The organism is Mammaliicoccus sp. F-M27, assembly GCF_022387115.1.
In the GTDB taxonomy this organism is placed as follows: domain Bacteria; phylum Bacillota; class Bacilli; order Staphylococcales; family Staphylococcaceae; genus Mammaliicoccus; species Mammaliicoccus vitulinus.
This window is the reverse complement of sequence record NZ_JAJNIE010000014.1, coordinates 1-55,588: the sequence shown is the minus strand read 5'-3', so window position 1 is coordinate 55,588 and position 55,588 is coordinate 1. Positions and strand designations below refer to the sequence as shown.

The 55,588-nt window shown below is 30.1% G+C and carries 62 protein-coding genes and 2 pseudogenes; 25 read left to right on the top strand and 39 right to left on the bottom strand.

The genetic code is table 11. The annotated features are described in order from the left end of the window. Positions 1-5 precede the first annotated feature (5 nt). The 35 genes from LQ598_RS11960 to LQ598_RS11795 form a co-directional block, all read right to left on the bottom strand. Positions 6-212, bottom strand: coding sequence for a hypothetical protein (locus LQ598_RS11960; protein ID WP_239745616.1), 207 nt, complete (start codon positions 210-212; stop codon positions 6-8). Positions 213-244: 32 nt separating this feature from the next. Continuing rightward, the gene (locus LQ598_RS11955) at positions 245-1,051 is read right to left on the bottom strand and encodes an FtsK/SpoIIIE domain-containing protein (RefSeq protein ID WP_239745614.1); all 807 of its coding nucleotides are present in this window, start codon (positions 1,049-1,051) and stop codon (positions 245-247) included. Between the two features lie 54 nt (positions 1,052-1,105). Next, positions 1,106-1,330, bottom strand: coding sequence for a hypothetical protein (locus LQ598_RS11950; protein WP_239745612.1), 225 nt, complete (start codon positions 1,328-1,330; stop codon positions 1,106-1,108). Positions 1,331-1,378: 48 nt separating this feature from the next. Further along, a complete protein-coding gene (locus LQ598_RS11945; RefSeq protein ID WP_239745611.1) occupies positions 1,379-2,128 on the bottom strand; it encodes a hypothetical protein in 750 nt (249 codons plus the stop codon). A gap of 56 nt (positions 2,129-2,184) precedes the next feature. Then, positions 2,185-3,093: a hypothetical protein gene (locus LQ598_RS11940; protein ID WP_239745609.1), complete on the bottom strand. Its 909-nt coding sequence runs from the start codon at positions 3,091-3,093 to the stop codon at positions 2,185-2,187. A 26-nt stretch (positions 3,094-3,119) separates the two neighbouring features. Next, on the bottom strand, positions 3,120-4,163 hold the full coding sequence (locus tag LQ598_RS11935; protein ID WP_239745607.1) for a DUF2325 domain-containing protein: 1,044 nt from the start codon (positions 4,161-4,163) through the stop codon (positions 3,120-3,122). A 159-nt stretch (positions 4,164-4,322) separates the two neighbouring features. Further along, positions 4,323-4,628: a DUF4313 domain-containing protein gene (locus LQ598_RS11930; RefSeq protein ID WP_239745605.1), complete on the bottom strand. Its 306-nt coding sequence runs from the start codon at positions 4,626-4,628 to the stop codon at positions 4,323-4,325. A 52-nt stretch (positions 4,629-4,680) separates the two neighbouring features. Next, positions 4,681-5,028, bottom strand: coding sequence for a hypothetical protein (locus tag LQ598_RS11925; protein ID WP_239745603.1), 348 nt, complete (start codon positions 5,026-5,028; stop codon positions 4,681-4,683). A 46-nt stretch (positions 5,029-5,074) separates the two neighbouring features. After that, the gene (locus LQ598_RS11920) at positions 5,075-5,491 is read right to left on the bottom strand and encodes a hypothetical protein (protein WP_239745601.1); all 417 of its coding nucleotides are present in this window, start codon (positions 5,489-5,491) and stop codon (positions 5,075-5,077) included. Positions 5,492-5,636: 145 nt separating this feature from the next. Beyond that, positions 5,637-6,377 carry a hypothetical protein gene (locus LQ598_RS11915; protein ID WP_239745600.1) on the bottom strand — a complete coding sequence of 247 codons (741 nt, stop codon included), beginning with the start codon at positions 6,375-6,377 and terminating at the stop codon, positions 5,637-5,639. A 76-nt stretch (positions 6,378-6,453) separates the two neighbouring features. Further along, entirely contained in the window at positions 6,454-7,713 is a 1,260-nt protein-coding gene (locus LQ598_RS11910) for a Y-family DNA polymerase (RefSeq protein ID WP_239745599.1), read from the bottom strand. A 334-nt stretch (positions 7,714-8,047) separates the two neighbouring features. Next, on the bottom strand, positions 8,048-10,180 hold the full coding sequence (locus LQ598_RS11905) for a hypothetical protein (protein ID WP_239745598.1): 2,133 nt from the start codon (positions 10,178-10,180) through the stop codon (positions 8,048-8,050). 208 nt (positions 10,181-10,388) lie between these two features. Beyond that, positions 10,389-11,087, bottom strand: coding sequence for a hypothetical protein (locus LQ598_RS11900; RefSeq protein WP_239745597.1), 699 nt, complete (start codon positions 11,085-11,087; stop codon positions 10,389-10,391). 1 nt (position 11,088) lies between these two features. Then, positions 11,089-13,530 carry an FtsK/SpoIIIE domain-containing protein gene (locus LQ598_RS11895; RefSeq protein WP_239745596.1) on the bottom strand — a complete coding sequence of 814 codons (2,442 nt, stop codon included), beginning with the start codon at positions 13,528-13,530 and terminating at the stop codon, positions 11,089-11,091. A gap of 104 nt (positions 13,531-13,634) precedes the next feature. After that, entirely contained in the window at positions 13,635-13,997 is a 363-nt protein-coding gene (locus tag LQ598_RS11890) for a hypothetical protein (protein ID WP_239745595.1), read from the bottom strand. Positions 13,998-14,002: 5 nt separating this feature from the next. Beyond that, complete coding sequence (locus LQ598_RS11885) at positions 14,003-14,749, bottom strand: hypothetical protein (protein WP_152292175.1); 747 nt, start codon at positions 14,747-14,749, stop codon at positions 14,003-14,005. 128 nt (positions 14,750-14,877) lie between these two features. Next, the gene (locus tag LQ598_RS11880; protein ID WP_084756519.1) at positions 14,878-15,369 is read right to left on the bottom strand and encodes a MerR family DNA-binding transcriptional regulator; all 492 of its coding nucleotides are present in this window, start codon (positions 15,367-15,369) and stop codon (positions 14,878-14,880) included. A gap of 126 nt (positions 15,370-15,495) precedes the next feature. Next, entirely contained in the window at positions 15,496-16,065 is a 570-nt protein-coding gene (locus tag LQ598_RS11875) for a hypothetical protein (RefSeq protein ID WP_239745594.1), read from the bottom strand. Further along, positions 16,055-16,597, bottom strand: a complete 543-nt coding sequence (locus LQ598_RS11870) for a hypothetical protein (RefSeq protein WP_152292173.1) — start codon at positions 16,595-16,597, stop codon at positions 16,055-16,057. Before LQ598_RS11870 ends, LQ598_RS11875 begins: the two co-directional genes overlap by 11 nt. A 13-nt stretch (positions 16,598-16,610) precedes the next feature. Then, entirely contained in the window at positions 16,611-18,029 is a 1,419-nt protein-coding gene (locus tag LQ598_RS11865) for a phage tail tip lysozyme (protein WP_239745593.1), read from the bottom strand. An 836-nt stretch (positions 18,030-18,865) separates the two neighbouring features. Then, complete coding sequence (locus LQ598_RS11860) at positions 18,866-19,774, bottom strand: hypothetical protein (RefSeq protein ID WP_239745591.1); 909 nt, start codon at positions 19,772-19,774, stop codon at positions 18,866-18,868. 133 nt (positions 19,775-19,907) lie between these two features. Next, positions 19,908-21,833 (bottom strand): hypothetical protein, encoded by a 1,926-nt coding sequence (locus tag LQ598_RS11855; RefSeq protein ID WP_239745589.1) that lies wholly within the window; start codon positions 21,831-21,833, stop codon positions 19,908-19,910. Positions 21,834-21,887: 54 nt separating this feature from the next. Then, a complete protein-coding gene (locus LQ598_RS11850) occupies positions 21,888-22,772 on the bottom strand; it encodes a hypothetical protein (protein ID WP_084756525.1) in 885 nt (294 codons plus the stop codon). Positions 22,773-22,786: 14 nt separating this feature from the next. Next, positions 22,787-24,952, bottom strand: coding sequence for a CCDC158 family protein (locus LQ598_RS11845; RefSeq protein ID WP_239745587.1), 2,166 nt, complete (start codon positions 24,950-24,952; stop codon positions 22,787-22,789). Between the two features lie 175 nt (positions 24,953-25,127). Then, on the bottom strand, positions 25,128-25,436 hold the full coding sequence (locus LQ598_RS11840) for a hypothetical protein (protein WP_239745585.1): 309 nt from the start codon (positions 25,434-25,436) through the stop codon (positions 25,128-25,130). Positions 25,437-25,511: 75 nt separating this feature from the next. After that, complete coding sequence (locus tag LQ598_RS11835) at positions 25,512-26,003, bottom strand: hypothetical protein (RefSeq protein WP_239745583.1); 492 nt, start codon at positions 26,001-26,003, stop codon at positions 25,512-25,514. Between the two features lie 58 nt (positions 26,004-26,061). Then, positions 26,062-29,514, bottom strand: coding sequence for a hypothetical protein (locus LQ598_RS11830; protein WP_239745581.1), 3,453 nt, complete (start codon positions 29,512-29,514; stop codon positions 26,062-26,064). A gap of 17 nt (positions 29,515-29,531) precedes the next feature. Further along, complete coding sequence (locus LQ598_RS11825) at positions 29,532-31,427, bottom strand: AAA family ATPase (RefSeq protein WP_084756530.1); 1,896 nt, start codon at positions 31,425-31,427, stop codon at positions 29,532-29,534. Between the two features lie 17 nt (positions 31,428-31,444). After that, a complete protein-coding gene (locus tag LQ598_RS11820; RefSeq protein ID WP_239745579.1) occupies positions 31,445-32,524 on the bottom strand; it encodes a hypothetical protein in 1,080 nt (359 codons plus the stop codon). Further along, positions 32,517-32,960: a hypothetical protein gene (locus LQ598_RS11815; protein WP_084756532.1), complete on the bottom strand. Its 444-nt coding sequence runs from the start codon at positions 32,958-32,960 to the stop codon at positions 32,517-32,519. The genes LQ598_RS11820 and LQ598_RS11815 overlap by 8 nt, the downstream gene beginning before the upstream one ends. Before the next feature lie 219 nt (positions 32,961-33,179). Continuing rightward, entirely contained in the window at positions 33,180-33,512 is a 333-nt protein-coding gene (locus LQ598_RS11810) for a hypothetical protein (RefSeq protein WP_239745577.1), read from the bottom strand. Between the two features lie 17 nt (positions 33,513-33,529). Then, on the bottom strand, positions 33,530-33,868 hold the full coding sequence (locus tag LQ598_RS11805; RefSeq protein ID WP_239745575.1) for a hypothetical protein: 339 nt from the start codon (positions 33,866-33,868) through the stop codon (positions 33,530-33,532). Between the two features lie 24 nt (positions 33,869-33,892). Further along, positions 33,893-34,201 (bottom strand): hypothetical protein, encoded by a 309-nt coding sequence (locus LQ598_RS11800; RefSeq protein WP_239745573.1) that lies wholly within the window; start codon positions 34,199-34,201, stop codon positions 33,893-33,895. A 193-nt stretch (positions 34,202-34,394) separates the two neighbouring features. Then, entirely contained in the window at positions 34,395-34,523 is a 129-nt protein-coding gene (locus tag LQ598_RS13830) for a hypothetical protein (RefSeq protein WP_275590111.1), read from the bottom strand. Positions 34,524-34,592: 69 nt separating this feature from the next. Further along, positions 34,593-36,254 (bottom strand): replication initiator protein A, encoded by a 1,662-nt coding sequence (locus LQ598_RS11795; RefSeq protein ID WP_239745571.1) that lies wholly within the window; start codon positions 36,252-36,254, stop codon positions 34,593-34,595. Between the two features lie 396 nt (positions 36,255-36,650). Here LQ598_RS11795 and LQ598_RS11790 point away from each other — a divergent pair, with 396 nt between their 5' ends. The 5 genes and pseudogenes from LQ598_RS11790 to LQ598_RS11770 all read left to right on the top strand — a co-directional run bounded on the left by LQ598_RS11790 (position 36,651) and on the right by LQ598_RS11770 (position 39,714). Beyond that, the gene (locus LQ598_RS11790; RefSeq protein ID WP_239745569.1) at positions 36,651-36,941 is read left to right on the top strand and encodes a helix-turn-helix domain-containing protein; all 291 of its coding nucleotides are present in this window, start codon (positions 36,651-36,653) and stop codon (positions 36,939-36,941) included. A gap of 382 nt (positions 36,942-37,323) precedes the next feature. After that, positions 37,324-37,773: pseudogene (locus LQ598_RS11785) on the top strand (DUF805 domain-containing protein); the annotation flags it as partial. 42 nt (positions 37,774-37,815) lie between these two features. Beyond that, positions 37,816-37,902, top strand: a pseudogene (locus LQ598_RS11780) (prevent-host-death protein); the annotation flags it as partial. A 249-nt stretch (positions 37,903-38,151) separates the two neighbouring features. After that, positions 38,152-38,379: a hypothetical protein gene (locus LQ598_RS11775; RefSeq protein ID WP_239745568.1), complete on the top strand. Its 228-nt coding sequence runs from the start codon at positions 38,152-38,154 to the stop codon at positions 38,377-38,379. Positions 38,380-39,015: 636 nt separating this feature from the next. Beyond that, the gene (locus tag LQ598_RS11770) at positions 39,016-39,714 is read left to right on the top strand and encodes a hypothetical protein (protein ID WP_239745565.1); all 699 of its coding nucleotides are present in this window, start codon (positions 39,016-39,018) and stop codon (positions 39,712-39,714) included. 53 nt (positions 39,715-39,767) lie between these two features. Here LQ598_RS11770 and LQ598_RS11765 read toward each other — a convergent pair whose 3' ends face one another. Further along, a complete protein-coding gene (locus tag LQ598_RS11765; RefSeq protein ID WP_239745564.1) occupies positions 39,768-40,253 on the bottom strand; it encodes a hypothetical protein in 486 nt (161 codons plus the stop codon). 299 nt (positions 40,254-40,552) lie between these two features. Between LQ598_RS11765 and LQ598_RS11760 the strand changes: the two genes are divergently transcribed. Continuing rightward, complete coding sequence (locus tag LQ598_RS11760) at positions 40,553-41,761, top strand: FtsK/SpoIIIE domain-containing protein (protein ID WP_239745563.1); 1,209 nt, start codon at positions 40,553-40,555, stop codon at positions 41,759-41,761. Positions 41,762-41,829: 68 nt separating this feature from the next. Here the strand turns inward: LQ598_RS11760 and LQ598_RS11755 are convergent, their stop codons facing one another. The 3 genes from LQ598_RS11755 to LQ598_RS11745 form a co-directional block, all read right to left on the bottom strand. Further along, positions 41,830-42,081: a hypothetical protein gene (locus LQ598_RS11755; RefSeq protein WP_152292155.1), complete on the bottom strand. Its 252-nt coding sequence runs from the start codon at positions 42,079-42,081 to the stop codon at positions 41,830-41,832. A 71-nt stretch (positions 42,082-42,152) separates the two neighbouring features. Continuing rightward, positions 42,153-43,007, bottom strand: a complete 855-nt coding sequence (locus tag LQ598_RS11750) for a DUF6710 family protein (RefSeq protein ID WP_239745562.1) — start codon at positions 43,005-43,007, stop codon at positions 42,153-42,155. Positions 43,008-43,022: 15 nt separating this feature from the next. Continuing rightward, the gene (locus tag LQ598_RS11745; protein ID WP_239745561.1) at positions 43,023-44,069 is read right to left on the bottom strand and encodes a helix-turn-helix domain-containing protein; all 1,047 of its coding nucleotides are present in this window, start codon (positions 44,067-44,069) and stop codon (positions 43,023-43,025) included. A 474-nt stretch (positions 44,070-44,543) separates the two neighbouring features. Here LQ598_RS11745 and LQ598_RS11740 point away from each other — a divergent pair, with 474 nt between their 5' ends. The 19 genes from LQ598_RS11740 to LQ598_RS11650 all read left to right on the top strand — a co-directional run. Next, positions 44,544-44,813 (top strand): helix-turn-helix domain-containing protein, encoded by a 270-nt coding sequence (locus LQ598_RS11740; protein WP_239745560.1) that lies wholly within the window; start codon positions 44,544-44,546, stop codon positions 44,811-44,813. A gap of 125 nt (positions 44,814-44,938) precedes the next feature. Then, entirely contained in the window at positions 44,939-45,622 is a 684-nt protein-coding gene (locus tag LQ598_RS11735; RefSeq protein WP_239745559.1) for a hypothetical protein, read from the top strand. 71 nt (positions 45,623-45,693) lie between these two features. Next, on the top strand, positions 45,694-46,962 hold the full coding sequence (locus LQ598_RS11730; protein WP_239745558.1) for a TcaA NTF2-like domain-containing protein: 1,269 nt from the start codon (positions 45,694-45,696) through the stop codon (positions 46,960-46,962). 168 nt (positions 46,963-47,130) lie between these two features. Beyond that, positions 47,131-47,349, top strand: coding sequence for a hypothetical protein (locus tag LQ598_RS11725; protein WP_239745556.1), 219 nt, complete (start codon positions 47,131-47,133; stop codon positions 47,347-47,349). 105 nt (positions 47,350-47,454) lie between these two features. After that, on the top strand, positions 47,455-47,871 hold the full coding sequence (locus LQ598_RS11720) for a hypothetical protein (RefSeq protein ID WP_196980668.1): 417 nt from the start codon (positions 47,455-47,457) through the stop codon (positions 47,869-47,871). Continuing rightward, positions 47,872-48,192 (top strand): hypothetical protein, encoded by a 321-nt coding sequence (locus LQ598_RS11715; protein ID WP_152292145.1) that lies wholly within the window; start codon positions 47,872-47,874, stop codon positions 48,190-48,192. A 19-nt stretch (positions 48,193-48,211) separates the two neighbouring features. Further along, the gene (locus tag LQ598_RS11710) at positions 48,212-48,409 is read left to right on the top strand and encodes a hypothetical protein (RefSeq protein ID WP_084756558.1); all 198 of its coding nucleotides are present in this window, start codon (positions 48,212-48,214) and stop codon (positions 48,407-48,409) included. Positions 48,410-48,551: 142 nt separating this feature from the next. Then, the gene (locus LQ598_RS11705; protein ID WP_084756559.1) at positions 48,552-48,905 is read left to right on the top strand and encodes a hypothetical protein; all 354 of its coding nucleotides are present in this window, start codon (positions 48,552-48,554) and stop codon (positions 48,903-48,905) included. A gap of 5 nt (positions 48,906-48,910) precedes the next feature. Next, positions 48,911-49,798 carry a DNA/RNA non-specific endonuclease gene (locus LQ598_RS11700; protein WP_239745554.1) on the top strand — a complete coding sequence of 296 codons (888 nt, stop codon included), beginning with the start codon at positions 48,911-48,913 and terminating at the stop codon, positions 49,796-49,798. A 129-nt stretch (positions 49,799-49,927) separates the two neighbouring features. Continuing rightward, entirely contained in the window at positions 49,928-50,377 is a 450-nt protein-coding gene (locus tag LQ598_RS11695; protein WP_239745551.1) for a hypothetical protein, read from the top strand. A 104-nt stretch (positions 50,378-50,481) separates the two neighbouring features. Beyond that, complete coding sequence (locus tag LQ598_RS11690; RefSeq protein ID WP_239745550.1) at positions 50,482-50,874, top strand: hypothetical protein; 393 nt, start codon at positions 50,482-50,484, stop codon at positions 50,872-50,874. Positions 50,875-51,147: 273 nt separating this feature from the next. Beyond that, entirely contained in the window at positions 51,148-51,627 is a 480-nt protein-coding gene (locus LQ598_RS11685; RefSeq protein ID WP_239710731.1) for a JAB domain-containing protein, read from the top strand. A 56-nt stretch (positions 51,628-51,683) separates the two neighbouring features. Further along, on the top strand, positions 51,684-51,926 hold the full coding sequence (locus LQ598_RS11680; protein WP_239745549.1) for a hypothetical protein: 243 nt from the start codon (positions 51,684-51,686) through the stop codon (positions 51,924-51,926). 28 nt (positions 51,927-51,954) lie between these two features. Then, on the top strand, positions 51,955-52,569 hold the full coding sequence (locus LQ598_RS11675) for a hypothetical protein (RefSeq protein WP_239745548.1): 615 nt from the start codon (positions 51,955-51,957) through the stop codon (positions 52,567-52,569). A gap of 565 nt (positions 52,570-53,134) precedes the next feature. After that, entirely contained in the window at positions 53,135-53,443 is a 309-nt protein-coding gene (locus LQ598_RS11670) for a hypothetical protein (RefSeq protein ID WP_239745547.1), read from the top strand. 4 nt (positions 53,444-53,447) lie between these two features. Further along, a complete protein-coding gene (locus LQ598_RS11665; RefSeq protein WP_239745546.1) occupies positions 53,448-53,891 on the top strand; it encodes a hypothetical protein in 444 nt (147 codons plus the stop codon). A 164-nt stretch (positions 53,892-54,055) separates the two neighbouring features. Next, a complete protein-coding gene (locus LQ598_RS11660; protein WP_196968758.1) occupies positions 54,056-54,325 on the top strand; it encodes a hypothetical protein in 270 nt (89 codons plus the stop codon). Positions 54,326-54,393: 68 nt separating this feature from the next. Next, positions 54,394-55,182, top strand: coding sequence for an endonuclease/exonuclease/phosphatase family protein (locus LQ598_RS11655; protein ID WP_239710716.1), 789 nt, complete (start codon positions 54,394-54,396; stop codon positions 55,180-55,182). A gap of 21 nt (positions 55,183-55,203) precedes the next feature. Beyond that, a partial coding sequence (locus LQ598_RS11650; protein ID WP_239710713.1) for a hypothetical protein occupies positions 55,204-55,588 on the top strand: 385 nt, incomplete at its 3' end.

The window sequence follows — 55,588 nt, the reverse complement described above, 5'->3', positions numbered from 1 at the left end:
CTGGGTTAATTATATTTGCGCTGCTTTTCTTTTTCGTATTGATAATTGTACAACTTTTTTATATTTCCATATGTCATATTATCAATACTTTGCTTGCCATTTCGAAGTCTCAAAATGACTGATCTTGTTACACCAGTATCTCTACTAATTTTATGATTAGATAAATCAGATAAAAGTAGTCTCTGAATAACTTCGTCCATATTAATTTTCACTTATATCATCTCCTAATATAAAACCAATCCGTTTAAATACTATATTTAGTATTTAAATAATCATTTAGCGTTTCTATATTTTCATCTGATACACATGAACTTTGTAACAACTCACTACGTCCACCAAATTTATATATCATCTCTCCAAGTCCGTTTAATTGTTCTGCACCTACTTCATCAATTGTATTCATACTTTCAATTTGAGTTGCTGCTTTCATTGCAATTCGACTAGGTATATTATCTTTTAATGTACCATTTATTACATCTCTGCGTGGTGTTTGTGTTCCAATAATAAAATAAATACCTACCTCACTTGCTTTTTTAATAATTCTAATAAGTTGTTCTTGTATTTCAGGGTTTATATAATATACATCTGCAATTTCATCAATAACTGTAATAATATATGGTAACTGCTCTAAATCATTTTCCTTTGCATATTTATTGTATCTTTCTATATCCATAGTTTCCGTATCTACAATTTGTTTCATTCTTTTATCAATTATGGCTGTTAATTCTACTAAATATTCTCTAAATTCTTCTATTTCATACATTATGTTTTTAATAAGAAATGGTGAATCTTCATACACTGCATATTCAACTTTTTTGGGATCATAAAAAGCAAATTTTATATCTTTAGGAGTGTTATTAAACATTCCACTCAATACCAACTGGTTCATTGTAATACTCTTGCCCGAACCTACTGTCCCTGTGATTAATAAACTATTTCTATGCAAGAAGTGATGACTATGTAACTCTCCATTACTGTCAACACCAATCAATAAATCTGAAACACCTTTTGGCTCGAATTTATTTAATACTTCATTAAAATTTACATTCATAATTATATCCTCCATTTTTTCTATTTTATTTTCTAATTCTCGATTAGGATTAACCTACCCGAATTTATTTATTATTTGTAGTCCCACTACGAATAAAGCCAATAGTGGTATAGACGTGTATAATACATATTCACCGAAAAATGAAAAATCTTTCTTTCTATGCGCGCGAGGGATGAATATATAATATGAACCTAAGAAAATACTCAATAAAAAGTTTAAAGCCATAACTAAACCTGCAATTACCACTATTACAAAAATAAAATTAATTAATGCATTCATACATTCTACCTCCTTTTCTGATTGAGTTCGTTATTCTGATTTTCTATTTTAGTTATCATCATTAAATTGATCACTTAACCAACCTTTAAATTTTTCCCATTGGTTTTTTCCTTGTTGACTCAATTTTTCGGTATCAATTACTTCATCAATTTGTCTTAATTTTTCCTTCATTTCTTCTTCATTACCACTAATCTTACTATTTTGTGCTTCTTGCAACTTATCTATACCTTGCTGCAATTCATCTGTAGCACTTTGATTTTGGTTATTAGCATTTAGATTGTTAACTTTATTTTGTAATTCATTAATACTTTGTTGCGTTTGTTGTTCATTTTGTTGTGAATTTCTTAATTGTTCTTTAGTAGAATCTATTTCTTGTTTCAACTGTTCATTTTGCTGTTGAGTTGAATCGTCATTTGAAACCTCTGTGTCATTTTTTGTGAGTACATTCATCGTTATAATGACAATAATAACTACAACTGCAATAGCCAATAAGATACCTAACCATTTATTTTTAGATTTCGATTTCTTATTCTCTTCTTGTAGCTGCCATTCTCTTTCTCTGTCACGCTGATTGTAATAATCTTCTGGGCGTTTATTATAATTATCGTTGTTTCTATCGGATCTACTATATGGATTATAAATAACTTTCCCAAATACTAGGCGTTGTTTTTCATCATCGATACTATAAATGTTTAAATCGGTATTAATTTCCCCATGTTTATCTAGTGCAATAATTTTTCCGTCCTCTTCAATTTTTAAAATTCTAGGGTATTCTTTAAAATTTTCGGGATTGCTCATAATACATACCTCCATAAAAATTGTTTTACTTACACCTATTTTTAAATAAATTCTGTTTATTGATATCTATTTTCTACATGTTTTTGTTTAATAATTTTACCGTCTACATCTTTTTTAACGATGTCATCACCTTTAGTAGTATAAGTACCAACAATTTCCGCATGCTTATTACGGTAATTTACATACCACTTACCATTATCATCATGCCTAACAATGTCTACTGTATACTTACTATCTCCTATTGGTTCACCTTCAAAATCTGAAATCATACCATAAACTTGTGATCTAAGGTGTGCTTCTGTACCCGGACTTTCTTGTAGTTCGAATTCTTCTCTTGTTTCATCATCTGTGAATGGATGTTCTTTTTTAAATTCAATTTGGTTTGCGAGTTCTTCAAGTGATGTATAATCTTTATTTTCATCGTATAAATCTTGCAGATCATACTCTTTGCCTGTTTCTAATAAATCTTTATATGTCATTGCCCCCTGCGTACCACCTACATATAATTTATCGTTACTCAAACCAACTACTGTTGAAAACGAACCTTTTGCCGGATATACTGTATAGAATTTCATACCACTCGGTCCATTTTTAATAGTATTATCATCTATTAGTAATAGTTTATATAGTCTTTTCTTTTCCATTTCACCTTGTACATTTTGTTCATAGATACCTTTTAGTATTTCATCTTTCGTTACAATATGTTCTCCGTCTTTTTCAGCAAAGAATGCCAGCGCAAGCTTCGTCTTATCTGGTACTTCGTTAACATCTACTTTCACATTTTTAGCTTGTTTAGGTTTTCCCTCGTTACTTTTAGATTCAGTTTCTGATTTACTACTTTCTTTTTGCTTGCTTTCGGTCTTTGTACCCTCTTGTTTTTGACTTACGTCTGATTTTTCTTCTCCATTACTACATGCAGTGCCTAATAAAGCTAAAATACTACTAGCTACGATTAATTTTTTCATGTTGAAAATTCTCCTTTATCTTGTTATTAATTAACTTCACATATAAGATTATGTTCTTCAATACAATCGAATATTTGCCTTATGAAATTCGTTTTACCATTTGTTTTTAGTATAACAAAGGGTTTACCGCTTCTTTTTGCGCCTTCTTTAGCAAGTTCTGCTTTAACATGGCTTGTCTGTAATATTGGTATCACAATAATATCTGATCGATCTACAACACGTTCTATTTGACTGCGTACATCTGAATCAGTGTGAATGACATGGCCACCACGTTTTTCTACTTCATTAATATAATTGCAGATAAACTTTTCTGTACCAAATATACCTATATTAAACCCTTCAAAATCTGCGCTTTTCACAATTACGTCCGATGACTTTTTTTCTTTATATTCAGTTGGTTTCTTCGGTTTAGGCGTCGGTAAAATCTCGTCCGTATTATATTTCCATCTAATTCGCAAAATATTTCTATCAGTCATGCGTGCTGCACTAACCACATCACCTTTATTTAGATTGAATTTATTTACATCATCATAATGTATTAGCCATGCAGGTATATTTACTAGTCCGTCGTCCCCATATTGTTCATTACATACATACTGTTTAAGTGTTTCATCATAGTCAACAACGATATAGTCATACTCGATAATAGAACTTTCTTCTATTTCTGTAAGTTTTGTTTGACCCTCTAATTTTTCAAAGTAGGTTTTACCACCTTTCAAAACATTTTGTTCACACCTAATTACATCTCCATGCTGTAAGTCTAATTGCCTTACAATCTTTTCAGGTACATATATAACTTCTTCGTGTTTTCTATCTAGCCCCATACCGCCACTCAATTTACGTGAAAATATATAAATATCATCGTCTTCTATCTCTCTTTTTGATTCGTCATTTCTAATAGGTTCTAATTGATCGTCCTCCTGATCATACATTTCACTCAATGTCTTCAATATTTTTAAATATTTTTGAGTTTCTGTTTCTAAAATGTCTAGGTCTTTTAAATTTTTTATATCATCTATCCACGATTCTTTTAAACTGTGACTGATTTCATTTTTAGTTTGTCGTTTCATATTTCTGCCCCTTTGCAATTTCATTTAAAATCAATATTCCAATTTTCTAGTCATTTACATAATTATTGTAACAAACAAGCTACATTATATATAACCTTCTAATAATAATTTTGTAAAAATTTTGATAAAGGGTAGTCTTTAAAACTACCCCTTACCTTTTTAATCATTTTCTAACATATCAATATATCGTTCGGATAATTGATAAACTGGATACATACAAAAACCAGACTGTACTTCTGTTATCAGTTCATCTAATATATCGTTTTCCAACAAAGTCTTATCCATATTCGGATAATTATTTGTATCGATTGTTAACCAATAACCTCTATTTTGTGGTCCTACATTAGTTGTTAAATTCCCATATATATCACCATCTTCTGTATACGCAACAATACCGCGACCACCCATAATATATTCAACAAATTCTAATTCTAATTTTTCACCTTTATGTTCGATTGTTATCATTTTTCCTTACCTCCTTAAAATGTATATACGGGGGATAAACCCCGTATATGTCTTACCAAAAATCTCCACCTATATTTTCTTCTATATGGGATACCGTCTTTTCTAAATCAAATTCTTTAATAACACTTTTTATCATCATGTCTAATTCATCTTCATCTAACTTTGGTATCTGCTTACTGTCTAATTTAAAACTTCTGCTTATCCATATTCTTCCTAAATTTTTGTGAGTATAGAAGTCCTTTTTTAACTGTTTATTCAATTCATCTTCACTTAAAGTGTTTTCTGCTTCTATTATGTTCATTTTCAAGTTATAACAACCTGACTTAACAATTTCGACTGTATCTATAACTCTTTTTCGAAAGTACTGTTCAAGTAAGCCTTTTTTAAATTTTTCACTCATTTTATTTCTTCCTTTCAGTGTATTCTTATATTTAGTGTTCAAAAAATTAATCTCCACTTACTATTCTTCCTAAAAATTCTTGATATACTGGGTCTTTTTTCTCTAGTTCTGTCAAATCTTCTTGTGAGAAAATATCTCTGATTGATAATTTAGTCCCACAAATTTCCCCAATGTATTCAAAAAAGCTTATCCAATCTGTTAAAAATAGGGGTTTCCCAGTATGTTTTTGATATATCCATTCACTCCCTTTTTTAGCTTTGTTACATTCTGTTATGCAATTATTTCTGATACTCATTAATTTTTTAGTTGATTGACTATCAACAGTGTATAACTCTGTCATACGTCCGATATACGTCCATTCCATTTTTCCTAAATCGAACTCTCCTTCCATTGTGTAACTATGTACCTCAATACCTAGTTTTCTTGCAACTCTCGTAAGTTCTGCTAATGTTTGCTCGTCCATGTTACCACTCCTTATACTTTTATTCACGATTTGTATTTATTAGTTAAAAGGTAAGGCGTCCCTTACAGAACACCTCGTCGATTAACTACCTTAATTATATATCATTATTCATGATTTGTAAACAGTTTTAGACAAATTTTTAAAATTATTTTTTCGTAGAATTCAGCTCTACATCAACGTATTTGAGTGACTCTATAATTCTCTTCAAATATTTTTTGTTGATGTTATATTCATTTGCTAAATCTGATATTTTATGATCCTGAATATACTTATGATAAATCTCTACATTTCTTAAAAATACCGATTCTTGTTTATCAGAAACAGGTTTATTTGGCGCACTTAAAATTCTATTATGATTAGCTTTCATGTAATCTCTTAACTTATAAGCGTTTGCTGGCGTCATTTTATATGCTTTTGCTGCTCTACTAATAGGGACTTCTCCCTCTAATATAACTAGACTCATTAAATAGTTTCTGTACCATGCTTTTAAGGTTTTTAAACTAATAAATAAAAAGTCATCTGGATAACATTTTGCGTCTATCATTGAATTTGTAATCTTTTTCTTTTGTATAGATACTGATTTATCCATAAATGGTGTATAACGTCCATAGAATTTTTCATGATCGAATTCCATATATTCATACGGTATACACTCTTCTATTTGTTCAACTACACTACGCAATATTTTATCTCTGTTTGCTTTACGCTTTTCCGACATACCTGAATCGACCATATTCATAGCATTATAGAAAATATGGCGCTTTACATTAATTTCATCAGCGATTTCTTTTGCTGATAAATAGCCTTGAACATATTCATTTACTTTTAACTGGTTGTCTTTTTTTAAATACTGCACCATTTTATCTTTTTCGTCGATTTTATTCATATTCACACCTCTTTATTTAAAGTTATATTATGTTTTATAATATATCTTTTTTCACGTTTTGTAAATATAAAATAATTTATCCTTTATGCCCTGCGACTAAATTCTTACGGTCACGGACAGTACCGCTCTTAGTTAGACTTGAACCTCTCATAACTATATTCTTGCCATATTTATGTCTAATAACGTCTAATTGATTTTCTATAATTTCGGTTTTTATTTGAAGCGGGTCATCAAACAACGACAACTGCTTAATTTGATTCGGTATAAATTTACCAAATGAAATTCCGATTGTACGATACATCCTATCCTTTTCTAATCTGCTAGATAAATAATGCCATAACTGATTGGTAATCTCATATGTGTTCTGATAACCCGTATTTTTTGTGAATTGCTTTCTAACGCCACCTATATCTGCATATCCTACACTTACACTGATTCTTGTTGGATATGCTTGTTGATTTCTCACTCTGAAGAATACTTCGTCTATTTGCTCAATTAAGACCGTTTTCAGCTCATTCATAGTATAATCCCTCATAAGTATCTGTGATTTCCCTAAAGACTTATCACGAGCCTTATATGGCTTTTTAAGGATACTTTCATCAATTCCATTAGCATGTAAATGTAAATCAACGCCAATTACCCCGAAATCTCTTTTTAGATAAGCTACAGGATAATTTGCTAAATCTCCAACTCTGAATATACCTTTTTTATTCAATTTAGCTTCTGTTCGTTTATTTATGCCCCACATCTTTGTTAAAGGTTCTATTGGCCATAATTTTCTGGCCACATCTTCATAACCCCATTCTGCAATACCTTCTTTTGTTTTTTTAGCTTCTAAATCCATAGATAACTTAGCTAAAAGTGGATTAGGTCCTATCCCAACTGTGCTAAATATCTTGGTCTCATGATAAATATCCCTTTGAACCATTTGTGCTAATTCATAAGGACTTCTTGCAAACAAGCGATAAGAAGCGGTCACGTCCATAAATAGTTCATCAATGCTGTATTGATGAAAGTCTTCAGGTGCAACATATTTCATTGCGATTTCACTAATTCGAGTAGATAACTGTAAGTATTTATTCATTGAGGGATTAATTATAAATATGTCTTTACGTTGTGGTATTTCAAATAGGCGCGTACCCGTCTTGACACCTAATTTTTTAAGTGGTGGCGTTGCTGCTAAAACAACCGAACCCATTCTTTTAGTATCTGCAACAACCGCTAGTTTAGTTTTCAAAGGATCTAGTCCCTTTTCTAAGCAAGAAACAGACGCAAAGAAACTTTTTAAATCTAAACATAGTACATTTCTATTTTGACAATTACGGTAATCATACATGATAAACACCTCAACTCACCTTTTTAATACGAACATATGTTCGTTAAAAGTATAATAAAATAACAACCTAAAAGCAAGTTAAAGCGTGTTTAAATTAATGACTAACTTTGTTCATAGCATTGGACCATTATTCACGGTTTTGTAATGTCATCTTTCTATTGTCCAGAAAATCAAAAAAGATTGGTGGTCAAATCAGTGAACATGATAAAGCCCCCTCACTACGCACATAGTGAGGGGGCTTGGTGTTTAATTATGACCATTACTTTTATAAAAACATTATAACATCTATTAAAGTTGATATCATCTAATAGATATTTATTTTTTTACAAACTGATTAGCCTATATCTATATTGTCTAATACCTTTCCTAATATAGCTGGATTGAATTGGTGCTTCTTAATCATTGTTTCTTTCGTGATTTCACCATTTCGATATTCTTTTACCATACTGGCTTTATTTTTTAGTAAAGATGATTCTATTCTGTTATATTCCGTATCATAGAAGCAATCAATCGTTAGATTTGTCAACCAATCTTCTATGTTATATATATAGCTGATTTCTTCTACAGGTGTCCCTTCTAAGTACGCATTTAATATATCAAGTCCTTCACGCATATGTTTTTCTTGATATGGTGTTAAAGGTTCAAGAAGCGGTTCTCCGTCATTAGCCATGACTTCCCTAGCAATTTCAATATTCACATTATATCTTTGTACCATTTCATTCATTGCCAATTTGCCTAAGTTATGATCTTGCTTTAGTAAATACCTTTTTAACCAAGCATTTAATTTAACTGTGTTCATAATCATATAATCATAACCATGCTCTTTACAAAGTTCTTTCAATACATCTTTTTGCTTATATTTGTTCCAGTTATGGTATCTAGTATGACAACCTAAAACGACCAATGGATCAAATACTAATTTCTCAAATGGTATTGCTCGACTTATTTGTAATATGAGTGCTTCTGTTTCTTTCTTTCTTTTTGCGATTTGTTTATCCCTAACATTTTTTATATCTGGATCAATCATATTTAAAACAGTACCTAATGTTTTAAAATCAACATTAAGTTCCTTCGATAAAGAATCATCATCAAAACTACCATCGATATACTCTTCCAAAGTCTCAGGACTTTTCTTACTTAAGTACGCATTAACAAGTTTCACATCTAATTCATGATAAATTTCAATTAATTGTTCGAAAATACCCTTACTTATATCGTATTTTTCTAATAAATCATCAGTTGAAACACCTAACTTATAAGATAAATATAATTCAACATTTCCGAAAAATCGTTCTTCTTGAATTGCTGGAATTTCTGAAAAGATATGATGTTGATTATCTTTAATCTGACCCATTAATTCATATTTTCTTTTATTAGTAATTTGATACAATCCTACAATTCTGAAAGGCTTCATTTTGCCTAGTTTTAGTTCATTATATGCATTCACTTGTTTATACATATCTTCCACTTCTTGCTGCGTAACAAGTGAAAAATCAGCAGTATCATAATTTAGTTTAATTAAAAGATTACGAATTAGTGTACGTTTCTCTTTAATACTTTTCTTTTTAAATCCAACGCCTGTCCCAAATAATAAACGACTATTAATATCTAACTTTTCTACAGGTATTGAATACCTCAATTGAGGTATTAAAACGTTTTTAACTTCTTGTAAAACATCATCTGTCTGTTCAATATCAACCTCGACTTGCTGTTCAGTTAAATGTAATAAGATGTCGGTTACTCTCTTTTTATCTAACTTAAACAATTGGCTTATATCATTAGCAGTTAAAACACCATCTAAAAATGCTTCTTTATTATTATCTCTTTCAATATATTCTAAAATCAGCATTCGTTCTAATTCTTTAAATACTGAGATAACGATATTTATAATCCATTCTTCAATATCATAAATTTGTGATAATGTTTCAGTTGATTGTCCTTCTATATACTCTTCATAAATCTTCATGTTTTGTTGAAATGCTTCTTCTTGTTTACTAGAAATGTTTTTGACTAAATACTTGCCATTATTAGCTATAACCTTTTTAATGTAATACACTTCATTTGTATAAATACCAAGTTTTTTCGCAATTTTATATCCCGTTAGTTTCCCGTCTAACAAATCTTGTTTCACTAAATATTTTTTAAACCAAGTGAAACAACTGTCTATGTTTACCATTTTTATATCTTTTAAATCAAAGTCATGTTTAGTAAGCGTATTACGTATTTGTATCTTCTGATAGTTATCAGAAATACCTCTAAAGTTTTCAACATTCTTAAACACTTTACTATCATCAAACTGTACAAATTCATACGGAATAGCTTGCGATAATTGTTCCATAATAATATTTAATTCCGAGACTTTAGTATTTCTTCTTAACTTTGTTATATCTGGATTGATAGTATTTATTGCAGTATAAAAAACATATCGTGGCATACCAGTTTCTTCACAAATATCTGTAACTGACAAATGACCTTTTATATATTGACTCAGCTTTTCCCGATTATTCTGCGTCAAATAATTGATCATCCTCATTTTATAATTACTTCGACTCAAATTATCCACCCCATTTTTACATATAGCAGTTATTTTATTATATAACCGTTAGTTTTTCTTGTAAATTATTCTATAAAATATCAAAACAAATTGAAAGGAAATCTATCACTTAGATTTCCTTTCATGATATCCAGACAAATTTTGTTGGATCGTGAAATGTTTCTTCTTTTATGATATGACCGTCTTCATCCCATACAGTAGTATGCCATTTAACTGATCCATCATTTTGATTTTCAATACTCACAAACCACAAAATACTTTCTGTATTATTTAAATCTATGATATGTTTTTCAAACTTTTTTAACGGTCCTCTATTTATGTTACTTGCGTAACCGATTAATAGTCGTTCATCGTTTTCAGAACCATGAAATCCTACCGGTATCATATGTGTATAATCTTCATTTTTTCTAACTTTATGATAAATTAGCGGCTTGAATACTTTTCTTTTAGCATTATTACGTTTGTGGTAGCGCCAACCAGACTTCGCTTGAAATTTAACTGCTAATTGATGGAATTGTTCATTGTGAAAATAATAAGCAACATCATAACCGCTTAATTTCAGCCTACTTAATGCGTCTTCACGGTCCATATGCTTCGTTATGGTTGTAAGTGACACACCAATTTCTCCACGTTCAAGAAAATCATTTCGTTGCTTTTCTTCTTCAATACTCAATTTCGGTTTCTTTTTCGTTCTTATTTTCTTTTTACTTTTTGTGGATTGATTATCACCATTTAACCGCGCTAATTCTTCTTCTAATCTATCTTTATTTATATACTTATAGGGCATGAGCCACTGCCCTATTTTTTCTAAAATAAGCATATTATAGTCCTAATAAATCTCTTACAGATTGTGTATCTTCTGACGATTGTTTAGAATCTGTTTGGCTCTTAACCGATTCCGTCCCTTCATCTTCAAAGTAATCCATCACGTCAACCGATACCACTTTATTTTTCACTGAACCAGCACTTTGCTTAGTATTTTTCTTATTTGATTTTTCTTTCATAATATCTAAAGCTTTTTGGTGTAATGCCACATCTTCTTTCGACATTTCATCTGGTCTTTTACGTCTATTCACTTTTTCTTCTTTCTGTTTAGACTCTTTTTCAAAGCTTTGTTGTGTTTCTACTAATGATGTTGTCGCTTCTTGTAATTCGTCCATTTGCGCCAGCGCTTCTTCATCACCTTCATGTCTTGCTACGACTTCTTTATAGTTCACATGGATTGGTTGTTCTATTGTATCTTTTAGATGATTATTAATATTCTCTACTTCGTCATCTATTAAAAAGCCACCTTGTAAACGTGTGACTGGTGTTTGACCTTTCCATTTCAATAGCCCATCACCTGCACCATTTAACGCTTCTGCATAGCCACCTTCACCTAATGCGATTCTGCTATCTGTTGAAGTGACAACTTGGAAAGTTAATCGTGTCATAATATTAGAACGTACTATACCAGTCACAATATCTGCTGAAGGCCTTTGAGTTGCGACAATCAAATGAATACCACAAGCACGTCCTTTTTGCGCTAATCGTGACACTTCTTTTTCAACATCTTTTTGAACCATAACTAAATCTGCATATTCATCAATAACACATACGATAGTAGACATTGTTTCTTTGCCTTTTTTCGCCATTTTTTTGTTATAGCCTTCTATTTCTCTTGTTTTAGCTTTTTTCATTTGTTGATAACGTTCGTCCATTAATATACATAAGTATTTTAAAAACGTTACCGAATCCTTAGCGTTATCAATCGGATTGACCATGTTAAACGGATTATCTTCATAAACACCAAATTCTACTGCTTTTGGATCAATTAATGCGATTTGAACATCTTTAGGGCTTGCTTTCCAAAGTATTGATAACAATATATAGTTCACTGCGACTGACTTACCTGAACCAGTAGAACCGGAAACTAACATATGTGGTGCGTCCCTTAAATTATGCGTGACGGTTTGGTTATCCAAATCTACACCAAAGATAGTTTGTAAAGGTTTCGTCGAACTACTTAATGTATCTTTTATAAGTTTGCGATTATCGATTTGAACCCTACTATCACTTGGCAATGGAATGTTTACGGTAATTTTCCCACCATAATCGTCCACAATAACCTCTTGTAGTGTCAACCATGTACGTAACCCTTCTTGTAGCTGTGTTTTAGACTTATGATTTTGTGAATATTTAGCCTTGTATTTATAAGCAATTGATGTTGTACCAGTCGAACGACTTTCTAAATCAACTTGCATTTTTTCAGCTGCAAAGAATTTTTCTAATTCATCCTGTTTTTCTAAGGCATATGCTTCCGCTGCCTTTTTATCTTCCTCAATATCTTTTGATCTATCTATCAATAATTCCAATGGATAATTACCTACTTGGCCATTTGTATTATTATCTTCTGTTTCATAATCAGTAGTTTTATCCATTGCTGCTAGTTGTTCTCTTTTCTTCTTAACCGAACGTGCTTCTTTAATTTCTTTTTCCACAGAACCTTCAAAAAGAAGATTTTTCCTATCCTGCGATGTTTTGATTTGGTCAAATGTTACACCTGTAAACTGCATTAATTGTTCATGAAAGTTCTTTAACTTTGATTCTAATTTACTAGAAGCTTCCATGTTCTTAGGTTTCTTAATTATTATATAATAACGTTTTATACCTGCCACATGACCCTTTTGAACTGTAGCGCTGATACTCACTTTCGACCTTCTAATAGCTCGTTTAACAATTCTATCTGCTTTCCTACTATTGCGTTCTCTTCGTACTTCTCTATTAAAAACCCATTTAAATACATTATAAGTATCACCATGTTTGCCACTACGTGTACTTTTATCTCTTAATCTAGAGTCTGTATGTCTAATAATATCTTTCTTTAGTCTCAAAGATTCAAAATCACTTTTAAAAGGTGTCATTTCACCATAATGTGACCTCAATACATTCAACACAATATATATTAATAATAGACCACCTAATATCCATAACGGATAAATCATAAGATTATGACTCAATTGATTTAAAAAGCGTTCTGACCTAGTTCCCCAATCACTTGTATTTGGAATCCATTCTTTTTTTAATACTGCATTTAAAGGATTAAATGGAGAATCATAACTATTTAGCAGAAAATTACCATCAAACATAAAGTGAACTACTTTAACGTATAAGAATTTAAATATATTTAACAAAACAAGTCCTACTAACCAAATCCAAAATATAAGTTTTAATATCCTTAAAGTCATTTGAGAGAAAATGACTAATCCTTTTTGTTTCGTCATAAAAACACCTCTGATACCATATTTTATTTTTATAGATGTATACCTTACTAATGTAAATCAACAATCAATATAAAAGGGGCATAAGCCCCAATTGAATATTTAAATTAGTAACCTTCTTCAAGTTCTTCTTTATCAGTTTCAATATATAGATTGATATCGAACAACTCAATACATTCTAAGAACAATTGATACATATCCTCTTTCACAAATGTCGTAACATTTTCTATATGAAACAAAGCCTTTGCAAGTTCTGCCCAATCTTCAAATGAATAATGAGTAAATAACCTGACTATATAGCGTACATCTCTTAACCGTACCCAGTCTGGATATCCTTGTTCATTTAATATTTGTTCCCCTGCTTCTTGTAGTATTTCTGATTCAGATTCAATTAACCTATCAACCAGTTTCTCTTCGCTATAATAACGAGCCATATCTACCGCAAGTTCTTTTACACTTATAGAAACCATGTTTATCACTCCATTTCTTCTAATTCGTGTGGATCACTTTCAAGTCTAAAGTCATATTCATACAGTTTGCCATCTACTATGATTTTATACATGTCACGTTTTACAAAACTATTTACTCTGTCGCCAGAAGAAAATCGTCCTGTATCTAGTATCATTTCAGCAATATTTGTAAATGAATCTGTAAGTTGTAAATTGTCCATTGAATACTTAACTTTGTTTAAATCTACATCTTCTGGGAATCCTTCATCAACGAGATACTCTCTCAATTCCTCTTCTTTGAATTCACTATTTTCTTTCACATGTTTTTCAAGCTCGTTTTTATCGTAAGCTTTTGACATTTCTTTAGCCAAATACTGTTCCGTTGGATGTTCTTCGAGATACTCATTTGGATCTATTTTTATACGAAATGAAATATTAGTATGCCTTAAATTTTCACGTTCTAATATGATTTCTATGAAATAACTACCGTCTGTTCTAATATGCTCAAAATCGTCATCATCTTCTATATCGTCTGACCCTTCTACATAATCAACAAATGGTTCAACATCCGACTTAGGTTTAATTTCCATTTCAACAACATTATCATTAATTTCAGTCATTTTAGGAAATCCATTTTGAGTTAACACATCTTGTGCCATTCGCTCATAAATATTTTCATAATCTTCTTTAAAAGCTGTTACCAATTCTTTATCTTGAAATGCGAGTTCAAACTGTTTTTGCAGTACATTTCGCTGCGCTTTTGTCAATTTCATTTTCTCAACCCCTATCTAACTTTTCGAATTAACAATAATTTAAATTTTAATTATCTCTATTATAAATTTATAATTTTCCTTTGTAAAGAATATACACGATGTTTTATAACAAAAAAACGAAGAAGATTTTATAAGTCTTCTTCGTTTTCAACAATTATATATTCGATATCTTTTGATTCCATAATCTGTTCAAACATATCTTTTACTTCGTCGAATATGACTTGCTTATTGTAAATCAGCAACTTATTGACTTTGCCATTTAACATTTTTGTTACTATTCTTTTTAATTCACTATTACGATACACTTTTTCAGTTTCTCTAACTACGCTCTTTTGTATTCCTCTATTAGATAAATACATTGTTAAGAGTTCTGTTTGCTGCTTAGCTGATATTTCATCTAATTCTTTACAATATGCTACTAATTGATCCATATCAGATCCACTAGCCTTCCCGATTTTTTCAAAATATGCACGCACCTGTTCTTCTGTGTAAACCCTACGATTACTTTCAGTTCGATGATGTGCTTTTAATTTCCCCGAATCATCCCATTTTCTCACAGTTACAGGATGAACATTTATACGTTCCGCAAATTGTCCCGTTGTCATTTCATCAAAATTCATTGTTTTAACCACCTTTTATGAATGAATAACCTTTACTGTATTAAATAACATCATTTATTTGATATATATTTACTTCTTAATATATATCAACCTCTAGGTTAGTAACAAGTTTTTGACAAAAGAAATTCAAATTATTAATTCATAAGATTTCATTCTTTTTATATCATATTCACCATTTATAAGTACTGAATTTTTCTGCCAAATGGTTTCTGTTTTTTTATCATCATAGGTTTTTCTCTGAGTTATAAATTCATTCACCTCATTTTTTTCTTTAGTTGTAAAAACATCTGCGCTGTATGAACTTACTGGACTGTTTCCAGTTCCGACATCTTTACCATCTACATTTACAACATTACCTTTTTGTATAGCTGGATAATCTTTACGTATCATTTCCATGTTATTACTGAACTTTTCCCATGTACCCCATTCGAAAAATAGGTTATTAAATGTTTCTGATTGATTACTAACTCTATCGATTCCAAGTTCTTCGTTGATTTTTTCTTGTTTTCTATCAACTTTTTTATTGGCCATTTTTATATTCTTGTTTTCTAACTTCACTTGTTCTATCTCGTTTTTAGTTTCATCAAATTCTTTATGTTTGTTATACAAATTCACACTCATAAACACTGTAATTAAAAGACATATTCCCAATATCGCATTGAGTATCATAAATGAATAAGAACGATTATTCTCCATACAATGACCCTCCCACTAATTCATCTTGGCTATTAAATGTTAGTTTCATCAATGTATTATTCTCATTGATAGGTTCACCATCATAAGTTGTTTTAACATTGAACATTACCTCTACATCACTTCCGTTGTTCCTTGCTGAAAAATTATCAATTTTATATTCAAAAGGTGCATAATAATCAAGATAATCTTTATTTGTTGAATTTTCATTCAAGATAATATGATGTCCTGCTACGCCAAATAAAGCGCGCATGGCAGAATATGCTGATCCTTCATCTTCTGCTGTATCATCTTTATATTCATTTTTTAAAAAAGAGTCTAATTTCTTCTTAGTTTTCTTCTCGTACGATTTTACACCATCTTGATTAATTGGTTCATAGTTAGATTTGCTCTGTACTTTTTCTATATTTCCTAGTTCTTTCTTAAGCACTTCATTTTTGGTCCCTTGCTTTGATATCAAAGTCATCAAAGTGACAATTGTTATACATAAAGCAATCACTATAACAACTTGTATAATTTTTACTAAGCTTTTCATACTAGCCACCTACTTATTTTTTAGATTTTTTAACACCGTCAAAGAATTTAATATCTCCGTCTGTACCATCAACAAGTGATATATATAACGTTCTAGAAGGCGCCATTTTTGGTGGAACATTATAATTAGCCATTAACCATTTACCGTCTTCCATTACACCAACTACAACACCTGTATGACCTGTAGTTGGATCACCCGCACCAGCTTGTGGTGGATTTGAACTAAATCCATAGCCTACAGTTGGTTTATCTGTTACTTTAGCGCCTTCTTTTTCGTACGCTTTATAAATCATATTACCGTTACCATTTACCGGTTGGCCAGAACCATGTAATTGTGACATATAAGCCCATGTTAACTCTGTACACTGACCCCTCAATTTCTCATTATCAAACACATTTCCGGGTTTATCCAAATAAGCTTCATCAAATTTAGGTGCAGTTATATATTTTTTATACTTTTCTGGAACCTTATCGTATTCCCAATTTTTTTCAATAACTTTACCTTTCTTACCATTAACTTTTGTACTTTCACCTAACTTACCTTTTTTACCTGATGAACTGTCTTTTTTAGAACTACTGCCACAACTACTGTAGACTGTTTTTTCTTTATCAGTATTAGATGATGACGCTTTTTTACTATCGTCTTTTGTTTCTTTACCTAGTTTATTGATTTTGTCTTTATCTTTTTTACCGTCCATGCCTTCACTTTTCATGTATTCTAAAACTTTTTTCGCTTGGCCACCACGTTCATTTATAATTTTAGAATCTGAATCGGCTGAACGTTCCCACTCATTGTGGAAATTAACTGCTTCTTGAATAGGATCGTCACCAGATTCTAAAGCTAGATTTTTAAGAATATCGACATACATGTCATCACCTTTAACCATGTAATCCAATTGTATATCTGTTTTCCACCACTCTTCAGTATCATGCTTGTCTTTAGACCATTTTACTAATGCTGTATGACGTTCAAAAGTCCATTGGCCATAACCGATACCCATTCGACCACTTGTCGCTTCTTTTGCTGTTTTCACTCCATAATTGCTTGGTTCGTTTGCTGTTGGATCTATTTGTGCTTCAGTCCACCAGTTAGCAAGCATACCTGCTATAAATTCTGCTGAAAATCCATGTTTATCATGCAATTCATGATAAATATCTTTCACATTTTCTTTATTAGGTATTTCAGAAAAAGAACCTTTGTCGTTCTTATCTTTTTTATCTTTACTACCTTCTGATGATTCGGTGTCGCTTTCGCTACTGTTATCACTTGGTTTATAACAACCTTGCTGAGCGTCTAATACAACACTAGAATTCGCGTTTGCTCGATTATTTTTAGTTAGATTTATATCTACACAAGACAAACTCAATATTAAAGAAAAAGATGTGATTATTTTTGTTGTAAATGATAGTTTTTCACTACGAATAGAATACAAATAATCAACTCCTTAAAATATATAATTTTACTTAAATTATACCATAAAATACTCTAATATTATATATGTTTTAAAGGTTTTAGATACATGCACTGCCCCTCAAATTAATGCCATAACTTTATATTAATAGTTGAGTTTTTGATGTTCCTAATGGTACTTAGAACGAAGTTCTTGAAATGACATTATTAGTTTTAAATTAGGCTTTAGAAATAAGTGGATAGTTTTATATATGAAATATGATTTGATCTTAAAAGTTTTAAGGTAGATAGCTAAAATAGTTATGTATACAGTAAATAAAAAAACAATATGTAATGTATTTAAAAAATCTTATGAATGCTTTGAATGGTTTGGCATTTACATTTCACTATGTACTAACTATATATATACAACTCATTCAAAGCATTCGTAAGATTTCATATCTTAATTTATTAAGTCTATCTTTCTTTAAGTCTATCTTTACTTAAGTAATATCTTAGTTCTTGGTTTTCTAGTCTAGATTTCCTAGTCTAGGTTTTCTAGACTTGGAAACCACGAGCCCATTTGGAATATATTGGAATTACAAAAGATTTTAGTGTTTTTTCTACAATCAAACCTAAATACTTATACATATATGTACTTATTTGCTTCATATTTGGCTTATATGAAACGATTTTGGTTAAAAGCATACAAAAACCCATCAAAATTTATAATGCGCTTTAAATAGCTTTAAAATTAAAAATAGATAAATCTGAATTTCTGTAGTTTATATAATTAAAATGGACTCTTGGTTTTCTAGACTTGAAAACCAAGAGTCCATTTATGAAATAAAACTACCCCACTAAAATAGTAAGGTAGTTTTATACTTCTATATCTTCAAAAGTATCTAGTGCATATCTTTCGAATACAGTTAAAGTAGACTTTTTAATATAACTATCTAAATCTTTAATATCTTCTTGCTTTTCGTACATTTTACGCTTGATACGCTTTAACATTGCTATCAATTCATATTCTACATCTTCTAACATTAAGCGTTTAGCAGTGTCAGGCTCTCTAGTGTTATATATTGTTTTACCTATTAACAAGCTCGCTTTAACAATTTGTAGTTCATCCAAAGGGAAATTCATGAGATAGGACTTAAGGTGAAAAGGCAAGTTTGAAACTTCAGCCTCTTTGATTTCTTTTTCATCCCTTTGTCGTTTGCTCTTTTCATTTCCTTCAAAGTAATCCCCTAAATCAATCGGAACTTCACGTGATTTATCCTCACTAGAAGCAGGAATTTGCTCTTTTTCATCACTTTGATTATTTTTATTTTCAGCTTCTTTCTCGTCATTTTGGTTATCTTTATTTTCAGTTTCTTTTTTTGAATAAGGTGCTGCAAACTTCTTAACAGTTTTACCACCTTCTGATCGTTCAATCTCTTGTATTTCTTCCTGTGTGAACGGATGTACATTCGCATAATATATATAAACCCATTTACTCCCATCACGGACTTTAAGTTGAATAATATAGTTATTCTCCACTAATTCATCCCATGCACTACGGACTGAAAATTCTTTGTTCTTTGCGTATCTTTTATATAACTCTGTCTTGTGTAAATCCCACGTATCAGCGTAACTTCTTATATTACAAAGCAATCCAATTGCTTGAAGCGACATATTTTTATTATGAACTGAGTTTGTATCACAACTCTGCAACAATTCTCTCGGTATTTTCTCAAATGGTACATCATCAGGAAAGTTTTTAATTTTTATTTTACCACTTGCCATGTTAAAACCTCTTTCACTCTATAGCACCCATAATTAAATTGATGTTAGATGATATTATTTAAGAACTATTTTATCACAAATCTATATCAATTTTACGACAAAATTATAACTAAACCTCCTAATCTATAGGAGGTTAAATTAAAAAGTTTGCTGCAACGAAACTCGTTGTATCATCTGCGCTACTTCGTATCATATATTGTAATTTCTCATTGGAAAGGATAATACTTTTTAAATGTAACGGTAAAGTTTGGTTTATCTCATATTCGTACTTTTTTAAATCATGTTGTGTCATACTGCCTGTTATCGTATAATCAAAATCATTTTCTATATCTTGATAAATGTGTCCTCGTACATTGAAAATATCTGCATATTCAACATCACTTTCATCTTGATTAGGGTCCTCTGCTTGATTACCCACTTTATCAAATAGAAACGCAGTACGAATACCTTTCTTTTCAATTTTCTTCAAACTATCTTTCATAAATTTTGTTGTATCTTTTGATAATTGATCCATGCCATGAATCATAATAATATCCCCTTCATCTGCTTGGGGATATATATAATCAAACACACTAATGAACTGTACCTCTTTCGCTTCTTTCGAAAGTCTATCTAACTCATAATAGAATTGATATATATCACGGTTTTGATTAGGGTGTTCTAAAGTAGTCTTACCACCAAACGCATTGAAGTTCGTATTTAATATACCTTCTAACGCCATTTCCAAATCTTCTACATCTTCTATACGCCCTTTACCTTGCTCATTTAATCTTTCACCTAAAATTGTCATATCTGCAACAAGTCTACCTAAAGTTGGATATGAAGCATGGTTTGTAACGATTGTTCTTGCTTTTTCTGGATATTTTGAAGCTTGTTTATTCCAAAGGCCTGTTTCTAAGAAAAACTCATTTAATATCTTGTTGGTAAGTGTTCTCATGTCTTTTGAATTGTTCTGTCTTAATAACAAGTGGATAGAATACGTTAAACTCTCTAATTTATTGTAATAAATTCTTGCTGCGTCTTCTCTATCACCAAATTGTTCTAAGATGTTTATACCACCTTTTGATAAATCATATTTTTTAAGTACTGTATTCATGATTTCTTCAGCTCTGAAACGATTATCATCATCCGATCCATAGTATTCAAAATCATTTAACACGATATGAAATGTTCGGTGTCCGTATGCCATAGCATGATTAGCAATCTTTTGTCCCCATAAAGAAGCGGAAGATAATTTAGGGTCAAAGTTACCTATAATAGAAAAATCGGGGGCAGCTACTAAAACTTTTGATTTAAAACGTCTATTCAAATCAAACATCGCTTCTGTATCTAAGGTAACGTTTTGTGATACATCACCTATTGGAACACCTTTTTCATCGTTTAATACACGTTTTAACATATGATCAAAGCCTGCATAACTAAATGCCATCATCGTATTGTCGTAAAGATTTGATGTAACACCTCTAAATAACCCTTTAAATAATTGGTCCTGTTGACCCGGCAAACTAGATAAAGATAAGCCATACATCGTTTCATTGTAATACGTATTGATATTTTTCAATTGTTCTTCGATTGCGTTGGCGTCATCAGAAACCAACATACACCTTATTTGGCTATCAATAATAATATCTTGTTCTTTACTATGTTTTGTCCTTGCGTCACTTAAATCTTTGATTTGATCTTGTTTTGCTTCAGAATTTGCAGCACTTACTTCTTTTTGTGAGTTCACAATAGATTTTTTCGTTTTTTCAATTGCACCGATTAGCTGTAATTGTTCATCTGAAGCAACCGGTTTACTCACTTCGATAAAGTATCCCCTCACAGAATCAATATTGATTTCTGGAATGACATTGATAAACCAACCATACTGTTTGTGTCTATTTAAACCATAATAGTTACTTAAAACCGTCATGTTTGCATATCTTTTATTAGCAATCATGAAATTTGGTGTTGATGTATATCCAGTTGCTGGTGTCATTAAACTATCTTTACGTTCTAATGCTCTTTGTGATTTTTTCGGTTTTTTAAAGAAACGTTTTGTCTTCTTAAAGATTTTCATCTGTTACACCCTCTATTCAAAATCAACCGCACAAATTATGTACGGTTGAATGTTTTATTTAAATTTAAGTATATTACCAAACACCTCTTCAATTTCTTCAGTCGTTAATACACGAAAATTATTAATATATCCCTTATCAGTAAAACGTTCTAAGTGGTCTTTAGATTCTTTTAAACCGCTCATTCTAGGGTCAGTAAATAATTTATATTGAATGATGATAGGCTTTTTATTATGAATTTCTGTTTTTTCAAAGTACGCTTCACTTTCGCACATTCTCTTAATTGCAGGTACCGTATTAACTCTTGCTCGACTTTCCATTTCTTTAATATTTGATTCAGCGTCTTGTAACTGAGACGACGTTATATTATAAATAGTTGTCGTTCTTGTTCTTGTCTTATGATAATCTTTTGCTTTCTCTTCCTGTCTTTTTATTTCAGAAGGAAATGAAGTAGGACTGTTTGCACCATCAATAATACATGCAAAACCATATTGGCCATCATCCATGACAATATTCCCTTTTTTATCTACAAAACTTATACCACTTTGTCTATCTCGCGTTGGATTTCCAAACGTTGTAACCCACCTATTGACAACTGAACGTATAAAAAGTATGGACATCCTCAATAACGACCCTTTTGTTGGATCCATAAGTGTATATAAAATCAATATACCCATTAAACCTGTTACTACCATTAGCGTTGGTAATCCCATGAAAGCAACTTTGAGTAGTCCACTTTTCAAATATAGCCACGCTGATAATCCAATAATGAAAGATAGTGGTAGAAAGATGGCTAACTTTTTGCTTGTAATGGAATGTTTGATTTTAAATTTAGACATCCAACTAAAATACCAAGCTATATCAGTTCTTCCAGCTCTTAAGTTTGTCAAAAAACCATAATGTGAACCGATATTAGGTCCTTTCTTTTTTGAATCTGCCATCTAATCGCCCCATTTTAATCTTTTTTATCTTTTGATTTTTCATCAGCTTTCTTCTGTTGTTCTTCAAGTTTCTTCTGAGCTTCTTGTTGTTCTTTATCTTTTTTAGCTTGTTCTTCTTCTTTAGCTTTTTGTTGTTTGGCTTGTTCTTCTAGTTCTTTATTACGCTTTTCTTGTTTTTCAGATTCAGCTTTTATATCTTTTTGTTGCTGTTCTATTTTACTTTGTAACTCAGAATTTTGTGAATCACTAGCTTTCACATTATATGAAGCCCACACAATACAAATACCTAAGATAATTGCACATGATATAGCAATTATATATTTATCAAACTTTTGCCACCAAGAATTATTAGATTCTTCACTCTGTTTTTGAGTTGCAGCGTTGATATTATTTGGATCAATAGCGTCTCTATATTTTGCATATAATTCTTCATACTCTTTCGATATATCCTCTGTCTTTTCTTTTGCCTTTTTAAGACTCTCAAAGTATTCCGTACGCTCATTTGTCATATCCGTAATACGTCTCTCTTTTGTAGCATTTTCTTCCAATATCTTGTTATATTGTGTTTCAAGTTGTGTAATGTTATTTTCTTTATTTTTCAATATATTTCGCATTTCTTCATAGTCTTTAGAACGCTTACTGACTTCTTCATCAATCTTGCTTTGTCTAAGGTTTTCATTCTTATGTCTTTCTGCTTCTATATCTTTAACTTGTTCAGTAAAACGTACCCAATCTAAATCAAATTGTTCTGATATCTTGCGGTGTTCTTCTGAAATAGACTCATTAAACTCTTGAATAATATTTTCAATTCCATTGATTGATTCTTCTAATACATTTTCAACTACTTTTTCTAAGCGTTCATCGACTGTTTCTGACACTTCACTTTCTATTCGTTCTAATTCGTTATCATATTTTTCATTAATACTTTGTATTAGTTGTTCTTTGAATTGCTCTTTTTCTTCTTTTATTTTCGGTAAATGTTCTTCATCATACTCCATAGAAGCCTTTTGAAATACAAGATCTAGATGATTCTTCTTTTTTTGTTCAAAATCTTGTTTTAATAATCGTTCTTTCTGATCAGTCTTTCTATCCACTTCACCTAATTCTTGTTTTAATGTATCTTCATTTTGTCTATATGCCTCATTAAAAATATTTTCAGTGTCGTCCATTTTGTACAATTTCAATATTTCAAAATAACGATTTACAAGTTTTGCTTCTAATTCTCTGTATATGTTGTGTATTAACTTTTGACGGTTTAGCTGTGTAAATTTGTTGTATGAAATGATTCTATTCTTAATGCCGTCATTTGTAATTTTATATAGGTTTTTATATTCCTTTGTTTCAAATTCAGGATTAAATTTGTCAAAATCATTCACATTTAAATAAAAGTCCGGAATATAATGATTAATTGTTTGGAATAATTTAGATTTTAATGAACCTAATGTACTGTCATCATCTTTTGTTTCATTCGTATAATCAAAAGATTGTTCCGACATTTTAAGTTGAATAGAATCCTGTTGACGTTTATTATCTGCTTTTTCTTCCGTTGTATCTTCTGTTACCATTTGTTCCGCTGATACATCATCTTGTTTCTGTCTTTGTATATCTTGAAACTCTTCATCTTCTTCTAAAACTTCTTCTGGTGACTTCATTTGAGTTTGTGGCCTTTGAATACTTTGATCTGGCTTGTCATCATTTGCTTTCTTTTCAGATTGTTCAAATTTAAATTTAGCTTCTTCTGCTTTATTTTTAAGATACTTAAAATTTTCTTCGTATTTTTCTTGTATATCTTTAAAGTCTATACCACTATTTAAATCTGTACCGTTTTCAGAACTTGTAAGCTCTATTTGATGATTATCATTTAAAATTCTTAAACCAAATTCTAATTTCTTTTCATCTTTTGGCTGTATTTCGGCTAATGATACAAGGTCTATAGCGACAACAACGTCTTTATTTTTAAAAGGATCATTATCAGCAAGTTCGAAATCAGTTGAGAAAACATAATTTTTCTTTTCTTTCGTGCCATAATCTTTCTTAAAATCATTCCACTTTCTAGTTTGTCTACGTTCATTCAAGCCACTATAAACATCATCTTTAAGTGTAAATACAATTAAAAGATTCATTTTTTTGTTTTGTGGCAGTTCTATATCTTTTACACGTAAATCTTTAAATTCAGACATCAAAACACGACCTTTCTATTATTAAATAGTATCAATTTATATACTTTTATTATACCACAATTAAGCATTTTTACAATAAAGGTAATTACAAAATCTATATAATTAATATATCAATTATAAAGTATGTATTAATATTAAGAACACAAAAAATAGCCCTATTTTTAGGGCTATTTTTTTAGATTATAGTTTGAATAACAAAATTAATTAACCCTACTTTGTCACCAATTTCATCTGATACACCACCAGCAAGCCATTTTAATACTGTATATCCTGTTGCTGATATTATAGCTACTCCTATAAATAATAGCGCTGCTACTCCGGCAGCTTTCAGTTTTCCTAATCCTAAACTTACAATCGTTGAAATTAAAGCAATAATTAATAATATAATTGCAATGGCAGCTACGACTTTTAGCCCCACGCTCTCTGATTGACTTGTCGCCCATTCTAAAAGCTGATTAATTCTTTCCATGTTCCAACACCTCATTTTTTTATTTGGTATTTTTTACTCAAATTAAATATACAAAAATAATTTTCATTTGTAAAGATATTATTATATTATCTATCGTTTGAGTTCGTTATACTTACGAACGATCCAATTTTTAAACCATATAATTCCGGCCATAATTGAACCGTCATCTGGTCTAGCTAGTGATTTGAAACTTTCTTTACTTCGCCTGTTAAACTTTCTAACTGGCGACGCCAATGTTTTTCCAACAAAGCCCTGAGTATCTGAGAAAAGTTCTTCGATACCTTCTTCATAAGCGTCTACCAACAAACAATCTAAAATGTAGTCATCACGATTATATTCTGAATCAGGTACACTCTTAAGATAATTGATTGCGTCTATATATAAATCGACATCAATCTTTCCATTCGGTTTAATAAACTCACTTTTTTTCATGAACTTTTCTGCTGCTTTAGTATTTAGTGCGTAATAATACTTTTTGTCATTATCTAATCGTTCAAGTCGCTTTTTCATATCAGCAAAACTTTTAGCTTCCGACAAATAGCCATAATCTTCTCTTTCTTCTTTTAAACTAACTTCGCTCATGACACCACTCCTTTAAAAAGTGATAGGAAGTGTACAAAAACACTTCCTATACAATTATCTACTTCTTAGGTTTTCTCTTAGCTGCACGTGTATATTCATAATCTGTTGATGTTTCTTGTTTTTGTTCTACCTGCTGATTTGTTTTTTTAGTATTTTTCGATCTTTTCTTTCTTTCGAATCGCTTACGCGCTCTTTCTTCACTCTTTGTACGTTTACCTTTATGCTTCTCATAGCCTTTAGGTTTATTTGAAGCTTCTTTAGATTTATTACTTGTCGTCTTAGGTGATTGTTTATTGTCTTGTGAACTTTGACTATGTGATGAATTATTCTTCTTGTTTCTTCGACTACGCGTATTACCATATACATTAGCTTGTTCAGTTGAGTGCGTGTCATCTGATTTGTGAGAATTACTTTGTGTATTACCTTCTTGTTCATTCGATTCTGAGTTGCCTGACTTGTTGTTAGAATTTCTTGATTTATTACCTGATATGAACCCTGTTTTTGAATCAACTTCATTTTCAACTACATCATCTACTTTTTCTGGTTTACCATCATTTGTATAGCCCATTTCTTTCGCTGTTTGTACTTCATCATAAGCGCCTTTAGCTGATTTAGCAGTACTCATATCTACACCACTTACTGATTCAGCACCATCGAAAGCAAGGTTTTGCGCTGCGCCTTTTACTTCTGCTTTTGCAAATTCTTTAGTTGGACTATTCTTATCGTCATTATTCTTCGATTCACTTCTTGATTCACTTCTTGATTCACTTCTTGATTCATTTCTTGTATCAACTGTATTGCTTTCCTCAGAACTATCTGTAGATGTTTCTGATTCTGTCTTAGTATCATTCTGAGACTCTACTTCTTTATTAGTTCGATTTCTGATAAATCCATGCTTCTTAAGTTCTTCTTTTTCTTCTTCAGTCATATTATCATTATCTTTGTTTGACGTATCATTGTTGGTAGTACGATAACTATTTGATGTTTTACCTTCTTGTTCTTCAATAGATTGATTGTCGTTGTTGTTTTCTTTGCCATCTTCATCTGACTCTTGTTTATCCATTTCATGATTACCGAATCCGGGTTTACCATATGTTCTTGTATCAACCATTTCTTTCTTCTGACGACGCCCTCTTGCGAATCGATTTACATAAGCCCCTGAATTTGAATCTGAACTATATGTTGCAGGGGAACCGTCCTCTGATTCTTCATTACCTTCGTTATCATATCCTGTACGTCGTTCATTCTGATAATTGGCTGATTCTTTATTTTCTCTGTTGAATAGTTTATTTTTAGCATTTTCAACATTACGACTTTTATCGAACATACTTGTCATACGTGATACACGATCATCATATGCAAACGCCATATTCATAAACAAATTAACAAATGTTCTAATCAAAGGTTCTGAATTGTATCGTGGCTTTTTGAAACTAATATAATAAGCTGTATATAAAGAAGCTAATGATATAACAATTGATATAATACCCGATGGAATAGCACCGCCTAACGCCTTATCTATTGTACTAGAAATACCGTTTACGATAATTAGCGCTATATCAGCAGCACTTAAGGCAAGTACATAAGTTAAAACACTAGCAAGAACCAAGAATGTAATAGAATACATCGCATATACATTCAATAACACATATAGTTTAAAGAAGTTCTTAGCAATTCTGAATAAGTTTTCCAAAATTGTGAAGGATATTAATGCTATAACAATCGCTATCGTTATAATCACATAGACAAGTGAAGAACCCCCTAAGCTAAACCATGAACCTACAACACCTAAAGGTCCGTCACCCGGCATTGTAACTTCTTTCCATTCAGTTTTTGCAGTTGTAATGTTCTTCAATTCACCTTGCATACCTTTTGGTGGTAAATTATACGCATAAAATCGTGCGCCACTACCGTCAAAAGAACTCTGTAACATTAAAACTACTGATTGTGTACTAAAACTACTATCATCTCTTACACCTAAATTAGATGATGGCTTGTAGTTTTTATGATCTACTTTTATCATATCTTCATCTAATGTTTGGTTTGCGGACCATAATACATTTTTAATCTGTCCTTTTTTTAGGTCGTACTCACTATAAGCAGTATCTAGGTTGTCATAAGCAGGTAAGGATTCTTCTTTATTTGGAAGACTACCTCGACGTATATCACTCATATAGGAATTGACATTAAAATTTTCGTTTTTAATCCATTTGTCTAATAAGTCAAATCCTGCTTCTTCTTTATCCATGCCATATAAAGTAGAATACGTACGGTCATTTATATCAGCAATCATTTGTCGTGATCTAATTGGATCAAAATCATTATCTATATAACCGTCATCTGCTTTAGCTTGTGGAAATGCACTACTCTTTAATCCAGTTGGACTTAAGTTAGATGAAGCGGCCCAACCACGAGCGTTAAATAAATGCTGACTTGCAGGGTTTTCATGTAATACTGACTCATTTCTTAAATCTTTAACTTGATCAGCAAAACCACTTATAACAAAACCTAGTAACGGTAAAAACGCTGTATATGCAAAAATAAGTAAAGCACCTTTTTTTGCAAGTTGTAGCCATCTACGTTTTGCACCTATCGTCATAAAAATCATACTACCAATCACTATGAATAAAATGACAAGTACCAAACTCAAATCAGCAAGTTTATCGAAAAATGATGTTGTAAATCCAGCTTGTTGAAACACTTGATGAACAAAGTTTGATATAGGATTATCCGTCATAGACTTACCACCATCACTATAACCTAATAGTGATAAAGGATTTAATCCTATCAATACATCTAAAGTAAAATCTAATAATGTATTAATACCTTGATATAACGCTAAAGATAAAGCGACAAGTCCACCAAAAACAGTACGCATAAATTTAGCAAGGCCTTCTTGACCACTAACCATTGCTTTTTGACCACTTACAGTAGAAATATAGCCATAGTGATTATATGTTGCTAAAAATGAAGCTAGTTGCGTTCCAGTAGCGTCTTTATCATCGCCCGTTTTACCTCTTGTTTCATTTGCGAGAGAGTACATCTCCGTATAACCAACATCGATAACTGTACCGCCATCACCTAGTATATTCCTAAATTTACCTTTACCTGCTTCTGTAATGTTTTTCTTAACGCTGTATGCTTTACCTACTGTTTTTCCTGCAAATTCACCTGCTGCAGAAGCAAAATTTTTCTTCCCTTCTTTTTTTGAATCTTTTTTTGATTTAGCTTGTTTCTTTTTGCCTTGCTTTTGATCCATTAAGATCATAGAATACATGCTATAAATTTGAGCGTCGTCTGCTTCTTTAGCTTTTAAGTTCTTCTCTGATTCTTTAGCTTCTTGACTGTCATACAATGATAAATCGTCTTTTTCTTCATCAGAAAACGGATTATCATCAGCAGTAACCCCTTCATTAGGTGCTGCATGTACATGATTAACATTTGAGAAACAAAGCCCAATCATCAGGGTAAAAATAAATATTAATGCTGTAATCCTTTGAAAAGCTTTCATTCTTCCACCTCCTTTGATTAGTATCTTGGCCTTACAATAATAGAACCACGTGATTCTGCATGATCTGCTGATTCAAATCGACAATTACCATCTGTCATAATATCGAAGTTCGTAAAGCCCGGATTATTATCGATAGCTTCTAATATATCTTCTTCGATACTTTCAATTATTCTTCTCACATTTCTTGCGCCGGTTTGGTTTTTATTCTCAAAATTAATACGCTCTATAATGACATACATACAAATGTCTGAAGCGGTATAATCTTTATATCCTCCCGTCCATGTCACTGGATCATTCATATTAATTTCATAACCCATTTTATAAAACTTCTTAATCATATCTTTAATTTGCATATCAGCTATTTCCATCATAGTTGGTACTGTTAAAGTGGAAAATGGCACTATAGAATCAAATCGTTGTAAAAGTTCTGGTCTGAATTTGTCACCTTCTAATGCTTTTTCGATTTGTGGTTGTAAGTCTCTTGCTCTGAACTTAACTTCATCAGTAAAAACATCAATTTCGCCTTGTTTAGCGTCTAATATTTCTTCTGAGTTTTTATCAATGTTTGTAAATACTTTATGCCCTTTGTTTGAAGTAGCAATGATGATTGCATTTCTTACTGATACATTATGTGTTCTACGCCTTTTATCTACACCAATATCTGAATAAGTTACGACACCTTCACCTAATATAGGTAACAAACGCATTTGAACATTGTTATGAGCTTTTTCAATTTCGTCTAATAAAATAACTTTATCTCCATTACCTTTAACTTGTGTTCCAATAAAGTAACTAAACTCTTCAGCAGAATTTTCTTGGTCGAAATTCGTCATTTCTACTTTTATAAAATTCCCTTCTGAATGACCGTACATTACTTCTGCAATTGATTTTGCTAGTTCTGTTTTGCCGACACCAGTAGTACCTACAAATAAAGCAGACCATAAAACCCTAAATCGTTCTTGGCCAAAGTATTTTAAACGTCTCATTCTAGAACCTAACACATGCAAAGCTAATGGTTGCCCTTTAACTCGTGACTTACAGTAGTCTGTAATTTCTTTACTTTCTAAGTCATGAGTGAGCGATAAATTTCTAGTCGCTTTAAAGACTTGTTCCATCAAATCATGATCTATAGGGACTTCATCTGTTTTTGAGACTGAATGCATTCTCTGTAAAATTTTTAAAGATTTGTCGGGTTCATATAAATCCGTATTGTGCTTCTTGTTTTCTTCGATAATAGCTTTCAAAAGTCTATCATCTACACCAACTGTATATTTTGTTCTTTCTCGACTGTCTAGCCATTGTCTTAATATCTGAACTGTTTCGTCTTCTGACATTTCTTCAAACCATACCTTCTCAAAACGTCTATCCATAGCTATATCATTTGAGAAATAATCAATATATTCTTCGTTAGTGGTTGCAAAAATCATGCCAATATAGTCACCTGCACGCGCTAAATAAGGTTTAAGTATATCTCCACCTTCTTTAGAATTTTCTCCGAAGGTGCTTATAATCGTATGTGCTTCATCTATAAACAAAATAACTCTTGCATACATAGAATATTTTTGTAAGTCTTCTTCATATTGTTTTAATCGAGGTATTAACTTACTTAAACGGATTTTTAACGTTTCTCCGGAACCTAGCATGCCAATATCTAATGTAATAACATGTATATCTCTTAATCCTAAGCTTTCTCTCCTTGCGTATTCTTCAACCGCTCTTGTTTTACCTGAACCTGCTGGTCCAATTATCATAACGACGGGTGTGTCATCAAGATTTAAACCATATTGAATATTTTTCATTTCTTGTTCTCTACCGATAATATCTGAATCACTAGGTTTCAGATAACGAAGTGCCATACCAAATTCTTTGTTCATTTCATTGAATAATGTTTGATTTTCCACAAATGATTCCATAAGCTTCCTCCTTTAAATCACTTAACTTTTTGGAAGTTTAGTTCAGTTTGCATATCTCCAAAGTCTTTTTCATTAAACTCTCTGTTTAAGTATTTTTCTTTCTTATACTCTTCTTTTTTAATTAATTCTTGGAACTCTTGGATTTTCTCCTTATGTTCTTCAATTTTTGTTTTTGCAGCTTTATCTTTTTTGTTACGCTTCAAACGATATTCACTTTCTTCAATACCTGTTTCAGCATTTTTTATATTGTCTTTGTAGTTCTTGATTTTTTTATCGATTCTATTGACTTGTTCATCAACTGACGTTCTTTCTAAAGCTGTTTTGTAATCAATAGATCCATCTTCTTTTAAAAAGCTATGTTTTTTATCATATTTTGTACCTTCTCCATATGCATTTAAATTAAAGTCGATATTATCGTATTTAAATGATTGTTTCCCTCCGATTTTACTTAAAACCGAACCTTTATCATCCGGATCACTGACCTCTGTTTCTGCCAATGCTCTATCTATCTCATCATCATCTAAATCACTAGAAGAACTTGCGCTATCAATTTTACTTGGATCGTCTACCTTTTCATAATCAAACTTATTTACCATAACCATTCTGTAAGCTTTCTCTTTTAAATCGCCTTTTAAGAACAGATAACCGTCTCCGCCAGTACCTAAAACACCATATCTAACTTCTAAGTCTTTTTGGAACTTACCTGAAGTATTAATCATCGTAATTTTATAATTACGTCCATCTAGTGATAATGTATTTCTAGCTGAATTGTCATATTTAAACTTTGCTACCAATACTTTTCGGTCTTTATCAGTCCATACCTCTTTTAAAACAAGCGGGACATTAGATTTGGTGAAAGTTAACTTTGTACCTATAGGAGTCGTTTGATTATTCAATGTATAAACCATATTTCCATGACTCTTAACACCAAGAATTAAACCACTGATAATCAAACCTATGCATAATATAAAGACAAGTGTCACTCTTATGCCCTTATAAGTATTTTTTGATTTATCTCCTAAAATACCACCTATCATTTTCTTCTCATTTTTATGTTCTTTATTTCTGGAAAATAGTTTTTTGGTTTTTTTAAACATCTTCTAAATCACCCCAAACCTCCTGTTGCTCAGCTACAATTTTTGCGTATCTAACCATAGTATTCAGTCGGAATGGATTTTGCACTTTAATATCAAACATTTTATCTAAGGATTTTTTGGCCAGACCAATATTGACCAACGCAGTTACATTTACCACATTAATATGTTTTTCAATAAATTGTTCAATAAAGTAATGAATTGTTAAAAAGTAAGATTCAGTTTTATCACTTAATGTATCAACTTTTTTAGCCAACAAAAATAGTGTAGATGTATTAATAGATAAAATGTCATTTCTTCGTTGTATTACGTTACAAACTGTAGATATACGCAATCTGTCACCCACAAGGTCTGAAATCGTATGTTTTTTCGCTTCAACAATTAGATCATCAATTTTCGATTCTAATAAACGAATATCTTCTTCAAGCGTTCTCGCCATAAGCATCATTCCTTTAATAAATATTATATAATATACTTAATATTATAACATTTTAGGGTAAAATTATCAATATAACGTACATAAATAAGCGTTTTAGTATATAAACACTAAATTTATAATACATATTTAAAATATCTAAAATGATATCATATTAGATATTTGTTATTAGGTTTTTATTCATAGAAAAAGCTGCACAATATAGCGCAGCTTTTTTTATTACTAATCAACTTTTTCGAATTTTTTCTCGTCTAACATTAACACATCATCTTTAACTTTTATTTTACCTTTCCCTTCAAGTCCCTTTATTTCATAAACTATATACTTATCTTTTTCATCAAGTAGCTTTCCAGTCATCTCTTTTGTGTTTTTTACGCCTTCATCATTTTTTGTATAAGTCAATTTTAATTTATCATCTTTTATTTTTAAGATCATACCCTTATATTCATCTGATTCCCATTTACCTTGCACATCATCTTTAATACTGCCACATGCAGCAAGTGTAATACTTAGTAATAATATAATTACTAGAAATAGACTTTTTATCTTAATCATATAAGTCACCTTTTTTATTAATCAACTTTTTTGAATTCTAATTCATCAAACATTAATTTATTATCATTAGGTACTAACTTACCTTTCTTAGTAATACCTTCCATTTTAATTTCAATATAATTATCTTTTTCGTCTAAAAGTTTACCTTTAATAATTTTTTTATTAGTAGTACCTTCTACTTTTTCTGTGTATGTTCCTACAACTTTGTCATCCTTAATATTTAGAATTAAATTTTCATGATCCACTGATTCCCATTTACCTTGCACATCATCTTTAATACTGCCACATGCAGCAAGTGTAATACTTAGTAATAATATAATTACTAGAAGACCGCTTCTCTTTTTATTTTTTTTCATATAGATCATCCTCATTGTTTATTGTTATTCTACTTTTTCTAATTCATCATCTTCAATGAATAGTTTACCGTCACGAAATTCTCCTTCGTACTTTTCGCCTTCAAGATTAATTACAAAGTGGTCTTTATCATCTTCTACAATTTTACCTTTTGTACTTAATCCTAAATACACGAGTTCTACTGAGTCATCTTTTATTTCTATTTGTGCATTTTCATCGCCTTTAACATTCCAAGTACCTTGCGCTTTACTTTTGGCAGATCCACAAGCAACGAGTGTCACACTTAACAAAATTAAAACTAAGAACATTCCTAGTCTTTTAGATTTATTGTTCATTACATCCACCCTTTGTCTAGTTGTTATTTCAAAAAACCTAATTGTATATTTACACTCATGGTATCATAACTTATAAATTATAAAAAGGTTTAATAATTAAATATTAATATACAACGACATGAATATATATCTATATAAGTTTTTACAATACACAACTAGACTATCACACTGTAGTCCACAATCGTACAAGAAATTAAATCTCACAGAATTTTTCTACTTCTTTTTGTAAATTTCTCTTTCTTTCTTCAAATTGTACTTCATTGTCCATAGTAAAACTTTCTTGATTTGAATGATTTAACCATGCTGGTACTGGGTTTGTCACTAATAGACAAATAGAATTAATTAGTACACTCCTAGTACATTAAATTCATCTTTAGTTTGTTGATACTCTTTACATATCATCAAAGACATAACTTTCTCGTTGCTTCTGAATATATTTTTCAAAAGACATGCCCTGCGTTCCTGTAGCAGAATCAAATAGACCTTCTAAACTATTATTAGTTTGAAAATCAGGTAGGTATTTATTATCTGACAATCTATATTGATCGTTCGTAACTAATACTTCTTGTTGTCTATCTAACAAATAATTAAAATATTTTTCTTTATGATTAATTAAAAATTCCTCAAAAGATTCTGTTTTATTATCTGTGACAGGTTCTAAAAAGTCTTCTAATTCTTGAAGCGTAATTTCTTTATCGTATTGTTTAAATTCATAGATCAGAGAACTCATAATTAACCCTTGAGCTTCGTTAACAGTCTCTTGATTTTTCTTTAATTTAAGTCTAATTCTTCTTAACATAGCCACTAATTCATACTCTATATCCTCAAACGTATATGATCTGTCATAATTAGTATTAAAACTCTTTTTACCTTTGTTTAATATACTTTTAATTATTTTAATTTCTTCAGGTGCATAATTTATTAAGTGAGTTTTTAGATATTCAGGATAATTTTGTAATAGATATTCTTTTTCATCTTTTTGTAATTCTAATTCTTGATTGTTTAATAAATGATTTGATTGATTTGATTGATTTGAATGGTTTTTATCTTCTGCTTCTTCACTATATATATCATACATATCATACATATCATTATTAGTATCTTTATAAGGGGTATCACTAAAACCAGTATCATTATCCTTAATATTTGAACCCTCATCCTCTTCTTTTTTGAACCCTAATCTAATATATTTATGAACCCTCATAGCTTTTTCAGGTGGTCTCAATACATATTTTTTCTTCTCATTTGTTAGTTCTTCTTGGATATCTTCAACTGTCATTTGTTCATAGTTTAGTGGTGTATAAACATATAGTTTGTTTGTACCTTTCATTTCAATAGATACTTGTTTAAGTAATCCAAATACTATTAATTGCTTTTTAGATTTAATGATTCTAGGTTCAGAAATGTTAAGAAGTGATTCTAATTCTGCATTCGTATAAATACAGTAAATACGACCTCTTTCATCTTTGAAATCACATGGTTTTTTAGTATCTGCTTTGATTAATGTACTCATATATCTATCTTTTAAAATTGGATATAATAATTTAGTTTCTAATTCTAAAGATTTATAGAAGTCATTATTAAATAAGAATTTTGGCATAGCATAATATGTCAATTTTCTTTCGTTGTTTTTATTAATATAAGTTAATGATCCGTTACTAATTTCAGGTTTAAGAGGGTAGATTTTACTTTCTTTTCTACCTTTTGTCTTAACAACTTCAATTAAGCCAACATCAATTAATTCTTGTTTTGCACGTTTGATTGACGAAAGGCTGCAATTTAATAATTCACTTAACTTTTTATTCGTGAAAACAACATATTTTTTATTGTTTTCATCAGTAAATTTTGAGCTACTTTCACTTTGATGAATTTTTGAGAAATCATTAATATAAAACATGTAAGAAAGTTTAGCTTTGATACTAGTTGATGTGTATTTCTTTACAGCAAAAAGAAATTTGTGTAATTTATAAGATTCGATTGTGTTGATATCATTTTCATGACATGTTCTTGTTTTATAGTTATTTGTTGTACTGTATGCGTTTTCTTTAGACATATAAAAAACTCCCTTTTCTATTTATTTATAGAATCAAGAGAGTTCCAAAGTTACACCCTATAATGTACCCTTTAATGTAAAATAGAATTAGCTATATTAAGCACTTAATGTCTTGCAAGACTAAGTAAAAGGTTATATACTAAGTATATAAATGAATACAATATAAGGTGAATTTGGGACGGGTTGATTTGGAAACTCCCAAGATTCTATTTTTGCACCGTAGCTGTTGTCGCAGTTACGGTATTTTTATGTGATATAATGTTATAAAATAATATCATCTAATAACTTTTCGATATCTTTAAAATAATATTAACACTAAACAAATTATAAATAAAGTGATAATTAACCTTAGAATAGGAAATAAGGTTATAATTTAGAAAAAGAGGGTGTAAAATTATGTCCAAATACAAAATAATAAAAAATGAAGAATTGGATTTAATATCTAAATATATTCTTATAGAATTGAAGAATCAAAGGAAAATCCAGAACTTAACTTTAAAAGAAGTTTCTTCAGCTCTAGATATAAGTGTGTCAAACTTAAATCGTATAGAAAACGGACATGGCCTTAAAACCTCAATACAATATATAATTAAAATAGCAGCTTACTATGGAATTGAGATTGATACTCTAATTAATAATGCTATGGTTAAGTATAATTTAGATTACCCCGATAACAATAAAGACTAATCTGCAATGTATGCAATAATTAAATCAATTATTATGTTTAATTATCCCTATCTGATGATATCCGCTTCAATAATTTAACGAAAGTTAGTCGTCAGCGTCTTCATGCTGATGGCTTTTTTAGTTATTTACATCATGATGAAAAATCACTATCATTTAATATTTATTGTTAACAAAATAAATATCTGTAGTTTTAGTACTCTGTAATTTTAGGTATTTAGTGAACGGATTTAATAGTATAAAAAGATTTAGTCGTTTGTGCAGCAGCACAGGCGACTAAATCTTTAATTTTTGTATCTATATATTGATTATTTACATTCCTTATAAATATATCTATCATTAATTTGAGTAGTATAAACAAATACAAGGTCTATAAGGAGGATATATGAACAAGTCATCAAATCAGATTATCGTGAGTTATGCTAATTATTGGAGGCGTGCTTTAGATATCAGTGGTAGATCTACGCGTTCAGAATTTTGGCATCCATATTGGATTAATTTAGTTATCACATCTTTACTGAGTATTTTTTCAGTTGGTACTTTAGGAAGTTTGTTTGCTCTTGTAACGCTTATTCCTAGTTTCACCGTTATGACACGTCGATTACATGACTCTAATCGCTCTATGCTGTTTGCAATCCTCTATCATATAAGTGGATTCATTACTAAAGCTGCTATGATTTTCTTTGTTTTAAGCGTCATATTTGCATCTATAAACTTCGAGGATTTTTCTATATTGGGAACAACTTTTGTAGCTTCAACATTTGGGGTAGTTGCCGCTGGTTTAATATCACTATTCATCTTATTTCTTCTAGTAAAAACAGGTAATAAAAAACCTAATAGATATGGTAGTGGAGGAAGTTGTGAGATAAGTATGCAAGAAACAACAATGAACAAAGTAAGAGAAAGAGAACAAGATAAGAGTGGTTATACAAATATAGATGATATTGACTGGGATAAACTTTAGTTAAAGTTAATTCTCGATCAGCTAAATGAGCAATTTCATCTATTAATCCAAAAGAAGGTTAACACCTTATAATGTATTAAGATAAAATTGTTGAAACTTATTTTGCTGCTTCTTACGTCTTAAAGTTTAATAGCGCTTGATTATCAAGCGCTATTAAAAATATTTCTCTCAATGTATTTCAAAACAACGATTAAAATTGTTAAACTGAAATATATATATGATTAAATAAAAACAAAAGGGCGGGTAATAATGACTAAAAAACCTAAAATGTTAAAGAAAAATGGTATACAGTATTTTGTACTAGAAGATGAAATCAAAAATATGAAAAATATGGGTTTTACGGAAAAAGACGCTAGAAACAGTATTAAAGAATTAGAAAGCGTTGGGTTAGCTGAAATTATTGAAGTAGATAAAGTAAAGTATTTTAGACCTATAGAACCCAAATCAGGTTCTACACCTTATAATGTATTAAGATAGAATTAATGAATTAAATTTAATAGTTATGTCAATATGTAAGGAAAAAACCTTAACATTACTTAATAGAAATGTTAAGGTTTTTTATTTGGAATTATAGACTATAATTTATCCTAGTCTATAACGTAGCCGATTTGTAATTATATGATTAACAAATATTAGATTCACTAGTCACCAAGCCCCAATCTATTGTCATAGATTGGGTGTTCTTTTAATGGCAGGCTTTGTCGCTTCACTTTATATATATACTATTAAATATGTCATGGTATGAGAGTCATCTTAACTTTCAACTTCTCTAACGTATCTTTTGTTAAGATTCGATTCATTTACTATAGACAACATAAGCTTAACGTTGATGAATCAAGCAACGTTAAGCTTATTAATTATAGAAAGATATATTAAGTGTTCTAAACTTTAGTTACAGTTAATTCACGATCAGCTAAGTGAGCAATTTCATCCATTAATCCAAAAGAAGGGTTAACATCCCCGTTTTCAATTCTATCAATAGTCGACTAATTTGACCGAAAATTCATTTACAATACATAATCTATTTAATAATATAAATGCACAATTTACCACAAAAGAAAATTAAAATGTTACAATAAAATTACTAAATATATAATCTAAGGGGTGCTAAGAATGAAACAAGCAAATCCTTTTACCTATAAAGTAACGAATATTATTTTATTAACCATTTTCATTCTATACACAGGCTACCAGTTTTCGTCATTCATTCTTATAAATAACGGTAGTGTATCTTATGATTACACAATCTTACTCAATATAGCATTAGCATATATCTTATTACTTATACTTGTACCTTTTGTTGTTAAGTCATTTTTAAAATTAGATAAAACAACGGGTCTATTTGGGATTAGTATGATCGTAAATCCAATGGGTAAATTGTTTAAATCAATACCTGCTAATACAAAACGATATTCAAAGCATTTACAAGACGACAAAAAATCTATAGATGATTACGTGTTCGAACATTTCATGTATAAAAGAAATATCGATAATATATTGAATGAAAGAATGAGAAGCGGCATACCCGTAAAAGACTTTGTAAGAGAAACACATGCTATTTTAAAACACGCAGATAGATTAATGGGTATTGCAAAAGATAGTGCTTATAGTAAAAGTGGTAGAATTTTAACGTCTGCCAGCGCTAGAGAAAGGTTTATAGAAGTTAGTTATTTAGACAAATACACCGTTCAGATTAATACACCTCACTTCTTATTTGGTGTTTCACCACGAGAATGTAAATACCTTAACAACTTCAAAAACCTAAAAAAGCATTTACGAAAACATCTACAACCTGATAATTATAATGTATAAAAAAACAGGAAACACCATTCGCTTATGAGTAGTGTTCCCTGTTTTTTCATGTTTTATGATTTAAACCATTCATGCTTTGCTAATTCTATATTTCTTAAGGATACGTCGATGTCTTCTATATCAACCGCTTCTATAAGCTTATGTATGGTTTCAGGACACCCGTTTAATGATTGTATCTCACTTAAGTAACTTCTAAATGACTCGATTGTAAGTTTTGACTTCTCAATGTAAAAATTTAAATCCAATTCTAAATCTATTTCTGTCATATCAACACTATTAAATTGATTTAACACCTCTTGTTCAGTAAGTACTCTTCTTTCGTCATTCTGTAAGTCTAAGGGTGTTGCGTTAAATTTAAAGTCTTCTGGATACATTAATTGTTTTCTATACTTTTCTATTGGGTTTCTCACTAATTTGTTAGGTATCCATATCCCCCATTCAATTGAATCAATTAACTTTGGCAACTTTACTAATATGGCTTTACCCGTATTCACTTCAATAAACTGATCGTGTATATATAGTGATTTCCAACTTGCCAATTTAATCATCCTTTCCGTTAAATATTTTAAAGTACTAATGACATTATATTGATTTAACACAGTAAACACAATTAAAAATATCGATTTAGTTATACTTTTTAGTAACAAAGATAAAGTAAATATATACTATATATAGATACATATATAGATAACTATATATACTAAATATAGTCACGTGTATATATACGAATATATATTGTACTTGTTTATAAAAACCGGAATGAAAAACTTGAAATTATCAACAAAAAAAGTTGATAATTATTTTTATGTTTGCTAAGCTTTGTTTAAGGAGGGATTCTATGGTGTTTAAAAGAGGTAGAATGACAACACTTAAATTACCAACACAATACGTTGGTAAACTTAGCGCTTTTAAAGTAACGAAGAAATACGAAGGTACAGATAATCAAATGATAGAAGTATTTATCAATAGTGCTTTATCAGGAGAATACGACCACTTGGCCAATGACCCTAAAGATAAAAATCATAAAGCAACATATTCAGTAAATCAGGCAAAATTAAGACAATTCAATCAGTATGCGAAAGAACATGGTTATAGTACCGGCTTAGCATTTATGAAAGATATTATAGATTACAATTACAATGAACTTTATGGCCAGAAAAAGAATGAATTAAATATCGATGTGCCTAATAGTGAAAATCATAAAGAAAATATCTTTTTAGGCTGGGTTAAAACGGACAATAGTGGAGATAGTGCTACTGATTTTATAAACAAGCAACAGAATATATACGAAACACAAAGTGAACTATCTATTAAACAAGTCCTATCAGATACAACTAATTCTTATAAACCCATTATTACTGACTTATTTAGATATGGGTCACTCTTGATTGGCGGGGCGATAGGTTCAGGTAAAACAGAATTAGTGAAGTTGTTAATACTTAATATAATAAAAAAACATGCTGATTATAGAACGGAAATTGATATTTTGAGTGAGTATCAGGAAAATTATAAAGTATTCAACTCAGTAGAATATATAAATTATTTGAATGAAAGCCAAGATGATATACTACGCGCTTATGCTTCAGAAATGTCGAATAGATATAGACTATTTAAAAAGGTAAAAGCAAAAGATTTACAATCATTTAATGAGAAAGTATCAAGTGAAGAAAAGTTAAGTAAGAAGTTTTTAATTATTGATGGTTACAAAGGTAGCGAGGAAAATGATAACTTATTAATAAAGTTATTACAAAAATGTCGCGCTGCTGGTATAGTTGTTATCTTTACTTACGTAACAAAACCTTATAACGAACAGACAGATCATAGATTAGATGGTCGGTTAAGAAATAATGTCGTCAATAAAATAGCGCTACGGGTTAATACAGGGGTAGAATCAAATACCGTAATTGGAAAGACTGGTGCTGAAAATCTTCCTGTTTACGGGTCATTTATGATGAATAATATAATTTCACAGTCACATGAACCTATACCTATTTATTATTTACAAGCCACAGATAAATTGATAGAGTTCCAATTAAATAACCAATAGTAGAAGCTCAACATGTTTTCAGAACGTGTTGAGCTTTTTAGAAATAATAATATATATATAGCTTTATGCTATAGTTCTTCCATATAGCGTATACTATGTTTTGAAATTAAAGCTTTATTAGTTTCTGTTTTATCTTTATTGAACTTATCGACAATAATTTCATATGTGTATTGCTTTAGCACAATTGCTTCGATCACTTTAGAATCAACAAATACAATACGAACCCTAGAACCTATGAACTCTTCAAATGCTCTTGCTGATAATTCTCTCTTTTGTTTATAATTTTCCGCAGCACGCTGTTTTGAACTCTTTTCGGCCATAGTGAAATCTCCCCTTTTGTTTTGTTAATTTATATCAAACATAGCAATATCTAAATTGATATTCAAACGTTTTAATATTCTTTTTCTTTAATTGTATTTTTTATTTCATCTGAAAAAGCTGTGTTGTCACGTAACAATAAACGTCCAATTTCATAGATAACACCTAATTCAAAGAATATAAAACGTTTCTTATTACTATTTACATCAACAAGATTAGTTCCATCAAAATAATATTGATCATACTTTCTTGATATATCTATGATGTCATCAATATAAAAATGCCCTTCACTTTTAAGCATGCCAGCATTGATTGAATGATTTCCATTATCTACATGTACAATACCTAAAGGATAGATATAAGTACCGCTGTGATTAAATTCGAAATGCTCAAAAGTATTATTATCACTTTTTGCATACTTAATGCCCTTACCAATTGTCGCAATGTTATTAGTTATTCTATCGGGATTCCATATTTCAGTGACAATAGGGTGTTTACCATTTTGTACGGTATACCTATTTTTGAATTTTCTTAAATGATGTTCACCTTCACCTAATAAGTCCATAAATATATTGTTAATTGTATGATGATATGAATCTCTTAAATTAATACTGCCATTGCCTATAGGTATGAATTCAGAATTTGATAAAGTATGAATCGCATTTTTAGTTTGAATATAGTCGGTAAAGATTTTGATATAACTAAATATGGGTTGTGTTTCCGCTTCTTCACATTCTTCTGAAGCGGATAATTTTATCAAGTCCTCAGCATAGTTCAATATCTGATTTAATTGTTTTTCTTTTATACTTTGGTCATGTTCTATATAGTCTAAAACATCTTTCAACCCTTTATTATTAGGATATATATACGGTGATTCTAAATGTTGATTTTTATCTTTCACTTTCTTTTTAGAAAACCAGCTTTTCATCATATCCCACCTGTTTTATGTATTTTGTGAGCAGAATAATTCCACTTCACGCATTACTTCTTGTTTTTCTCTTTCGAAATCTGGATCGTATTCCACATTATTTTGACTGTCATTATTATCTTGATTGTCATTTCTGTTTTTTAACCAATCTGGTACTGGTCCGATTTCTATAAGGCTATCGTTTAACATAACACCATTTTCCTTAAAATTACTAAACTGGATTGAATCTTTGAACTCATTGGCTTGACGACATATGACACCTGCAAAATAACTAAACATGTTTTTCACTTTTTCACCCATACCGTTGTATTCTTTTTTAAGTTTTAGCAGTAATGTTCTGAATGCTTTATCAATGATTTGGTCATCGTATTCTCTAGGAAACTCAAAAGGTACAAGTTTGTTTAAAGATATATCATAAAGGACCTCAATCTGTTTATCAGTAAAGAAAGGACTGTAACTTGAATAAACATGATCTGGTACACCTTCAGGACATGTACGGAAGTTTTTAATATTTTTTATACGTTTAAATTTACTAGCCCACTTAACCTTTCTAGTACCTATAAAGGTTTTTAATAGATTTAAAGATTTTATAGTTTCTTTTCGAGCAGCAATAAGGTCGAAAGCACGTTGTGACTGGGTTTTGCCACTACTTTTTTGTTGTTTACGATGGTTCATTTGCGATAGCTCACTTAAAATTTTAGAACGCTGCACAAACGTATTGATGATATAGGCATTAGCCCCTTTACCACCCTTTTTCTCACGTAATGTATTGACTACAGTAATATAACCATTTTCTTTTAAATATTTAAGGTGACGTTTTATTGTAGAAATGGATTTATCTAACTTGTTAGCCATTGTGGATATTTTAAGATGACTCACACCTACAACTTTACAACTGTATTGTTTTAATAAGTTTAAAGTTTCATAAAGTGGTTTTGTGAGTTTCTTATTGTACTTTTTAACAGTTTCGTCCATTTCATGAACAGAATTAAAATTCGCGTATGTATCTAATTTTATTAGGGCATAATTCTTTGATTGACTGTATGCGTTTTCTTTTGACATAGTAAAAAACCTCTTTCCTAATTTCCATTAGAATCGAGGGTCAAAAAGAGTAATTTATACCTGTTTATAGTATGCAAAGAGTAGCTAATAATAGATACTTTAGGTTGCCATTGTGTACAAATGACGTTATAATAGTTATACATAATAAAAAACCTAAAAGAAAAGTTTTTCTTTTGAACAATGAGAAATTTTCTTTTGAATTGAATTTTACTCTTTAGAATTTCGGAAGTTTTACTCTTTTGAACTTCGATTCGAGCTCAACTACGCCAATAGTTGAGTTCTTTTTTTATGGAATTTTTTAGATTGTAAATTTCGGAAAATTTATTGAGTTAAGTATAACATAGTTCAATTGTATTAGTAAGATTTTTATGCAAATAGAATAAAAATCACAATTCTGAATTTAACTTTCTTGTCGTTTTCTTGCCACAGTGTATAATTAAGGTAATAATTATCGGTCTGAGGGGGTAATGATCAATGAAAAATTATAGTGAGAGTATGGAGATATATAAATATATATGCTATGAATTGAGATTAATTCGAAAAGATAAAAAATTGACGTTAGCTGATGTATCGAATGATGTAGATATTTCAGTACCCTATCTTGGAACAATCGAAAGAGCAGATAAGAAAACTACAGGATTGATGGTCATATTAAATTTAGCAAAATACTATGATGTAGATTTTAAGGATTTAGTTAGAAATGCAGAACTGAGAATGGAAATTGAAAAAACATTAGAAGAGTAGAATTGAGCTAAAAAGCATAATAAACTTAGCTCTTTTTTTATGGCTTCTTATAATATTATTTACTAAACAAGTATAAAAAGTTATAATATAAGTAATTACAAAATTAAATAAACGGAGGTAATTCGATGACTTCACTAACTGCATTTCAGCTAGTATTTAGTCTACTAGTATTCATTTCTATATTAGTACCTTTAATAGTTTTATATATTCTGTATAGAAAAACAGATTGGTCTAAAGGATTAGAATGGATATCTAGTATAGAAGTTTTTAGGAGAGGTGTTATATTGGTTATATCTGTAATATTGTTTTCATGTTTCTTTGCTGCATATAACAATATAACGATCAGTAATCCAGATAATTTAACGAATGATGAAGAAGCAATTAAGGTATTTATGACAACACTTTCCACATTTAAAACTATGTTCTTATACGTGTTTGTTTATCCAAGTTTCTTATTAATTTTTTATAGTATTGTTCAGCTTTCGGCTGGCATTATAAGATTAAGGAAACAAAAGAAGAACGCCTTAGAATCTCAATTTATTAAAGCAATATATGATAAAAAAGGTTCTAAAGTAGTTGAGATATACAAGTTACTAATTGATAAAGATGTTATCGTAACGAAACGTGGTTATGATAGAGCGTATCCTATTAAGAAAAAACAGCTCAATCTAACAGAATCGTTTTATAGTTACTTTTTAGAAATTATTGTTCAAGAAAATGACAGAATGATTGCTGGGGATATAAAAACATATCCTTTAATTAAAAAACGATTTGGATTTAAAGTCAGCAGGAAATCACAACTAAATTAAAACGTTAAGCACCTCTTAAATTGAGGTGCTTTAATTTTAAAAAAGAATGTAAAAGGAATGAAGGAAGGCGTATGAAAAAGAAAAAAGTTATATACCTAGTATCAAGTGTTATAGTCACAATTATTTTAATTAGTATCATTAGTCTTATAGTTATTTTTAATAATAACGGTGTCGCGCAATTGGAATCATTTGAAAAAGCTATGGACGAAAAAGATTATGATACCTTATCCCATAAGTTATCGACCGCTTCTTTATCTGTATCAGAAGAAGAAGCTAAAGCCTTTGTGACTTATATGTACAAAACGAATAACATTAGAAAGTTTCAAAAAGAAATGTCTCAGATTAAACAAAATATTAAAGATGATAAAACTAAGAACTCGATTTATGGGACAATTACCGATAATCAAAATAATACGATTATTGAAGTAAAGAAAAATGGTAGCCACATGTTGATATTAGATAGGATAAGTTTTAAACCTTATTCATATAATGTTTACCTAAAGCCACAAGATACATCAATGACATATCGTTTCAAAGACTTTGACGGTAAAGAACAAACGGTTGTGACTGATCCGAAAAGTTATACTAAATTTGGCCGCTTCTTTGTAGGTGAATATAATCTGTCAGCTATTAAAAGCTATGAATCCCCTTCTTTAGTTAAAGGAGAACAAGAAGGTAAAATAAATATAAAGACAGATTTAAGAAACGCGAAGAATAAAGTTGTCGCAACAGAAAACTTTAAAGAATCTAGTTTTCAAGTAAGTTTAGATAATGATGAACAATTAAAAGATTTAAAAGTTTATGTGAATGGTGTTCAGACAAAGTATGATGAAAAACGGGTATATGGCCCATACCCTTCTAACAGATCTATTTCTGTATATGCTGAGGGTAAATATAAAGGTAAAACTTTAAAGTCTAATACGGTTAAAGTTAAAGAAAATAAAGATATCAATAATCAAAATATAACGTTAGAATTTGATACAACGAAGATAGACGAAATGGTTAAAAAAGATAGAGAAATAGAAAGTGAAGCTAAGGCATTTATGGACGACTATACCAAAGATTTAAATAAAGCCTATAAAGAAGTTGAGTTTAAGCATGTAGAAAAGTATTTTGAGCCTAATTCTAGTTTGTCTAATCATATTAAATCTATGGTAGACAGTAAAAATAAATCTAAGTACACTATGCCGACATACACAAGCTATAAAAAAGACGGTTCAAAGATATATATTGAACTAGTTAAAAAAGATAAATCGAATAACCCGATTAAATCGCAATATGAATTAGCGTATGATCATAAAGATAAGTCGTTTAAAATCGTATCATATGGTGATGTATAATCGACCAGCAAGCTAAAAGAACAATTGAATGCTACTTTTTATCTACCTGTGTTAAAGACATGGGTAGTTTTTTAATATTCTAACCAACAAATAGTTAATATTAGTTTACAATAAGTTTGTTTATGTGTTACAATATGTTTGTAGTTAAAAACAGGAAGGAGTGAAAAGATGAATACGCAGGCATTGAAGTTTGTATATAACAGTAAGATTTATACACTGACTAAGCATAACATTGGTAAAGGTTATACCTGTATTGTCGTTTTTGAAAATGGTGTTTTTCTAGGATTATTAGATCTACCTGTAAATGAGCAGATAGAAAACGTGTTACTCGATACCGCTTCAAAAATAAAAAAAGACGTAACGTTTTTAGAAAAAACGCACGCCTAAATCGAAAGTTTTTTAAAGTGCTTGTGAACTAAGTTATCACCTTAAAAACCGGTGGAATGAGGACACATTCCACCTCTTATTATAACACTATAGGAGGTAATAATCATGAATAGAATGAATAAAAAGATTAATTCAATTGAGTTTATTTCAAATGGTAACCTGTATGATTTAAGACTACAAGAAACAGACAAAGACGATAAAGTCAGACAATACGAAAATGGTTATTTAAAAGGTGTTGCTGCAATAGAAAATAATGAACCTTCTGAAATTGTTGTCTTATTAAAAAGTATTGAGATCATGAGAGATACAGATTTTGTTATTAAAGCTATAGAGTTTGAAAAAGATAACGAATTGTATGAATTGAGATTACAAGATATATCAAATGGTGATTGTAAAGTAAGGTTATATAAAAATAATGAATATATAGACAAACTGAGTAAATCAGATACAGAAGATAAGTACAACATCGTTTTAATTAGAGCTTTAGGTATTTTGAACTCATCTCAAAGGAGAGTGGTTTAAATGATTAAATATCATACACAAGAATCACTCGAAAAACTACAAGATGTGATTGATAATTTTGTTAATGAAAAAGGCACTGGAATTACAAAAAATATAGATGAGAAATCAATTATACTCATCGGTTCAGATATGAAAACCGTAAATGAAGAAAGTCAATTCTCTTTTGTAACACTTAATGTTCAAACATTGGAATTAGATAAAGAAATAAAAAGCCCTAAAGATTGGATAACTGAGAAAAAGCCATTTAAATCAGTTGAAGATTTAGAAGAGTACTTGAATGAAACCACTTATGAAGAATTGATTTGGTTCAAAGCGTTATAAAATTCTAAGGAGGGTTACTATGTTAGAGCAAATATTTGAAGCACATAACAAAAAGTATATGTTCTCAAAGATTGTTAACCTTTGGGGTGATGAAGAAATTGGTTTATATGAAAATTCGGATTTAATTGGATATCTAAATGAAAAATATTCAGTAGAAGAAGCAATCAAATTGATTACTGCACATCAGGAATTTAAAAAGTTAGGTGTTATAGTTTGATTCTGTTATTCCCCTACTATGTTATGGTGGATATAAAAAAAGCGACCACACAAGTGATCGCACATTTGGTTAACAGAATCATCTATTGAACCAAACAAAAAGGTATATTTATTATAACATAATTATAGACGGAGGAACTAATATGGATTTCAAAAAAATTAATGAGGTTTTAAATCACGATCAAACTATATACACAAAATCTAATGGTATGAATGTAGCAATTAATACAGAATTAGGTTGTTATGTATCGGAAACAAGTGGTGTTTACTCGGTTTCTGATTTAAAAAACAATGACTTAACTAATATAGGACAAGAACCTATAAAAATCTTAGGTATGCAAGAAGTCGGAGATATACTTGGCAAAAGTAGACATGGTGTGCGCTGGGCTTTAGAAAATGAACATTATGATGTAGTACCTAAACCGGCTTTTGTAAATCATCAAAAACGTGGCAATACTTATTTTTGGTTAGAATCACAATTTGATAAGAAAGGTTGAAAAATATGAAGTACATCAAGACGTTACTCGCAATAATCCTAACAAGTACCCTATTAGCTGGGTGTGATTTGGAAAAGGATATTAAAAGAGAACTTAAACAAGAAGCTAATAATCAAATAGATAAAGGTTTAAATGAATTAAAGTCGAAAGCGTTTAGTAAAAAATCGACAGTAAAAACAAGTGAAGAAGATAAGGCGCTTATCAAAGTTCAAACTAACGAAGAAAATTACGCTTTATTGAACGACAATAAAACAACACTCACAGATTATGATCAGCAACTCTTGAACCAAAATGGTAATGATAAATTTTGGGCTAACTATTCAGATTTAGACAATTTAGGGCGTGGCGGAAGAGTTACAGCGCTTGTGACTAAGGAAGCAGTGGATAGTCATTCATCTAAAGCACAAGAACGCCCCTCTTTTGATTCAACAGTTAGACTTGCAGGCGAATTTAAAGATGGTACTTACGATCCACTTGAAAAAAGATGGAAAGGCAATGAAAGTAATAATCAAATATTACAGTTAGATGGTTATAGAGGTTATATCTATAACAAATCTCACTCTTTAGCATGGTCATTGGGTGGAGATATGGAAACGCACAATTTAACACTAGGTACAAGAGCGCAAAATGTTGGTAGTAATAGAGCCAGTGAAGGTGGCGGTATGGGTTATCCTGAAACGCAAGTGAGAAATGCGATATATAACCACCCTGAAACTAAAATTTATTACGATGTGCGCCCTGTCTATAACAATGACGAACTATTACCACGTGGCACACACGTAAGAGCCTATTCTATTAATGACAACGGTCAAACCGTTAACTTAAACGTTTGGGTATCTAATACTCAAAAAGGTGTATCGATTAATTATAAAGATGGTACTTATGAATATTGAAATAGTTAGGGGGATATTATGGAATTTAGATGATGAGGTATATGGTTATACTGAATACACGTTATAAATAAAGCTAGAGTTAATATATTTATTGGTTTAATAATTTTGATATAAAGGGAGGTATGTAAGATGAAAATAAAAGGAGTTGTAATTCAAGTTATAAAGTATGTGTTAATAATAGGATTTACATCATTTCTGATTTGGGCTATTCTTACTCTTTTTACGAACGAGTTTACTACTGTAGGTAAAAATTCAAATTTAGCCGATTTCAAGAAAAATACAAAAGTAATAGAGGGTAAAGTTACAGATGTTAAAGAAGACAAAAAGATAATATTCCCAAATCGTTATTATTTAGTAGTAAAATCTAATGAAGATAGCAGTAAAATGATTGAAGTGAAAGAGAACCAATTTAAAAACTACCAAAAGGGTTCTAAGGTTAAATTTAGATATTATCTGGAATTAGACAATAAAATTGCTATAGATTTGTCTAAATACAAAGATGTACAAAATGAAAAAGAATTAAAACCATATTATCAAAAAGGTAAAATAATCGTTTGGAAAATGATTCTCCCCCAGTAGAAGCAGGCGAAGTCGTCCGCTTCTTTTAAGTATATAGTGAGCTTATCCAATGGGACAACATACAGACGATTAAAACCATACAGAATAAAGAAACGATATTATTTATGGAAGGAGAAAAGAAAATGGATTTTATTATTAAGCATATGACTAAAATAAGAGTTTTACTTATACTAACCTTCTTGTTTCTGACTATTGTTATTGTTGAAGCAGGCAAAACCTATTCTTATTATCTAGTGTTTATCATAGCTTTTACTTGTATCACCCTTTTTTTAACAGCATTAGAAAACAAACCTAGAGCAAAAGATATGAAGACCTTTAAAATTAATATGTTATTGCGATTCATTCATATAACTATCTTTCTTGCAATTGGTTATATATTAACGATTCAAACACACCTATTTGAAACGGTTTGGATTGGTCTAGGGTTTATTGCAGTGGTCGCTTTAACAGGACTATACATTGATAAAAGAGATAAAGAAAATACAATTTCAGATTAGTGAAATGGAGTTGATTGTATGATCAACCTTGATAAATATTTTTACATCTCCCCTCTTTTGTAAAACTAAATGTTAATAGATAATCAAGAAAATATTTATTAAATCAGAGCAAATAATGTTCTGGTTTTTTTAAAATTCAATAACAAACATATTGTAAGTTATTGTTTACAAAAAGAGCGTTAAATGGTATAATTGAATTATAGTAAAGGAGGTTAACAAGTCAACAACTACTAATCTGATAAGTAGTTAACCAAACAAAAAGGAGATTTAAAAATGAACGAAAACTACATTATGAAGGTGTTAGATTTTAAGCAAGAGTACATGATAACGAAAGAAGAAAAGGTTCAAATTCTAGAACCAAGAGATGTTGCCAAAATTGTTAATTCAATCGAAGGACTAGGAAATAGCACAAGAGAAAGATTTATAATGCTAGGGTTAGACACTAAGTCATTTGTAACATTTATCTACAATGTGCATATAGGAACTTTAAACTCTTCACTTATTCACCCTAGAGATTGTTTCAAAGCAGCGATTGAAAATAACTCAGCTAGTGTGATATTCGTCCATAATCATCCTAGCCAAAATGCTTTTAGAAGCCCAGAAGATGTGCATACAAGCAAAAAATTAGCGTTGTGTGGTGAAATATTAGGTATACAAGTTTTAGATAGCATTATTGTTACACAAGAAGAATATTATAGCTTAAACGAAAATGATGAGTTAAAACTTAGTATCAATACAAAAGATTTATTTTAAGAATACGGGGGACTATCCCCCTTATTCTTTAAAAATTATATAAAGGAGAAATCTTTATGAAATATCTAAAGAATAAAATCATGACAACTAACGATTTAATTAAATTGAATATAGCAACTCGTGATGGTGTGATTGATATTGATAAGTTGGAAAAATACCTTGTGCAGCAAAAAGAAGAAGGTTATAACATCAGTGTCATAGGCACAGAATATGAAAAGGATTGGCCGACATTAATCGACAATGAAGACATCACTTACAATAAGAAAAGATTCAAACAAAAATTTGATATGATCGATTAATATAATCGTTTAAAGGGCGGGCTATTATATGTATAAAAATGTTGTGAACTTTGAAGAAAACAGGATAGTCAAAGAATTTATGAACGGTAACCTTAAATTAAATAATGAACATGCTAAAGAACTATATAGCTTTCTGATTACTTTGATAGATATTAGTAATCATCATGGTAAGAATGTTACAGAATATGAAATGTACAAGTTTTTAATTGAACTTAAAAAAATGGATATAACAAGAGAAGTTCGTGATTATCTGGAATTTATAATAACTCAATCTAAAATCGTACAAATTTTTGAGAATATAGAAAATCAAAAATTGAGTTTTATTACGCAACATAATAGAATTTACGATCTGGGTGAAGTGATTATGGAAGACGCGAATGATATTGCTATTAAGTTGATTAAAATATTTAGAAATATGTTATGTAATTCGAGAGAAATCACTGTATATGATGTAGATTTTATGATTATCGGTTTCTATCAAGAAACACAGTTTGAAGGGTCAAAAAATTTTATTGAAAATATAGTAGATATCACACAAACATACCCTAGTAACTTTGTAAAAACACCTTTTCAAAGTAGTATCGTAAATAAATATTATGAGGGCGATCATTTATCATATTTAAAAGACGTATTAGAAAGATGACGTCTATCTAATAGATAATGTTATGAAAGAACATGGATTAAGCGAAAAATTTCTGTATAAATTATTTAACTTTGATGATTCTACAATTGAAGTATTAGAAAAACTGGAATTTGAAAGTGAAGGAAGTGAGTAACATGTTTATTGTTATCAAAAACAATTTTGATAAAGTACATGTAAAGTGTCCCTACTGTAAGCAGCATGATGGATTGTTATCAGATAAGATAAAAATGGGAACAATGTCATTAAGTAAATGTACGTGTTGTAATAACTTGTATGAAATTAAGAAAGAGAAACCAACTGTATATTCCGTATTGAAATATAAAATATAAAATAGAAGGAAAGATATCTTAATAAGGTCTGATATCTTTCTTTTGTATCTCAGGGACTTATAAAACTTATATAAAGTTAGTTATGTTACGAGTTTTGTTTCAATAATAAATTCAAGTTTAAGCATAGCAAAGTTATAGAAATATGATTATAAAAATATTTTATAGATATAAATAATTTACAAATAAAAACAAGATATATACTATAAGGTATATATCTAAAGGAAGTGGGATTGTATATGGAAAAAGATGATGTGACGTATAATTTAACGAAACTTAAGATATTATCTAATAAAAAGAATATTATATTTTTAGTTGGTTGGATCTATTTTGGACTTTGTTTATTAGGATATATGATTGGTATGAGTTTGGTTCCTCTTTATGTCAAAGGTTTATCTGTAAACGCAGGTGATATACTAGATTATTATAAAAATATCAGAAATGAATTTTATTTAATTTTACTGCCACTAATGTTTATTGTACTTCGGTATTGGTATATTAGTCGTTCTTATAACAAACTAGAAAATAAAATAGAAAAAGGATCGTGATAAAATGATGTCATTGTTGTGGCTACCCATTGTTTTAAGCTTAGTATGTTTGTTTGTCTATTATTTAATCAAAGAGGTTCCACCTAAAGTAGGATTAAGAAAAAGCGTTAAACATAGGTTTGAAAAAAGAATTATAGTATCTAAACAATTGAAAAGCGCTATATTATATTTAATAGGCTTAGTTTTGATATGCAGCATGTTCTATAGTGTTGCAAATATGTTTGTTCTTTTAGAAAATTCATTAGAAGGAAACACAATCATTCAACCAGAACTTAAAAATGTTGAAGTAAATGAAAGTAAAGCCCAAACTTTATTAAATACTATGTTAATAAGTTATATAATCTTAAGCACCTTCTTTGCTGGTGGTTTTATAAGAAGAACGATTAAAACAATTGTGGGATTAATGAAAAATAGAAAGCTAAGTGCTAGAAAAATAATAAAAAGTTAAACTCCCCTTAAATAAATCCTGAACACCTTAACGAGTGTTCAGGATATTTTTATGTCTAATTATTGACTTTAAAAAAAAGGTAGTCTATTATAAGTATCAACAACATAGTATGTAATACACATTGTTGGTAACACATTATTAAAATGATATTAAGGGGGTTGAAAATGGATAAATTATCGTTATTAGAAAAATTGTTAAAAAATAATAATTTGTCTAAATCAGAAACTAGAGTTATTTTCTTCTGTTTTGAGAACGAAAAGACGTCTAAAGAAGTCGGTCAATATTTAGAATGGCAAGCACCAAATGTAGCTAGATTATTACTGACGATGTATAACAAAGGATTTCTAAATAGAAGACAATTAGATGATAATCGAACTTACTTATATACTACGAATAAAGAAAATGAGCTGCTGGACTTAAAAAATGTTGATTAAGTTCATCATTTTTTTAAATCATTAATATAAACTGTATACTGTATTACTTATATTAAAGGAGGAAAAATATGAAAATTGCATGTTGGAATATCAATCAAAGATCAGGTTCAAGAAATGCGGTAATACCTAATTTAGTTTTAGAAGAGTTATTAAAAAGGGACTTAGATATCATTGTACTAACGGAATATAGTGATGTGCAGAATCATGAAAATTTCATAAATAAACTTATGCACGCAGGATACAGTGTAAAAAAAACGAGATACGAAAAAAATACGAATCAAATTTTGATAGCAGTTAAGCATACATTAGTCGCAAGTGATATTGAAGTACATTACTTTGATAACATAGAAACATTGCCGAACCTATTACACTTAAAAATCAATAATAAATTGAATATAGTAGGAACACGTATAAAAATTGGAGGTTATGCAAATCAAGAAGAAGCAAATCAAGAATTCCTAGATCGTAGAATGCAATTAGAAAGGATGATTGATTATATTTCTGGGTTAGAAAACGCTAATGAAATCATATTACTCGGAGATTTAAATAATGGTAAGCATAATGAATTTGATGAAGATAAGACTTACAAAGGGTTGCCAAGAGAACATTATAACTATTATTTAATAAAAGATTTGTTGAGAGATAAGGGCTTTAAGTTACATACACCTGTAGAATCGTATTCGTGGAAATCAAGTCCGAAAAATCAGTGTAAGCTTGATCATATTGTGACAAAGAAAATATCGGATTCAGAAATAACTAACGTTAAATATGACTGGGATTTCACAGATAGAGTAGATTATAAGAAAGAAGTAGGTTTTCCGGATCATGCTATTTTGACTGCTACGATTAAAAATTAAATTAATAAGGAGAATGATAATATGCTAATGAAATATGAAGATATAATTGAAAATAAAAACGTCTTATCTTTTATTGAATCAACAGAAATATACAATAAGCTTTTAGCTAGTATAGATTTAAATAATCAAGAAGAAGCGGAATGTTGTGAAGATTTCATCCTATCGTGTATTGAGTATTCCGAAATAAGAAGTAAATGGATTTCATTTTCTAGAGAAGAAAAGTTGGATAAAGATAATTTAAGGACATCTATTCACAATAGAGTTATCACAAACTTAAATATAATTAAACGATTAATAGAAAGAAGAAATGGCAGTATAGAATGGTTCAATCATTTTAACGAAGATAGGAAACGTATAGGAGATTTTGCAGCTTATCTTAATTACATCAGTGGCTTAAATAGTAGAT

Excerpts from the sequence above, each read along its gene's own strand:
- LQ598_RS11955 (WP_239745614.1), bottom strand. The coding sequence starts at position 1,051 with ATGAATGTAAATTTTAATGAAGTATTAAATAAATTCGAGCCAAAAGGT.
- LQ598_RS11950 (WP_239745612.1), bottom strand. The coding sequence starts at position 1,330 with ATGAATGCATTAATTAATTTTATTTTTGTAATAGTGGTAATTGCAGGT.
- LQ598_RS11945 (WP_239745611.1), bottom strand. The coding sequence starts at position 2,128 with ATGAGCAATCCCGAAAATTTTAAAGAATACCCTAGAATTTTAAAAATT.
- LQ598_RS11940 (WP_239745609.1), bottom strand. The coding sequence starts at position 3,093 with ATGAAAAAATTAATCGTAGCTAGTAGTATTTTAGCTTTATTAGGCACT.
- LQ598_RS11935 (WP_239745607.1), bottom strand. The coding sequence starts at position 4,163 with ATGAAACGACAAACTAAAAATGAAATCAGTCACAGTTTAAAAGAATCG.
- LQ598_RS11930 (WP_239745605.1), bottom strand. The coding sequence starts at position 4,628 with ATGATAACAATCGAACATAAAGGTGAAAAATTAGAATTAGAATTTGTT.
- LQ598_RS11925 (WP_239745603.1), bottom strand. The coding sequence starts at position 5,028 with ATGAGTGAAAAATTTAAAAAAGGCTTACTTGAACAGTACTTTCGAAAA.
- LQ598_RS11920 (WP_239745601.1), bottom strand. The coding sequence starts at position 5,491 with ATGGACGAGCAAACATTAGCAGAACTTACGAGAGTTGCAAGAAAACTA.
- LQ598_RS11915 (WP_239745600.1), bottom strand. The coding sequence starts at position 6,377 with ATGAATAAAATCGACGAAAAAGATAAAATGGTGCAGTATTTAAAAAAA.
- LQ598_RS11910 (WP_239745599.1), bottom strand. The coding sequence starts at position 7,713 with ATGTATGATTACCGTAATTGTCAAAATAGAAATGTACTATGTTTAGAT.
- LQ598_RS11900 (WP_239745597.1), bottom strand. The coding sequence starts at position 11,087 with ATGCTTATTTTAGAAAAAATAGGGCAGTGGCTCATGCCCTATAAGTAT.
- LQ598_RS11895 (WP_239745596.1), bottom strand. The coding sequence starts at position 13,530 with ATGACGAAACAAAAAGGATTAGTCATTTTCTCTCAAATGACTTTAAGG.
- LQ598_RS11890 (WP_239745595.1), bottom strand. The coding sequence starts at position 13,997 with ATGGTTTCTATAAGTGTAAAAGAACTTGCGGTAGATATGGCTCGTTAT.
- LQ598_RS11885 (WP_152292175.1), bottom strand. The coding sequence starts at position 14,749 with ATGAAATTGACAAAAGCGCAGCGAAATGTACTGCAAAAACAGTTTGAA.
- LQ598_RS11880 (WP_084756519.1), bottom strand. The coding sequence starts at position 15,369 with ATGAATTTTGATGAAATGACAACGGGACAATTTGCGGAACGTATAAAT.
- LQ598_RS11875 (WP_239745594.1), bottom strand. The coding sequence starts at position 16,065 with ATGGAGAATAATCGTTCTTATTCATTTATGATACTCAATGCGATATTG.
- LQ598_RS11870 (WP_152292173.1), bottom strand. The coding sequence starts at position 16,597 with ATGAAAAGCTTAGTAAAAATTATACAAGTTGTTATAGTGATTGCTTTA.
- LQ598_RS11860 (WP_239745591.1), bottom strand. The coding sequence starts at position 19,774 with ATGGCAAGTGGTAAAATAAAAATTAAAAACTTTCCTGATGATGTACCA.
- LQ598_RS11855 (WP_239745589.1), bottom strand. The coding sequence starts at position 21,833 with ATGAAAATCTTTAAGAAGACAAAACGTTTCTTTAAAAAACCGAAAAAA.
- LQ598_RS11850 (WP_084756525.1), bottom strand. The coding sequence starts at position 22,772 with ATGGCAGATTCAAAAAAGAAAGGACCTAATATCGGTTCACATTATGGT.
- LQ598_RS11845 (WP_239745587.1), bottom strand. The coding sequence starts at position 24,952 with ATGTCTGAATTTAAAGATTTACGTGTAAAAGATATAGAACTGCCACAA.
- LQ598_RS11840 (WP_239745585.1), bottom strand. The coding sequence starts at position 25,436 with ATGAGGTGTTGGAACATGGAAAGAATTAATCAGCTTTTAGAATGGGCG.
- LQ598_RS11835 (WP_239745583.1), bottom strand. The coding sequence starts at position 26,003 with ATGAGCGAAGTTAGTTTAAAAGAAGAAAGAGAAGATTATGGCTATTTG.
- LQ598_RS11830 (WP_239745581.1), bottom strand. The coding sequence starts at position 29,514 with ATGAAAGCTTTTCAAAGGATTACAGCATTAATATTTATTTTTACCCTG.
- LQ598_RS11825 (WP_084756530.1), bottom strand. The coding sequence starts at position 31,427 with ATGGAATCATTTGTGGAAAATCAAACATTATTCAATGAAATGAACAAA.
- LQ598_RS11820 (WP_239745579.1), bottom strand. The coding sequence starts at position 32,524 with ATGTTTAAAAAAACCAAAAAACTATTTTCCAGAAATAAAGAACATAAA.
- LQ598_RS11815 (WP_084756532.1), bottom strand. The coding sequence starts at position 32,960 with ATGGCGAGAACGCTTGAAGAAGATATTCGTTTATTAGAATCGAAAATT.
- LQ598_RS11810 (WP_239745577.1), bottom strand. The coding sequence starts at position 33,512 with ATGATTAAGATAAAAAGTCTATTTCTAGTAATTATATTATTACTAAGT.
- LQ598_RS11805 (WP_239745575.1), bottom strand. The coding sequence starts at position 33,868 with ATGAAAAAAAATAAAAAGAGAAGCGGTCTTCTAGTAATTATATTATTA.
- LQ598_RS11800 (WP_239745573.1), bottom strand. The coding sequence starts at position 34,201 with ATGAACAATAAATCTAAAAGACTAGGAATGTTCTTAGTTTTAATTTTG.
- LQ598_RS11795 (WP_239745571.1), bottom strand. The coding sequence starts at position 36,254 with ATGTCTAAAGAAAACGCATACAGTACAACAAATAACTATAAAACAAGA.
- LQ598_RS11790 (WP_239745569.1), top strand. The coding sequence starts at position 36,651 with ATGTCCAAATACAAAATAATAAAAAATGAAGAATTGGATTTAATATCT.
- LQ598_RS11775 (WP_239745568.1), top strand. The coding sequence starts at position 38,152 with ATGACTAAAAAACCTAAAATGTTAAAGAAAAATGGTATACAGTATTTT.
- LQ598_RS11770 (WP_239745565.1), top strand. The coding sequence starts at position 39,016 with ATGAAACAAGCAAATCCTTTTACCTATAAAGTAACGAATATTATTTTA.
- LQ598_RS11760 (WP_239745563.1), top strand. The coding sequence starts at position 40,553 with ATGGTGTTTAAAAGAGGTAGAATGACAACACTTAAATTACCAACACAA.
- LQ598_RS11755 (WP_152292155.1), bottom strand. The coding sequence starts at position 42,081 with ATGGCCGAAAAGAGTTCAAAACAGCGTGCTGCGGAAAATTATAAACAA.
- LQ598_RS11750 (WP_239745562.1), bottom strand. The coding sequence starts at position 43,007 with ATGAAAAGCTGGTTTTCTAAAAAGAAAGTGAAAGATAAAAATCAACAT.
- LQ598_RS11745 (WP_239745561.1), bottom strand. The coding sequence starts at position 44,069 with ATGTCAAAAGAAAACGCATACAGTCAATCAAAGAATTATGCCCTAATA.
- LQ598_RS11740 (WP_239745560.1), top strand. The coding sequence starts at position 44,544 with ATGAAAAATTATAGTGAGAGTATGGAGATATATAAATATATATGCTAT.
- LQ598_RS11735 (WP_239745559.1), top strand. The coding sequence starts at position 44,939 with ATGACTTCACTAACTGCATTTCAGCTAGTATTTAGTCTACTAGTATTC.
- LQ598_RS11730 (WP_239745558.1), top strand. The coding sequence starts at position 45,694 with ATGAAAAAGAAAAAAGTTATATACCTAGTATCAAGTGTTATAGTCACA.
- LQ598_RS11725 (WP_239745556.1), top strand. The coding sequence starts at position 47,131 with ATGAATACGCAGGCATTGAAGTTTGTATATAACAGTAAGATTTATACA.
- LQ598_RS11720 (WP_196980668.1), top strand. The coding sequence starts at position 47,455 with ATGAATAGAATGAATAAAAAGATTAATTCAATTGAGTTTATTTCAAAT.
- LQ598_RS11715 (WP_152292145.1), top strand. The coding sequence starts at position 47,872 with ATGATTAAATATCATACACAAGAATCACTCGAAAAACTACAAGATGTG.
- LQ598_RS11710 (WP_084756558.1), top strand. The coding sequence starts at position 48,212 with ATGTTAGAGCAAATATTTGAAGCACATAACAAAAAGTATATGTTCTCA.
- LQ598_RS11705 (WP_084756559.1), top strand. The coding sequence starts at position 48,552 with ATGGATTTCAAAAAAATTAATGAGGTTTTAAATCACGATCAAACTATA.
- LQ598_RS11700 (WP_239745554.1), top strand. The coding sequence starts at position 48,911 with ATGAAGTACATCAAGACGTTACTCGCAATAATCCTAACAAGTACCCTA.
- LQ598_RS11695 (WP_239745551.1), top strand. The coding sequence starts at position 49,928 with ATGAAAATAAAAGGAGTTGTAATTCAAGTTATAAAGTATGTGTTAATA.
- LQ598_RS11690 (WP_239745550.1), top strand. The coding sequence starts at position 50,482 with ATGGAAGGAGAAAAGAAAATGGATTTTATTATTAAGCATATGACTAAA.
- LQ598_RS11685 (WP_239710731.1), top strand. The coding sequence starts at position 51,148 with ATGAACGAAAACTACATTATGAAGGTGTTAGATTTTAAGCAAGAGTAC.
- LQ598_RS11680 (WP_239745549.1), top strand. The coding sequence starts at position 51,684 with ATGAAATATCTAAAGAATAAAATCATGACAACTAACGATTTAATTAAA.
- LQ598_RS11675 (WP_239745548.1), top strand. The coding sequence starts at position 51,955 with ATGTATAAAAATGTTGTGAACTTTGAAGAAAACAGGATAGTCAAAGAA.
- LQ598_RS11670 (WP_239745547.1), top strand. The coding sequence starts at position 53,135 with ATGGAAAAAGATGATGTGACGTATAATTTAACGAAACTTAAGATATTA.
- LQ598_RS11665 (WP_239745546.1), top strand. The coding sequence starts at position 53,448 with ATGATGTCATTGTTGTGGCTACCCATTGTTTTAAGCTTAGTATGTTTG.
- LQ598_RS11660 (WP_196968758.1), top strand. The coding sequence starts at position 54,056 with ATGGATAAATTATCGTTATTAGAAAAATTGTTAAAAAATAATAATTTG.
- LQ598_RS11655 (WP_239710716.1), top strand. The coding sequence starts at position 54,394 with ATGAAAATTGCATGTTGGAATATCAATCAAAGATCAGGTTCAAGAAAT.